Genomic DNA, 57,671 nt, shown 5'->3' on the forward strand with positions numbered 1-57,671 from the left:
TTGTTTTAATAAATATTCAAGCTCCTGAGCACGATAGTTCGTGTTGACGGTGACGAGCACGCCACCCATTTTCCCAGAAGCGAATTGGGACTGTAGCCATTCCGGCTTGTTATCAGACCAAATGGCTACGTGCTCGCCTTTTTCAATTCCAAGAGCCATGAATCCCTTTGCTACTATGTCCGTCATATCATTGAATTCAGCATAGGTTTTTCTAAGACCTTGCTCAGGGTATACGAACGCCTCATGGTCGGGATGGGCCTCTGCCTGCTGTTCTAACAATTCACCAACCGTCTGTTCTAGTAGGGACATACCATTTCCTCCTTTAAAATTTTTAACAACCTAACTGACGGGCAATGACCAAGCGCTGGATTTCAGATGTTCCTTCACCAATTTCGAGGAGTTTCGCATCACGAAGAAAACGCTCGACTTCGTATTCTCTCATATATCCGTAACCACCATGTATTTGGATAGCCTGATTGGCAGAGCGGAACGCCGTTTCTGATGCAAAGAGTTTCGCATACGCCGACTCTTTCGTGAAATTCCTTCCCTGATCTTTCAACCAAGCTGCCTTCAGAACCATGTTTCGCGCAAGTTCCACTTCCATAGCCATGTCAGCCAACTTAAACTGAATGGCCTGAAATTTTGTGATCGGCTGACCAAATTGCTTCCGTTCTTTCGCATAGGCGAGGGCGCGGTCCAACGACGCTTGCGCAATTCCTACTGCCAGTGCAGCAATGGAAATCCTTCCGCCATCCAGCGTGTAAAGGAATTGCTTAAACCCTTTTTCCGGATCACCGAGAATGTTTTCTTTTGGTACTTTAACATCTTCCAAAATGATTTCAGACGTGTTCGAACCACGAACGCCCATTTTGTCATAAGGACTCGTAATCTTCATGCCTGGTGTATCTTTTGGAACAATAAAAGCGGATATGATGTTTTTTCCGTCGTCGCGCTTTCCTGAAACTGCAGTGACCGTGATGGATCTCGCATATTCAGCATTTGTTATCCAGCACTTTTCTCCATTGATAATATAGTGGTCACCTTTCAATTCGGCACGCGTCTTCGTTCCTCCTGCATCTGAGCCCGCATTCGGTTCGGTCAACCCAAAAGAAGCCAACCCTTCACCTTTAGCAAGCGGGGTAAGAAATTCTTGCTTTTGTTCTTCTGTCCCAAAATAATAAATAGGACTCGCGCCTAGAGAAACAGCCGCTGCGTAACTGAGGCCCGTAGATCCACAAACACGACCGATCTCTTCCACAGCAAGAGCATAACTGACCGTATCTCCACCTGATCCGCCATACTCTTCAGGGAACGGGATGCCAAGAAGTCCAAGCTTGCCCATTTCATCAAAGATATCTTTTGGAAATTCACTGTTGATGTCGATATCCACGGCTCGTGGAGCGATCACATCCTCTGAAAAATCACGAACCATCTTCCTTGTCATTTCCTGTTCTTTCGTTAAATCGAAATTCATATGATTCCTCCTTAGGGAAATAAAGACCGACTGGTTGGTCTGTTGTACTGATAAATAAAATGAAAGCGTTTACTCGCTTTCATAAAAAAAAGGAACTTTTAACATATGACGGAAGTATTCACTGTCTTCTTTACCTGGAAGCAAAAAGTGAAGCACCAGATCAGTAAAAACCTCTGCGATTTGATCGATGGTGTACGTTCCATCCCTCCGGTACCATTTATAGATCCAGTTGACCATACCCAAGATTGCCATGCCGGTGATCTCAAGCGGAAGTTCTTTCCGGAAGTGGCCAGAATCTTGGCCTTCCGCAATGACATTGAACACCATGCGTTTGAATTCATCACGTTTTCCTTTGATCTCTTCTTCATACGCTGGTTTCAAATACAGGCTTTCCTGATAAAACACCGATATATGTGGTTTGTACAAGTCAAACACTTGAACAAAAGATTGAATGATCGCCTGGACTTTTGGTATAGGAGAAGAATGAATAACATTAGCGGCCTGTGCTTCTTTCAATACATATGTAATAAACGTGTCGTGAATGACGAATAGAAGTTCATCCTTTGACTGAAAGTGATGATAAAAGCCGCCTTTCGATGTATTTGTTTGCTGGACAATTTGTTTTACTGTAACGCCGTGAAACCCGTGGCGGTCGAACAACTCTAGAGACGTCTGGATAATCTTTTCACGCAAATCGCTCATACATCAACTCCCATCTGCTGAATATACACTCATTTTATCACATTTTTCTGAAAATACAACGGTCTAAAGAATGACTTCAAATGTTCATCGATCCTACAGCTCTCCCTATCTATGATCGGTTCGGGAGGGTTCATGAACAGGTCCGATCAAGGAAGAGGAAGAGACCACTCTTACTTCCATACAAAAAAGCCCTCTGAACGCAGAGGGCTTTGCTTATTATTGGGTATCGGATTCTGTTTCAAACGGAACACGATAGACCGGTTTGATCCATGCTTCTTCCGCTTGTCCTTTTTCTTCGGTATCCAGGACATAAGAACCGTTGCTATATCGATCATTTGCTTTAAAGTCCATCGTATTGACGACAATGGTCTCTTGTTTTTTTGTCATAATCATCACTTGATCATCTCTAGTCACAAGGTGCACATCCACTAATTGATGCGGATTCTTTTTCAACTCTCTTAGCATGAGCACCCCGCGTTTTGCCCGGGTGGTTCGTTCAAACTCTTTCAAGCGCATCCGCTTCACCGCCGCACGATGAGTGGTCAGAAGGATGGATGGGTCTTCAGAAGCTCTAAACAACTGTCCAGACACAACTTCATCATCTTCTTTCAGATTGATCGCTTTGACACCTGCCGCTCGTTGACCGACAGTGTTTACCTCTTCTTCATGATACCAAAGGCCATAAGCTTTCTTCGTTGCAATGAACAAATCGGAAAGGCCATCCGTTTTGTGAACATCCACTACTTCATCGTCATTTTTGAGATTGATGGCAACGAGAGCTTTGGAATGACGCTGGGCTTGATAAAGCTGTAGATCGCTCTTCTTCACCATTCCGTTCTTCGTGAAGAAAATGAGGTATTCCTCTTTTGTAAAGTCGCGAACGGGGATAGCTTCAACGATATATTCTTCTTTGTCTACTTGGACGATGTTTGAAATGTACTGGCCAAGATCCTTCCACCGGATATCCGGCAGTTTATGAACAGGTAAGAATAAATATTTACCGAGGTTCGTAAAAAGTAAAATGGTATCCGTTGTATTGATTTCAAATAGACCTAACAGATGATCGCCGTCTTTCAAAGCGAAATCTTCCCCGTTTGATGCCGCATAGGAACGGAGGCTTGTCCGCTTAATATACCCATCTTTCGTTACAGATACGAGGACATCTTCACTTGCAACCGTCACTTCAAGGTCTACTTTCAACTCTTCCACTTTTTCCTCAATCTTCGTCATTCGATCATCGTTGTATTGTTTTTTCATAGAACGGAGATCGGCTTTAATGACCTTCATCATCTCATTTTCACTGGATAGTAGTTTTTCTAAGTACTCAATTTGCTTTTGAAGTTCATCCGCTTCTTTTTGCAAGGCTGTAATATCTGTATTAGTCAGACGGTAAAGCTGTAACGTAACGATCGCTTCTGATTGTTCTTCAGAGAAATCATAACTTGCGATGAGCTGTTTCTTTGCATCCGCTTTATCTTTAGAGCCACGAATGGTTGCGATGACATCATCCAAGATGGAAATCGCTTTGATTAGACCTTCCACAATATGAGCACGAGACTTCGCCTTATTCAAATCATAGATGGACTGTCTTGTGACCACTTCTTTCTGGTGCTTGATATAAGCATCAAGCATCATCGGAAGACTCATAAGGCTGGGCGTGCGTTCATGGATGGCAACCATATTGAAATTGTAAGAGATTTGAAGGTCAGTATGCTTGTAAAGGTAATTGAGAACCCCTTCACTATTTGCATCTTTTTTCAGATCAATGACGACCCTCAGTCCGGTACGATCGGTTTCATCACGAACTTCAGCGATTCCTTCAACTTTCTTATCGATTCTCAGTTCGTCCATCCGCTTGACCATGCTTGCCTTATTCACTTCAAAAGGAATTTCATCGATAACGATTTGTTCCCGTCCCCCGCGCTGCTCTTGTATTTCTGCACGGCCGCGCAAGACGATTTTTCCTTTTCCTGTTTCATAAGCTTTTTGAATGCCATCGATCCCTTGAATAATTCCACCAGTAGGAAAATCCGGACCTTTTAATTTTGTCATCAGCTCAGGTACAGTCGCCTGAGGTTTATCGATCTTCATGATTACCGCATCAATCACCTCTCCCAGGTTGTGGGAAGGGATTTCTGTCGCATAACCTGCGGATATCCCGGTAGAACCGTTGACGAGAAGATTCGGGAACTTGGCCGGAAGAACGGTTGGTTCATCAATCGTATCATCGAAGTTTGGAATAAACTCCACTGTCTGTTTTTCTATATCCCTGAGCAATTCAGATGAAATAGCGGAAAGCCTTGCTTCCGTATAACGCATGGCAGCGGGTGGGTCGCCGTCAACACTTCCGTTATTTCCGTGCATTTCCACTAAGGATTTTCTCACTTTCCACGTTTGACTTAAACGGACCATTGCGTCGTAAACGGAGGTGTCCCCGTGAGGATGGTAGTTACCAATAACGGTACCAACCGTTTTCGCGGATTTCCGGTAAGCTTTGTCATGGGTGTTTTTTTCCTGGTGCATCGCATAAAGGATACGCCTCTGTACAGGCTTTAGCCCGTCCCTTGCATCAGGGAGGGCACGTTCCTGGATGATGTATTTACTATATCTCCCGAAGCGGTCTCCGAGAACTTCTTCTAATGGTAAATCTAAAAACTTCTCTGCCTCTGCCAACAGAAGGTCCCCCTTTTATGTCTGTATTTTGTCGTTTTCTAGTATGCTCGCTTCATCTTCAAGACCAAAAGCGACATGGGATTCAATCCATTTACGGCGAGGTTCAACCTTATCTCCCATCAACGTCGTAACCCTGCGCTCGGCACGGGCGATATCGTCAATCGTCACACGGATCAATGTGCGTGATTCGGGGTTCATCGTTGTTTCCCAAAGCTGATCGGCATTCATTTCACCTAAACCTTTGTATCGTTGGATCGTATACCCGTTTTTAAATTCCTTCAATATCTTCTGCATGCCTTCTTCATCCCACGCATATTCGACTTTTTCTTTCTTCCCTTTCCCTTTGGAAACTTTATAAAGGGGTGGAAGGGCGATAAATACTTTCCCCGCTTCTACAAGCGGTCGCATGTATCGGAAAAAGAAGGTTAGCAATAGCACTTGAATGTGCGCTCCATCGGTGTCGGCATCGGTCATGATGACGATTTTATCATAGTTACAGTCTTCGAGCGTGAAGTCCCCGCCAACTCCCGCACCGATGGTATGGATGATTGTGGAGATCTCTTCATTTTTGAAGATATCCGCAATTTTTGCTTTCTCTGTATTGATTACTTTTCCTCGCAAAGGAAGAACGGCCTGGAATTTTCGGTCACGCCCCTGCTTTGCTGATCCGCCGGCTGAGTCTCCCTCCACAAGGTACAACTCGTTTTTCTTGGCGTTTTTGGATTGAGCTGGAGTGAGCTTCCCACTTAAAAGCGTATCCTTCCGTTTCTTTTTCTTCCCTGAACGAGCATCTTCTCTCGCTTTTCGGGCGGCTTCTCTCGCTTCTTTTGCTTTGATCGCTTTTTTTATGAGCATCGAAGCGACATCCGGATTCTCTTCAAGGAAGTAAGACAACTGTTCTGCGACGATGCCGTCGACTGCGGAACGGGCTTCAGATGTGCCAAGTTTGCTCTTGGTTTGTCCTTCAAATTGAAGCAGTTCTTCTGGAATCCTTACCGATATAACGGCGGTGAATCCTTCTCTGATATCGTTTCCTTCTAAATTCTTATCTTTATCTTTCAGAAGTTGCGCTCGTCTTGCATAGTCATTAAAGACCCTGGTGATGGCCGTTTTGGCTCCGGATTCATGGGTTCCTCCATCTTTTGTACGCACATTATTGACAAAGGATAAAATGTTCTCTGCAAACCCGTCATTGAATTGAAAAGCAAAGTCTGCCTCAATTCCACTATGACTTCCCTCAAAAGACACAACGGGATGCAAAGTATCTTTTTCTTCATTTAAATACTCGACGAATGAGACCAGTCCGTCATCATATTGATATTCTTCTTTGACCGTTTCTTTACGTTCATCCACAAGGACAATACGGAATCCTTTCAACAAGAATGCCGCTTCTCGTAAACGTTCGGATAAAGTTTCAAAATTAAACTTGGTTATTGAAAAAATAGAGGCATCCGGTTTGAAACGGATCGTCGTCCCGGTTTTACGTGTGGCCCCTTTATTTTCTAAAGAAGTGACAGGGACGCCTCCGTTCTCGAATCTTTGATAGAATTTCTCGCCATCTCTGCAGATGTGTACTTCCAGCCACTCGGATAGAGCATTTACCACAGAAGCGCCGACACCATGTAAACCACCTGAGGATTTATAGCCTCCTTGTCCGAACTTTCCTCCTGCGTGAAGGACGGTTAAAATGACCTCTGGTGTAGGCTTTCCTGTTTTATGCATTCCTGTAGGCATTCCCCGCGCTTCATCCTGAACCGATACACTACCATCTTTATGGAGCGTGACAGTCATTTTTTCGCCGAATCCAGATAACGCCTCATCGATCGCGTTATCTACAATTTCGTGAACGAGATGGTGTAGACCTCTATGATCCGTGGATCCAATATACATCCCCGGTCGTTTCCGAACGGCCTCCAATCCCTCCAGCACTTGAATAGAATCATCTGAATACGTTTGATTTTGACTCGACAATTTACCATCGGCTCCTTTCTCTAACACACTGCTACATCAATAATAGAACAAACGTTCGATTATGTAAACGATGAGTGCATCTCCCGGTACTTCAACACTCACGACATAAGTCAATCAACGGTGTGGAGTCTCGCTCTTCCACTCCATTGATTGGCTTATGATCTAGATAAAGCTGAAGAACCTTGCACAAGTGAAGGGTTCGTAAAAGGACCCCGTCTGATTTCGCTTACATTTCTTATTGTTTCTTAGACAACCGCTCTGTTAAACATTAGCTCTCCAAATAAGAAAGGTCTTTCTAAGAAAGGGACCTTTTCTGTTTTATAGAGCTGATCAATGTATCAAACAAAAAACGTCGCTTGTTATATTGTAGCGATTTTATAAGGTTTCGCAAACATAAATCTTCCAAAAAACATGAAAAAACCCCTGAGTGAACAGGGATTTTTTCATTTTCACTGTTATTCTTTTACCGATAAATCGCATGGGCGACTTTAATGCAAGAGTCCATGATGACAAGCTTTGAATCGTCTTTCAGGATGCGAGCCGCTTCTTCGGAATACACCCCTTGCTGAGCCCAAAAAGCTTTAGCCCCAATATTTTTCGATTCCATTGCAATTTGCGGCAGATGTTCGGAGCGTCGAAAAACATTGATAATATCTATAGGTTCCTGAATATCACGAAGGCTAGCCACGGCCTTTTCCCCAAGGGACTCCGAAATTTGAGGGTTCACCGGGATAATCTTATACCCGGCATTCTGCATCGCCTCACTCACTTGATAGGATGTGCGGTGTGGTTTATCGGAAAGTCCTACGACAGCAATCGTCTTCGATTGGGCCAATAGGTCACGAATCTCTGCATTGGACGGATTTTCAAAAGTCATCCTTAAACCTCCTATTCGTCGATTAATCCTTCATTGACTAAATACTCTCTGGCCACTTCTTCAGGATCGCGATCTTCAAAATCCACCTGGTAGTTCATTTCCCTCATTTTATCGCCAGTAATCTTTCCTCCTAATTGATTTAGGATCTCCTCAAGTTCTGGGTATTGATCTAGGGTTTCCTGCCTCATCAAAGGTGCGCCCTGGTATGGTGGAAATAGATTTTCCGGATCTTCTAATACTTTCAAATTAAGATCCACCATATAACTATCTGTCGCGTAAGCATCAATGATGTCAACTTCACCGCTCTCAATAGCGCCCTGTCGCAAACCAGGATCCATTGTACGGACTTCACCAAGGTTCAAATTGTATAAATCTTTCATGCCTTGATAACCGTCCTGACGATCATTGAATTCAAGTGTAAACCCAGCTGTAATTTGATCCTCAACTGGTTTCAAATCCCCGATTGTTTCCAGATCGTACTGTTCCGCAAGCTCCTGAGTAGTCGCTACAGCGTAGGTATTGTTGAATTGCATCGGTTGTAAAAAGGCCATGTCATAGGTTTCTGCCATGCCTTCTCTTGCCTGTTCATATACTTCCTGTGGTTCATTACTGTTCGCTTCCTCTCCTAAAAGAGAAACGATTGCGGTTCCTGTAAACTCTGGATAAATATCAATACTACCCTCTTCTAACGCACTAAAAACCAGGTCCGTTTTTCCTAAGTTCGGTTCAAGACCTACGTTCAAGTCTGTTTCTTCTTCTATTAAAAGCTTATACATGTTAATGAGAATAGCAGGTTCTGATCCAAGCTTAGCTCCCAGTGTTAAATCATTCTTCACTTTTCCACCGAACGCTAATGGACCAACAGCGATCAATGCTGCAATCACTAATAAACTGACGAGTGAACGGAAGCCGGATTTAGCTGACGTTCGTTCAAATAGGCGAAGAATAAGATCCAAAATTATGGCTAGCAATGCAGCTGGAATGGCACCCAACAAAATAAGATTGGCATCTCCCCCTCGATCCAAACCAAGTAGGATTAAATCCCCAAGGCCACCTGCACCTATAAGAGCAGCGATGGTTGTCGTTCCTACGATCAGTACCATGGATGTGCGTATTCCAGCCATAATGACAGGCATGGCGATCGGTAGTTCGATTTTAGAAAGACGTCTGAATGATTTCATCCCCATCCCTGTCGCCGCTTCCTTTAAAGCGGGATCAACTTCCTTGATTCCTGTGTACGTGTTTCGAAGGATAGGAAGGAGCCCATAAGCAGCAAGGGCAATGATGGCTGGTGTTTGTCCAATACCGAAAAATGGAATGAGGAAAGCCAGCACAGCAAGGCTTGGAATCGTCTGCAAAACAGCTGTCATGCCGATAATTGGTTCCGCAATTCTCTGCTTTCTAGTAAGCCATAAGCCGAGAGGTACGGAAATCAAAGTAGCAATGACTAATGCTATAATGGATATTTGCAGGTGTTCCCATATTTTCTCTAATAGGATGCCCTGCCGTTGGTTAAAAACATCTAAAAACTCACTCATTTATTTTCTACCTCCTCTTCCTTCTTACGAGACTGTTCTTTAAGGTAGAGGACAATATCCCTGTAGGATAAGGTACCGATCAATTGGTCACCTTTGACGACTGGTAGAATAGAGGAGTGGCCTTCTTCAAAAATTCGAACCGCATCTCTCAAAATCATATCATTGGATAACGGAGACACTTGCACCTGATTCCCGTCATCAATCAACCCTTGATACGTCCCATTATGATCTTTAAGGGCAAAAGGCCCATCCAGCAGGACATGGCCTTCCTTGTATTCTTTTACTGAGACCACACGCTTTTCCGAATGATTCATGATGACATCCACAGCTGTCTGCCAGGGAGTTTTTCTTCCTCCAATGAAATCTTCAACAAACTTATTGGATGGATTCAATATGAGGTTCTGCGGCGTATCCAACTGGACGATTTCCCCTGCTTTCATGAGGCAGACTCGATCGCCTAGTGCAAGAGCTTCGTCCATGTCGTGGGTGACGAAGACGATGGTTTTCTTGATTTCTTTCTGCAATTGACGGATGTCGTTTTGCAACTGTTCCCTGCTGATTGGATCCAGGGCACTAAATGGTTCATCCATTAAGATTATGTCAGGGTCAGCCGCCAACGCCCGTATGACTCCGACCCGTTGCTGCTGTCCGCCGGAGAGTTCACTTGGTTTTCTTTTACGGTGCTTTTCCGCATCCAGTCCAACCATATTCATCAATTCATCAATCCGTTTTGATAAATCCTTTTTCTTCCACTTTCTCATTTCCGGTACAACAGATATGTTCTCTTCTACCGTCATATGTGGGAAGAGAGCAATTTCCTGTAACACATAACCGATATTCCAACGCAATTCGTGAATGTTGTATTCTCTAATATCTTTATTATGTATGGTAATGGTCCCTTCCGTCGGCTGAATCAGACGGTTAATCATTTTCATCGTTGTTGTTTTCCCGCAGCCACTTGGACCGATCAGTGCGAGTAATTCTCCTTCTTGCACTTCCAGGTTGATTTTTTTCAACGCTGTCGTTCCATCCGGGTAAGTCTTCGTTACATCAGTGAACGTGATCATCGTTTTCCCCCTAAGCAAAAAATAAAAGACCTATTTCTATAACCACATTTCCACAATATGAAACATTTTGCAATCATAATGCATATGAATCCTATGCGATTTTATTGAACACGAAGCCGCCATCTCCTCCAAAGGTATGACAAAACAACTTGATACCTGGTACTAAATTGATATAATAGAGAAGTTGCCTTTATGAAATTAGAGTTCTTTAACTATGAAGCCCATGATAAAATAGTAGAAAGTGCAGAAGGAGTTGAACTTATTGGAATATGTACTTTATATCCTCATCGCCTATCTCCTTGGGTCCATCCCTTCAGGGTTAATTGTAGGTAAAATCGGTTACGATACGGATATACGCGAACATGGAAGCGGAAACCTTGGAGGCACGAATACATTCCGGGTTTTAGGAATTAAAGCAGGATTAATCGTTACCATCGCTGACATTTTGAAAGGGACTGCAGCCGCCGCTCTCCCATATTTTATGGGCGCTGAGGTCATCCCTCTTGTTATTGGCATTTTTGCTGTTGTCGGTCACATGTATCCTGTATTTGCAGGCTTTAAAGGTGGAAAAGCTGTTGCCACATCTGGAGGCGTCATTCTCGGTGTTAACCCAATCATCTTTGCCGTGCTATTATTGTCCTTTTTCATCGTTCTCTATTTAAGTAAATATGTCTCCTTATCTTCCATGATAAGCGGAATCGTTGGCATTATAGCCACTTTGGTCGTACAGGATTATGGTTTGACTATCATTATTTCCCTGTTTACCATCTTTGTGATCTATCGTCACCGCGCCAATATCAAGAGAATCATCAATAAAACAGAGCCTAAAATCACATGGATGTAGGATCTATAGCTTAAAAGGGTAACGATTGCGAAGATAGTCTATCCCATAGAAGGATAGGCTTTCTTTTATGGTGTATTCTATAAATGCACACTCATCAAGCAATCCATTGTATATTCAGAAATACATATTGTATACTTTGACATAGAAAGAAGGCCTGAAAGGAGTCTTTGTTATGAATAAGACTGAATTGAACCAAAACAAACAATTACCATCAAAAAAAGAACGTCATAAATTATTCGGATCAGTGGAGCCGGGTCCACGGACAAAGCCTATGGAAAAAGACCAGATGGCTGACCTTCAAAACTCGAAAAAAGACTTTTTATTCGATATTGATATGGTGGGGGTTTCTAACGTCAAACACCCTATTCGTATTCCCAGCACGATGACACCTGAGATCCAAACAACGATCGGTAGCTTTTCATTCGGATCCTCGATTACTCAAGGGAGTAAAGGGACGAATATGAGCCGCTTCACCGAGCAGCTCGATAAATACCACAATGAAGGATTCGCCGTCGATATCGTCACTCTAAAACAGTTCACCGAGGAACTGGCCGGCCGCCTCAAGCAATCGGATGCGGAAGTGGAAGTATCCTTTCCTTGGTTCTTTGAACGAAAAGGTCCATACTCTGGTCTTGCAGGGATGAACCACGCGGATGCAACCATCCGCGTCGAGTATGACAAGGAAACCGGACATGATGTGACGGTTTCTCTTACAGGGAAAATTACGACGCTGTGCCCTTGCTCTAAGGAAATCAGTGAATATAGTGCGCACAACCAGCGCGGAAATGTGACTATGAGTGTGAAACTGACGGATGACTTCAAAGAGCAGGAAATCGACTGGAAAGCGGCACTCTTAGAAGCGGCAGAAAGCAATGCAAGTGCCCGCATCCACCCGGTACTGAAGCGCCCTGACGAAAAGATGGTTACGGAACAAGCTTATGAAAATCCTCGATTTGTTGAAGATATCGTACGACTTGTAGCCGCCGACCTTTATGAGTATTCATTTGTAGAAGCATTCACAGTGAAGTGCCGTAACGAAGAATCCATTCACCTGCATGATGCGGTGGCTACTCTTAGTTATGATAAGAAAAAAGAAGCTGAGTAAAAAAAACGATGAAGCAAATCATGATCGCTTTGATTCAATTTTACCGCAAAGGCATCAGTCCTTTTTTTCCACCGTCTTGCAGGTTTCAGCCGACGTGTTCAGAATACGGATTGGAGGCTTTTCGCCGTTTCGGTTTTTTCAAAGGCAGCTATTTGACTGTCAAAAGAATTCTCAAGTGTCACCCTTTCCATCCGGGAGGATTCGACCCTGTACCTATGAAGCAAACGAATCATAACTCTGATGCGTCTTCTCCTGAAAAATAGGTTTATGAAACGACGCCAGAGGAAAGAGACAAACACGGAACCCCATTACAGGAGTTGATCTAATGAACTTAACAGTAACAGAAGAAGCAGCGAAATGGTATGAAGAGGAACTTGATATCGATGGAAACGTCGACTTAAGATTTTATGTCCGTTATGGTGGCGTCGGAGGTCTCCAACCTGGTTTTTCTCTTGCGATTAAACTGGAAGATCCTGAAGAACCAATTGCAGAAACGACAACCGGCCCGATTCACTTCTTCATTGAAGCGGACGATGAGTGGTATTTCGATGAACATTCATTGGAAGTTACGCTGGACGAAAAATGGAATGAGCCATCATTTGAATACAAAAAATAAGACGCCGATACGGCGTCTTATTTTTTTTGTAATTGGAAACGGTGAATATGGTCCCAATACCCTTCTTCTTTCAATATACGCAGCTGGCGATCACCAAATAAATCAAAATGAGGAAACCGCGGATCGTTATGAATCCACCCCGGTTCTAACCCGTACTGTTTCCCCCATGCCTTCAATTTGTTGAGGTCAGAGCAACCGACTTTTGTGACTGTATCACAACCAGGAAAGCGGTCATCCAGCCAGAAATGAGTCAAAAAAGCAATTTCCCCTTGCTTTACTTTCGCTTTCCATTCCTTAAGTTCAGCCTTTTTCACACCGAAAGCCATTAGGATTCAGGCTCCATGGCAGCTAAATAAGCTTCGTGCCAATCGGGAAAGCTCCGCCTGATAGATACAGGTTTGAAGTTATCTTTTTTCACGATCACATGTTTCGTTACACCAGTAACTGCTACATCTCCGTTTTTAAATGCCACTTCATACCCGTACGAAACACGAAGACCATCATAACTATCCACCCATGTCCTAACATGGACAGGATCGCCGTACTTCACAGGTTTCTTAAAACTCACCTGAGCATCAATAACAGGTGAAACGACACCCTGTTTTTCAATTTCAGAGTACATAAAACCAAGGTCCTCAATGAAGGATGTTCGCCCAATCTCAAACCAGACTAAATAGTTAGCATGGTAAACGACCCCCATCATATCTGTTTCCTGGTACCTTACTTGAATCGGTGTTTCGACCACTTTCATTAAGAAGACTCCCTTCGCACCGTATGCCATGCTTTTTCTAAGTCGACGAGCTCAAGTTCATTCATATCTTCCGCTTCATTCTCCATGATTCGAATGGCCTGAAATTGAATCGCTTCGTTCACAAGATTATTAATAAAGCGTCCATTCCCTCTTACTTTGTGATCCGTGTATTTCTCTAAGAGGAATGACTCCGCCCATTCATTGAAATGATACCCGTATTGTTGAGCCTGATAGTGAGTCATGTCAATCAACTCGTCCTCCGTATAATCCGGAAAGTGGAAGTACTTTTTGAACCTTGAAGATAAACCTGGGTTGCTCTCCACCAACTGCTCCATCTCGCGCTGATAACCAGCAAGGACAACGACAAGGTTTTCGTTGTGTTTGGTCATTTCGTCGACGAGGGTTTCAATGGCTTCTTTGCCAAAATCATCTCTCCCTCCGTTGTACAACGCATAAGCTTCATCAATGAACAAGACACCACCGAGCGCTTCTCTGATTTTCCGTTTTGTTTTTATGGCTGTCTGCCCTACATAACCGGCCACAAGATCGCTTCTCGAGACGACCACAGTATGACCTCTCTTCAACAACCCACATTCTTTCAAAACGTCTGCATAGATTTCTGCCACCGTTGTCTTTCCGGTACCTGGGTTTCCCGAAAATACGGAATGCAATTGGATTGGAACAACAGGATATCCTTTTTCTTTCCTCTTTTGCTGGGCTTGAACGAAGGATGACAGTTTTTTTACTTCTTCTTTTACATTAGACAACCCGATCAGTTCATCCAGTCGTTGTATGGGAGAACGTTCATCTTCATCTGTTTTCAAATCCCACGCAAGGTCTTCTGAGGATATCCTCATATGATCGAGCCAATGATGTTTATCCTGCTCCGCTTCTTTCGCACCTTTTTGGAATACGGTCTTCAAAACCAAGTTCTTGACCGTACGAGCATTTCCGAATGAGTCATCCACACGCTCTCGATCAATGAGCGAGGTGAATTCGTTTAATGCAGCAGTTGTGAAAAAGAAATCGTTGTCAGTCGCCGTCTGCTCAGCGATTGTCAATAGTTCATCCATGTGATAATCAGGGAGTTCGATATGGTTTTGTTCAGGGAAACGACTGCGGAGGCCTGGATTCGACCATAAAAACTGACGCATTTCTTCTGGATAACCAGCAAGAATCACCGCGAATCGTCCTCCGTATTCTTTGCTCGTCATTGCAGAAACAAGGGTGTCAATGACAGCCTGACCATAATCATTTCCGGTTTGCCCTTCCCTTTTCAAGCTGTATGCTTCGTCGATGAACAACACCCCACCGATCGCTTGTTTTACGTAATTCATCGTATTCTCTTCACTTTGCCCGACATAAGACCCGACAAGGTGAGACCGATTCACTTCCACGACTTCTTTCGTATCTAAAATTCCAAGCTCATGATAAATATTAGCGAGCAGCCGGGCAATCGTGGTTTTCCCAGTCCCAGGGTTTCCAGTAATGATCATATGTAATCCAGGTTCATCTACCATGGAAAAACCATAGCTCTTTCTCTGCTGCTGGTATCTTAAAAAGTGATAATACCGGCGAATATACGTTTTCACATCACGCAATCCTACCATCTGATCGAAGGCTTCCAAAGGATTTTGAAATGATTGATCTGTCAGGAAGCTTGGCAATCGTTTGTAAATCTCGTCCTGATTATCCGAAAGGCGTCTTGTTCGTTCATTGATTTCTTTGACGGGTACTCGAATACGCCTATTTTCAATGGAATTAATGGCTTCTTCCAACATTTGTTCCAAATCAGACAATTCCTCATATACGTCCTGATAAAGGCTCAAACGGCTGGAAGCGTCTATGATTGTTTTCTTGGCCAGGTCATCGTCCCACTGTTCCTTCAAATTACGAACATCAGAATAAATGGCTTTTGCTTTTTTAGATTTTGCTGAATCATGATCTGTTTCATGAAGGATCCACTGATCAAGAGGTGTTTTTTTCAATAATGTATAGGCCTGCATCAACTGTTGAGACTCATACAACTCCGCTACTAAGGGATGAGAAGGATTGAGAACCCGTGCCTCATCAATGAACTGCTCAGCTAGAGCATCATCTCCCGGGTGTCTTTTAATCCGATGGTAAGCAAGCGTCACATAGAGCAATGCTTTAGCTTCTTTCTCCTGCTCCCCATCCGTTTGGTCCATATATCGTAAAGCCTCCACTTCGGAAATGGGAGGCTGTTGTTCTAGACTGTTCCACTGTTTCAGTTGTTCTAACATCTTCATCACTTCCTTTTCTATCGCCGATATCCATTTTATCATAGTCGAGATTTAATGTAGATGAAGATGCATTAAAGCTTAGTGGTAGGGTAAAAAAACCGCTCCTCAATAGAGAAGCGGTTTTTCAGTACGTTAATATTGTTGATGACGGGCTTCGTCCTTAATTTCATCACGCATAGCTTCTAACGATTGGTTTCTTCGTTTATTTTTCTTTTCGATATTTCTCTTTTCTTCTTCCGATGCAAACCGCAGGGCATCGTGGGAAGCTTCGATGTTTTCAATCGTATTCGTCACTTTTTCTTGGAGACGATCGACGTTGTCTGCGCGATTGTCAGGATTTGGTTTTTGGTTCGCCATGTGCTGTTGTTTATGGGACATGTTCGTACCCCTCCTGTAAATTTCAATAGACCCTTGTTGAGTCATTCTTTACTTTTCCCAGGAAGGAGACGAATTATCAAAAGAAAAAGGAAGGAGAATACTCCTTCCTTTTTGTTTACCTAACTTATGTACAAAAACAAACCCCGTTTACGATGGGATTTGTTTCATACGCTCATTGTGACGCTTCTCAATCCGTTCATCAATTTGATCCAACAACTTTTGATCAGCTTTGATGGAGCGGATATTTTCTTTCACACGTTCTTCAAAAGATATGCTCTTGTGTTTTCTCATGGATATCTCTCCTTTTATAGGTAGGATTTCCATGATTTGATAAAACTATTCCTATTTCAGCGCATTTTTCTTCTCTTCCATCAATTCGTAGGTCATCGGCCCAACAATTCTTGGCTCTTGAATAATGCCATCTGTTCCGATGAAGTAAGTGGTAGGGATGGAGAGGATCTGGTATGTCTGATTAATTTCAAGTTCCTTGTCCAACAGGATAGGGAATGTATAATTTCCGTCTTTAACAAACCGTTCAACATCTTCCGTTTTTTTCTCCGTACCGGTACCGTTAACAGCAAGGATGACCACTTCTTCTCCATATTTTTCATGAAACTTCTGCATTTCAGGCATTTCTTCGCGGCAAGGTGGACACCATGTGGCCCAGTAATTTAAAAAAACTTTTTTCCCGCGGTAATCAGAAAGGCTAACGGTCTCCCCGTTCAGTGTCACCAAGCTGAAATTCGGAGCTTTCTCCCCTACTTGTAATCCGTCGGGGGCATTAGGAGCAACCATCCCTGTTTCCTGAGTTGCAGAAGATTTTTGTTGTTCCACCTCATCTTTTTCAGAAAAGGTTGTAAAAATAACTAAACCTAAAAGTATAAGTAGGAAAGCCGTTGCCAACCATTGTTTCATGATGATAGCCTCCGTCCATGATTCCAAACGCATGTGTATTATGTATAAGAATAAAGAAAACCATTTATGCTTGTAAAGCTTTAACGGAAAATGTGGGAATATTTTATTGATGTTTTTTTATTTTACTTTTCGGAGTTGCTACTAAGTTTAAAGAGAGATCATAAGGGTTTTTGTAGGAACTTGAACTTTCTTCTTTCATCAGTGATCGTGTCCTTTTGTGATGATCAAACGCATGCTTTAAAAAGAATAAAAAGATCGCCCTTTATAAAGGGCGATCTTCAGAAAGAAATTTAGTTCAATTTGTTCCGTAGAACCATTTGTAGAATACCACCGTGACGGTAGTAATCGACTTCCACTTCACTGTCGAAGCGGGCAATGACTTCAAATTCTTTCTTATTGCCATCTTCATCTGTCGCTGTGACTTTGACATGATCACGAGGTTTAACATCTTCGCCGACTTCGACATCGAATGTTTCACGACCTGTCAAACCAAGAGACTCGATGCTGTCTTCCGGCTTGAATTGTAATGGAAGAACACCCATCATGACAAGGTTTGAACGGTGGATACGCTCGAAGCTTTCAGCGATGACTGTCTTAATTCCAAGAAGATCTGTCCCCTTGGCCGCCCAGTCACGGGAGCTTCCCATTCCGTAATCATTACCTGCAATGACCATCAATGGAGTCTGGTTTTGCTGGTACTTCATAGCCGCTGTATAGATTGGCATCACTTCTTCTGTCGGCCAGTAAGTCGTGAAACCACCTTCTGTACCAGGAGCTAACTGGTTACGGATACGGATATTCGCAAACGTACCGCGCATCATAACTTCATGGTTACCACGACGAGAGCCGTAAGAGTTGAAGTTACGAGGGCTCACACCATTTTCTTGCAAGTACTCACCTGCAGGCATATCTTTAGGGATTGCACCTGCTGGAGAGATGTGGTCTGTTGTTACGGAATCACCGAATTTACCGATGACGCGCATGCCTTCCAATGGTTTAACCGTTTCAGGTTCACTGGAAAGCCCTTCGAAGAACGGTGGGTTTTGAATGTATGTGGATTGGTCGTTCCAATCATACAATGGTTCATCCGTTGTTTCGATTTCATTCCATTTTTCATTCGAGTTGAATACATTTTCATACTCTTTACGGAAGATTTCAGGAGTAACAACACGGGAAATTTCTGATTTGATCTCTTCTTGAGAAGGCCAAATATCATCGAAATAAACGTCGTTTCCTTCAGTATCTTTTCCGATCGAATCATTTTTAAGATCAATATCCACAGTACCTGCAAGTGCATAAGCAACCACTAATGGCGGAGAAGCCAGGTAGTTGGCTTTTACTAGAGGGTGGATACGCCCTTCGAAGTTACGGTTACCAGACAAAACAGAAGAAGCTGTCAAATCACTGTCAGCAATTGCTTTCTCGATCTCTGGGAGTAACGGACCGGAGTTACCGATACATGTCGTACAACCATATCCAACGAGGTTGAATCCTAGATCGTTCAAATAAGTCATCAGCCCTGAATCTTCAAGGTAGCGAGTAACAACCTTGGACCCTGGTGCTAATGATGTCTTCACGTAGTCTGGAACCTGCAAACCTTTTTCAATCGCTTTCTTAGCGACGAGACCTGCGCCAAGCATAACGTGTGGGTTGGATGTGTTCGTACAAGAAGTGATGGCAGCAATAGCAAGAGCACCAGTCTTCATGACGGACTTATCTCCATTATTGAACTTCACTTCTACTTCTTTGTCGAACTCAGATTTGTCCAATCCAAAGCCGTGGTTTCCAGCCGGCCCCGTGATCGCTTTTTCAAAGGACTCTTTCATTTGAGAAAGAGGGATCAAATCTTGAGGGCGTTTTGGTCCGGATAAGTTCGGTTCCAATTCACCGAGATCGATTTCAACTAGTGATGTAAATTCCGGATCCTCGAAGGAAGGATCATACCACAGGCTGTTCTTCTTGCAGTATTCTTCTACAAGCTTGATTTGCTCTTCGCTGCGTCCTGTAAGACGAAGGTACTCAAGAGACTCCCCATCAACCGGGAAGAAACCACATGTTGCACCGTATTCAGGAGCCATGTTGGAAATCGTTGCACGATCAGCCAGTGGCATTTCCTGCAATCCTGGTCCGAAGAATTCAACGAATTTACCGACTACGTTTTGTTCACGCAGCTTTTGAGTGACTTTCAATGCTAAGTCTGTAGCTGTTGTGCCTTGTGGGAAGCTTCCATTCAGCTTCACTCCAATGACCTCTGGAGCTGGGAAGTAAGACGGCTGACCGAGCATTCCAGCTTCGGCTTCAATACCACCAACACCCCAACCTAGGACACCAAGACCATTGATCATCGTTGTATGTGAGTCGGTTCCGACAAGTGTATCAGGATAAGTATCATAAGAGCCGTTCTCGTTTTCTTTCGCGTGAACGACATTTGCGATGTATTCAAGGTTTACCTGGTGAACGATACCTGTTGCAGGTGGAACTGCACGATAGTTATCGAACGCTTTTTGAGCCCAGTGCAGGAATTCATAACGCTCTTCATTTCTTTCAAATTCAAGCTCCATGTTCACATTCAAGGCATCAGGAGTACCATACTTGTCTACTTGTACAGAGTGGTCAATGACAAGATCAACAGGAACTTCCGGGTTGATTTTGTCAGGGCTTCCTCCCATATCCACCATCGCTTTTCTAAGAGATGCCAGATCGACCACGGCAGGTACGCCGGTAAAGTCTTGCAGAATAACGCGGGAAGGTTTAAATGGAACATCTTCCCCTTTTGATTTTTCAGTTCCCCAGTTTGCTAGACTCTCGACATGATCATCGCTGATGACGCGTCCGTCGTGTTGACGTAATAGAGATTCTAGTAGGATACGGATGGAGAAAGGTAGACGGGAAATCTTACCATGTCCCGCATCTTCTAAGGCTTTCAAATCGTAATAGTTGTACGTTTGGCCATTGAGTTCAAATTGTTTGCGAGCATTAAAAGCATTGCTAGCCATATTCCTTTTACCCCCTCATCAATATTCAATAGTGAACCTCTTTAAGGTTTCACCATTCCCCAAATTTTTACATTTGTTCCCTTTGTATAGAACAAGTTCACAAATCTGCAATCCTTATTGTAAATGAAAACGATTTATAAGTAAAATGAATGACCACAAATTTTTCTGAATTCGATAAATTTTATACAAAAACCTACAAAAACGCATGCTTGTATTTAAAGTGTCAACCTTTTATAATGAGTTTAGATAAGTCTAAGATAATGAAACAGGTGATAATATGTCAGGTGGATTTGCCCTATTTATCGTTGGGTGGATTGTCATCATGGTTGGTCTGATGAGCATTGGTGGCTTCTTTATGTTCCGCAAATTTCTGAAGCGTCTTCCGAAAGAAGACGGAAAATCAATCATTGACTGGGAAGAATATTATGTGGACAAGACAAAGCACATGTGGTCTGCAGAGCAAAAAGACTTATTGGAAGAGTTGATTTCTCCCGTTCCAGAGCTCTTCCGGGATGTAGCAAGGCAGAAGATCGCTGGACGTATCGGCGAAATTGCGCTGCAGAAAAAGAAAAAGAAAATCACACAGGAGATTTTAATCGAGGGCTACATACGTGCCACCCCGAAGCGGGATCATAAGTTTCTTGTCAAAAAGTTAGAAGAGAAAAAAATAGACATGAGCCCTTACGACCCACTCATTGAACGCTAAAAAGGACCCGGCTTAAGCCAGGTCCTTTTTTAGTTCCAACTTTTTTTCCAAATGTAAGTATTGTTTCAACATGGCCATCCGCCATGTCATGATCATCCCGAAAGCGAGTAAAAAGAACATCCCACTCGTTTCTCCGAGGGAGACATGCTGTCCTATAATGAGCTTGAAAACAATTCGTAAAATCAGCAGGCCAAAAAGGATAAATACAAAAGCCCTTGATGGTTTCAAATAAATATCTCCATCCCTCACTTCAAATTTGGAAGTACGAATGAGGAAAATGGAAAAAACAACTCCAATGAGAATGGCTTCCATTACTTGGGTCCATTCAACTCGGAACACCGGAAACACGAACATGAGAGCTCCTGTACTCATCATGAAAGGTGGGAGAATAATCTTTTTTACACTTGCCGGTTTTTTTGCGGCCCGCAATCGGACGAAAATCATCGCCGTAGCCATGCCGGCCGCAACAATAGTGCTTGCAATTAACCAAAACATAACGATTCACTCTTTCTACTCTGTCCTTAATATCAGTTTAACGCAAATTCGATGGCATCCAGGACCTGAGCTTCAATAAGGTTTAACAATGAGGGATTTTCCATCATTCGCTTATTTAGACATTTGATAATGTCCTCTTTCCAATCGTTTCTTTAAGTATAATGGATGAGACTCGTATCATTAATCAAATGCCGACACTCTTGGTACTTTTTATTCCCTGTCATAGGCAATGGTCAAAATGATCGTCATCGTTACCCCTACAACAGCCAGATACACACCAAGGTCAAACAAAAGGGCCGTAGCAAGTTCGGTCTTACCTAAGATCGGCAATTGAAAATAAGCAAACGTTTGCGTGAGGAAAGGCGCGTCAAAAACCATTCCACCAATTCCGGTAGCTGCTGCCACCATCAATCCTACAGGAATCAAAAAACGGAAATTAATCGGCAAAATTTTCTCCATCGCCTTACTTCCATAAGCCATATACATGAGGATGATTGCTGCAGCAGTCATTAAACCACCGATAAATCCTCCACCTGGAGCATTATGGCCAGCAAAAAATAAATAAACGGAAAACCCTAGCAGGATGAAGGCTATAAGTGTGGTTGTAGTTCTTAATATTATATCGTTGGTCTGGGTCATAAAAAAGCTCCTTTATTTTTTCTCTAGTATCATCTTAATACAAATGCTCACTAAAATCCACGTCTTAGAACCCCTGGAAATTAAAGAGTCCCGCAAGGTAGGAAGTAAGCATCGTCATCCAGTCAAAATACAAGGCAATTCCCACTACAATCATGATATACCCACCTACTTTTACGATTCCCGCACTGTGTCTTTTAATCCAGTTCAATTTGCCAATGAAGAAGGACAGGACTAAGAAGGGAATAGAAAAGCCAAGAGAGTAAGATAACATCATGACCAAGAAAAGTTCAGGAGAATCAGCCGCCAACGAAAGCACTGACGCTAATATAGGACCTGTACAAGGCGTCCATCCGAGCGAAAACGTAAGTCCGATAAGAAATGTACCTATGTAACCAGATGGTCTATTCTTAAAAGTTATCTTTCGGTCTTTCATCAGAAAATCAAAGTTGAATACGCCAATAATAACAAACCCAAAGAAAATAATCAGGATGGATCCTAAACGCCGGATCACAGGTTCATATTGTATGAAAAACTGCGCAAAAAACGACCCTGAAAAGCCTAGTATCAAAAAGATTGTCGTAAATCCTAATAAGAACATAACAGTATGGATCAGACTTGCTCTTTTCAACATCCCATTGTCCTCTTTTAATTCATTCACACTCATCCCTGTAATATAGGAGAGGAATGCAGGATACAGAGGAAAAACACATGGGGATATAAATGATAAAAAACCTGCTCCGAAAGCAAGGAAAAGATTTACCTCCATTTAATCATCACACCTTCATTCATAGTCGATTCCTATTGTATCAGAGCTTTAGGCCTGACACGATGTTTATCTTGTGAACATCTATAGAAGATGTCATAGAGAAAGCCTTCTTTCAAGTATGAAAGAAGGCTTTAGTGTCATTATTTCATTTGTACTTGTAAACCTTCTCTCAATAATTCAATCGCACCTTCTTCACTTGAGGCGTTTGTTCCAAGTTCACCTCGGAAGGCTTTGGAGAGGATAGACTGCCTTTTTTCCAAAAAACTACTTGATGTACATTTTCACAAATTCATATATTTCCATGAAATTTGATGAAGAGATGTGTGTTACTCTATCTTTTTTGCTACCAAATAACCCTGATTTGTTAAGGTAAATCATATTATTGGTAATACCAAGAGCATTCGTCATGTCGTAGTCCACTTCGTCATAATTCTTATACTCATATACATGAGTCTTTAGCTTACCAAATGGTGGTTTCACTTCAATGAGGATAACCTTTGTATCTGTAAAAAATAGATATCCAAAGGTTGTACCTTTGAATGCTCCTGTGGAAAGGTAATAAAATTTCTCGTTTTTTGCTTCTTTCTTAATCAAATCCAGGACTTTCATATAATGATTCCTGCTAGTTTTAGGGAGTTTCTCTGCTTCACTGACCAATCCATCAAACGTAGAGTATTCTCCAATAATTGTTATTTCTACATTTACCTTATTCATTTCGTATCCTCCACTTAAATTCTTTATCTTACAAAACTTTAGTATACTACCTTTTCCTCAGAATGAAAGTAGCAAATTTGATATAGAATACCATGTTTTGAAACTTACTTAGTCAATTTATTATACCTTACTAACCTTCATTATCGGAGTGAGAGGTGAACTGTTTACCTTAATGAAATCAAAATTTATTAGTTTTGTTTTATGTACACAAATAAGCATACCCATTTTTGTCTTGTGGATGAGGGTACATGAGGGGCTACTTCTGCTAATCTCTCCTTGAAAAGGTGGAATTACACCCCATAAGTATCAAAATAAATAAAAAGCCCCCTCAAGGAGTCATTTTGGTCTGTTACAGAGCAATGACTGGGATTAAAAAGCGAACTCTAAAAAATAGAATAATGAATTGAAATCTAAAGAATTATAATGATAAGACAAAAAGTAATTATCAATTCTCCCTATCTTTCACCTAAAATAATCTTCTTTAACCGTTCGTATATAATAAGTATCCTCTTGAGTGGAGGAGGAAGCGCTAACCATCCTTCCTTTATTTCCTTTGCCGTGAACGAGAATAGATGTAACTTTTTACAATAACTGTGTTAAGATTACGTATCTTATTAGAACGTAGCCCACGATCCACAAGCATAGCTACTATAGGTTTGTTTCTTGCCTCTAGATAGGTATTTTAGTCGTGAAGGCATTAATCATCTTCTGAACATCTTCTATTGTGAATTTGTTCAATACTTTTTTAGTCGTTTTAGGCAGCTCGACTTTATTCATTGGACTTTCAATCAAATACTCTTCTTTTACACACCAGTTAAAAAACGCTTTGGGCATCTTATACATTGTTACTTTGCTTTGTAGTTGCAATCCATCTTTTTTGTTTTTTGAACATAAGCCTTAAAGTCATGAACTTTATAGAATCAATCTGTTCAATCCCTCGTTTTTCAATAAGATAATTACTCTTGCCTTTTGTTTTCATGGTTTTTGGTGTATATACCCTCCACATGCGATGAAATAGCTACTCTTTAATTAAGTCATCAATTTTTTTCCAAAACAAAAACCACCTCTCCTATGTTCTTTTGGTTAAGAATCCAATAGGAAAAGTGGTTTTATGATTGATTAATCAATTTTCAGCATTATCTAATGAAAGATTAATCCAGAAGGGTAAAACAACTGGTCTTTAAAAGATAATTTATGAGGTTGAACCCTGATGAAATCAATGATATCAAGGCTTCAACCTCGTGTCATTATTTCATTTGATTGTTCATTGAACGCATCATCTGATTGATCTTCTTCTGTGAAGGCTTTTGGCCCATCTGCATCATCAGTGTACGTAACATTTGTTCGTTAATTGGTGGGTTCTTTTTCAAATAATTCATCATGTACTTTCTAGCGATGAAGAAGCCTAGAGCTGCACCACCGACAAGAGTCAATAAAGCAATGATGATGACCCATACGATCCCCAATGTCATGACTTCGTCTTCCTCCTTCGTGTTGTCTCCCATAACAGTATAGTAAAACGTTCTCTAGAATACAATAGTCGTTTCAATATGAGCGCAATTTAGACGGTGCTATACGAATGTAATGTCAAATAGTAACCTCATAAAAAAGGAAACGATCTAGTGCGAACAACGATTTTATTAGAGACAACAAGCATTCTTATGCCTATTATATCACATGTAGGGGCGAAATCGGAAATGGTTGTCCCTACTATTTCCCCAGTTTTTCGAAAGGAAATTTTAACTCCCGGCATAAAAAGAAGCTGCCTAGAAAAAGGCAGCTTCTCCCTTGATTATTTCATCAAGTTTTCCGCATGCTTCACTACGTTCTCTACCGTGAAACCATAATTCTCGATCACAGTATTGCCTGGAGCAGAAGCACCGAACTTATCGATTCCAATGACTGAGCCATCTAAACCTACGTAACGGTCCCATCCGAACGATGCGCCCATTTCAACTGCCAGACGTTTGCGGACAGAAGATGGCAGGACTTGTTCTTTGTACTCTTTAGGCTGAGCTTCAAAACGATCGAAAGAAGGTACACTGACGACGCGTACATCATAACCATTCTTTTTCAATTCCGCTTGTGCTTCAACAATCAATTGTACTTCAGAACCTGAAGCAAGTAGGATCGCATCCGGCTCTTCTTTGTCTGAATCGCTAAGGATGTATGCCCCTTTCTTCATACCTTCGTATGCAAGCTCCTCTGTACCTTGAAGGGTCGGTAACCCTTGGCGTGTGAGAACGAGTGCAGTTGGAGTCGATTCAGACTCTAAAGCAAGTCTCCACGCTGCATTGGTTTCGTTCCCATCCGCAGGACGAAGCACAGAAAGATTAGGCATTGCGCGAAGAGAAGCCAGTTGTTCTACAGGTTCGTGAGTCGGACCGTCTTCTCCAACGGCAACAGAATCATGAGTGAAGACATAGTTCACTGGCAGGTTCTGTAGGGCAGAAAGACGTACAGCTGGGCGCAGATAGTCACTGAAGACAAAGAATGTACCCGCATAAGCTTTAAGTCCTCCGTGAAGGCCCATTCCGTTCATAGCAGCCGCCATGGCAAATTCACGAACACCGAACCAGATGTTTCGACCAGCGTAGTTGTTACGTGAAAAGTCTTCTTCATCTTTAACGGCCGTTTTGTTTGAACCTGCAAGATCGGCACTACCACCAAAGAAATTAGGGATAGCTTTAGAAAGTGCATTGATCGCATCTCCTGAAGCAGCACGTGTTGCAGGGCTGTCTTCTCCGACCTGGTATGTTGGAAGACTTTGATCCCAGCCTTCAGGAAGCTCTCCGCGGATTGCGCGCTCAAATTCTTCCGCAAGCTCCGGATAAGCCTCCTTGTACTGAGCCATTAAGTTGTTCCAAGATTCTTCTTTATCCTTACCATTTTGTTGAACTTTTTCTTTAAAGTCCTGATAGACCTCTTCAGGTACGTGGAACGGCTCATGTTCCCACTCGTAGAACTGTTTCGCAGCTGTTACTTCCTCATCACCTAGAGGAGCACCGTGAGAAGCAGATTTACCAGATTTGTTAGGAGAACCGTACCCAATGACGGTCTTCACTTCGATCATTGTTGGTTGATCTGTGTTCGCTTTTGCTTTCTCTAGCGCTTTTGCAACTTCTTCTGTATTCGTTCCATCCTCGACACGAATCACTTGCCATCCATACGCTTCATAGCGCTTTTCAACACTTTCGCTGAAGGAACGATCAAGATCACCATCAAGAGAGATATCGTTGGAATCATAAAGAACGATCAATTTACCAAGGCCAAGGTGACCGGCAAGAGAAGCTGATTCCTGTGATACTCCCTCCATCAAGTCACCATCACCACAAATCGTATAGGTGTAATGGTCAACAACGTTGTACCCTTCGCGATTATATTTTCCGGAAAGATGAGCTTCAGCCATCGCCATTCCGGTCGCCATTGCAATACCTTGTCCTAGGGGACCTGTAGTTGCTTCTACACCATCTGTATGACCAAACTCTGGGTGCCCAGGGGTTTTTGAATCCCATTGACGGAAGGACTTAAGATCGTCCATCGTCACCTTATAACCGGATAAGTGGAGCAAGCTATAAAGAAGCATAGATCCGTGTCCAGCTGATAGGACGAAACGGTCCCGGTCGAACCAGTTCGAGTTTTTCGGATTGTGATCCATGAACTGAGTCCATAGCGTATAGGCCATCGGTGCTGCACCCATCGGCATTCCAGGGTGTCCGGAGTTTGCTTTTTCTACTGCATCGATTGTTAACGTTCTTATCGTATTGATTGATGTTTGTTCAAGGCTGTTTGCCATGTTCAACATTCCCCTTTCTATTCAGGTATATGTACCATGTATTATCCTATAATGAAATTCCTTTCGAAACAAGCTTTGTGCAAAATTTCGCACAGCCTCAAACCTAATTTCCCCCTTATTCAGGGAATTAAACAAGAAAAAATCCGCATTCGAAAATTATCGAATACGGACAATTTGGCATTAATTCTTTTTTTCGTTCTTTTGCATTTGACGGAGCTTCTCTGGAGTTACGTCATTCCCTTTCGGATCAATGACGGTCACACCTTTCAGCTGATTTTTGAAGGATTGACGTGCATTTTTCAAATATTCCTGGCGCAGCTTCTGCTGTTCTGCTTTTTCTTCCTTCGAAAGCTCTTCCTGCTTAGATTTATTAGCAAGTTCATTTATACGATTAATTTTTTCTTTTGATAACATAGATCCTTCTCCTTTACTCATAGTCTGGATCGTAAAACATGAAAAAGACAAGAAATCCAAAGATCCTTGTCCACACACCTTATATTATCGTGATTCTTCTTCTTTTTCAAGCGATAGGTACTCCTTGTATCTGCGATGCACCGTAGCTTTTGATACATCATATCCCAATCCCCTCAAAGTCGCTGCGATATCTTTGAATGTCAAATCATTTTTCCTTAGACGAATAACTTCTTCTATAGGAAAGTCGATCCTCTCACGCCCGGGTGCCTGATCACGGTTTGATAAGTTGGCGGATGGATCGTAGCCGCCCTCTACGGCTTTTCTCATCCCCCGGCGAATTTTCATATTATGTATTTTCCTTTGGTATTCTTCTACAATACCTACAATCTGTAGAACCATAGAATCTGATTCCGATAACTGTAATTCTCCCTGGTTTGAAAGGGAGTACACCTTGACTTTCAACCGGTTCAATTGATGAAACAAAGCGATCTTCGTATTTCCCCGACCTAATCGTGTTTCATCTTGAATCAATAATGCTTCCGCACGTCCGGAAGAAAAACATTCCAGCATGCGGAAGATTCCTTCACGCTCAATTTCGTAACCACTCGACTGTTCTTCAATACATTCAATAACTTCGAAGCCGTGACGCTCTGCCATCGATGTCAACTCGGCTCTTTGTCGTTTCAATGAAGTCACTTGCTCTTCTTTTTCCGTACTTACCCTGCAATATAAAATTACTTTCACTTGGATGATCCTCTCTCTTTCTCTATTAAACAGCTGTGACCATAGAATAATAGAGAATGATAAAACTAACAATAAAAAGAATAATGTAGGTGTAATCCAGCTTAGATAATTTGTTAAACATTGATAACCCCTCCGCTTTCCTAGAACGAACGTTCTTAAGAACCTGTGTTCGCATTTGTTACTTTCCATTATATACGAACACAGGTTCTTGTCAATGGCTTTTTTCGAACGCGTGTTTGTATTTTGAAAATATAAGTGGTACAATGTGGTTACTATAATCCTATGTACGAGGTGCTAATCTATGAGTAAACTTTCAAAACGGCAGCAGGAAATACTAGATTTCATTAAAGAACAAGTTTTATCCAAAGGGTATCCACCATCCGTAAGGGAGATCGGTCAATCTGTTGGTCTTGCTTCAAGTTCCACTGTGCATGGTCACTTATCCAGATTGGAGAAAAAGGGATACATTCGACGCGACCCGACCAAACCTCGTGCCATTGAAGTGATTGAATTAGAAGAAGATCACAGTATCCCGAGAAGTGAAGCTTCCTACGCTCCAGTAATCGGTAAAGTCACGGCAGGTTCACCGATTACAGCTGTAGAAAACATTGAAGAATACGTTCCACTTCCAGATACACTGGCAGGGTCAGATGACAACACATTCGTACTAATCGTACAAGGGGAAAGTATGATTGAGGCAGGAATTCTTGATGGGGATATGGTCATCGTCAGACAACAACAGACCGCACAGAACGGTGATATCGTCGTAGCTATGACAGAAGACGAAGAAGCTACTGTCAAACGGTTCTTCAAGGAAAGAAATCACGTTCGCCTGCAGCCTGAAAATGCAACAATGGAGCCGATTCTATTGCAGGATGTATCCATTTTAGGGAAAGTCGTCGGTCTTTACAGGACCGTACACTAAAAAGAAAGAGGCGAGTTTTTTGAGAACTCGCCTCTTTCTTTTATGTCATCCGCCCATACCTTTTACAAATAGAGGTCAAAGGATTTACAGACAACATATTATTTTTTAGATACGTTCTCACTTGTTTTACGCTCATAACAGTAAGCCACTACATGTTCATCCAAGATGTCGATCACCCGAACCACTCGTTAGGAAAACTCGCCGTTGTGATGAAAATAGGTCCATTCCAACTTTATTTTTCCCGTTTAGATCGTTGGAACCATCCACCAAAAGTAAACGACCAATATCCTTGAAAACCTTCATCAAGGTGATTTTGATACATAGAAAAACCCTTGAAGCTCTGCTTCAAGGGTTTTAAATTTAATACGTCTGTAAATATTGTTCACGTTCCCACGGATGAACCTGGGTTCTGAACATGTCCCATTCAATTTCTTTCGCTTCGATGAAATGTTCGAATAGGTGCTCTCCAAGAGCTTCTACCATGATCGGGTCTTTATGCAGCTCTTCCAACGCATCATATAAAGTAGCAGGAAGATCTTTAACTCCGTGAGCTTCACGCTCTTTCTTATCCATCACGTAAATGTTTCGGTCGACAGGAGCAGGTGCTTCCAGTTTATTTTCCACACCATCAAGTCCAGCAGCAAGAAGCACAGCCATCGCCATGTATGGGTTGGCTGATGGATCCACACTGCGGACTTCGATTCTTGTGCTCAAGCCACGGGATGTCGGAACACGTACGAGTGGACTACGGTTTTGACCGGACCATGCTACATAACACGGAGCCTCATATCCTGGTACAAGACGCTTATAGGAGTTGACGGTAGGGTTCGTCACAGCCGTGAAGTTTGTTGCATGCTTGATGATGCCTGCTGTGAACTGATAAGCCACTTCTGACAGCTGTTCTTTCCCTTTCTCATCAAAGAAAGCATTGCCCTTTTCATTGAAAAGAGACATGTTCGCGTGCATACCAGATCCGTTCACACCAAACAATGGTTTAGGCATAAAGGTTGCATGCAAACCATGTTGACGTGCAATGGTTTTAACAACGAGTTTGAATGTTTGGATATCATCACAATGCTTGACGGCATCCGCATATTTGAAGTCGATTTCGTGCTGACCTGGAGCTACTTCGTGGTGAGAGGCTTCAATTTCAAAGCCCATTTCCTCAAGCTCCAGGACAATGTCACGACGGCAATTTTCACCAAGATCGGTTGGTGCCAGGTCAAAATAGCCGCCTTTATCATTCAACTCCATCGTTGGATCGCCTTTTTCATCTAATTTGAATAGGAAAAATTCAGGTTCTGTACCAATGTTGAAAGCAGAAAAACCGAGTTTCTCCATTTTTTTGATGTTCCGCTTCAAGTTATAGCGCGGACACCCTTCAAAAGGAGTTTGGTCTGGGTTGTAGATGTCACAGATGAATCGTGCGACTTTCCCTTTTTCTGAAGTCCAAGGGAAAACGACGAATGTATCCAGGTCTGGAACTAAATACATGTCAGATTCCTCGATACGAACGAACCCTTCAATAGAGGATCCATCAAACATCATCATGCCATCAATAGCTTTATCCAACTGGCTTAGTGGAATTTCCACGTTTTTGATTGTACCAAGCATATCCGTGAATTGAAGACGGATAAACTTGACGTTTTCCTCATCGATTTTTTTGTAAATTTCTTCTTTTGTTAAACCCATTGAATTTCTCCTCTCAACAGAAAATTAATGGAAGAACCTTGACATTTCTCCCTGTCTGATTGCTAATTTACCTTGTCTTCCCGCTGTGAATAGTTCTCGTTGCAGCATACGACGAAGTTCTTTCTCGGTAAGTTCATTGTGTACTTCCTTCACTTGATCCTCATCATATACCTCATTATCTGGCTGATCATTCAGCTTCAGAACTTTCTTGATTCCGGCCATGTTCACACCCTGATCGATCAAGTCTTTAATTTCAAGCAGTCGATCGACATCATTGAATGAAAACATGCGGCGGTTCCCTTCTGAACGGGCCGGCTGAACAAGCTCGTGCTGTTCATAGTACCGAATCTGCCGTGCAGTAAGGTCTGTCAATGATTGAACAATCCCCATCGGGAATAACGGCATAGAACGACGAATTTCATCACTCATCGATGTGCCACCTCCCCATAAGAATGATACTTTAATTATACGTCACGAAAGGGATATGTCAACATATGTGAGGAATGTTCACACAATTTGGAGCTGTTTTTTGAAAGGGTTACCATTCCCTTTGCTTCAAGCTTTGACCATACCCTCTTCTACCAACTGTTGCACCGCTTGTACGACAGCGATCTTCACATGCGCATAAGTCAATCCACCTTGGACGAAAGCCGTATAAGGGGGACGAATGGGACCGTCGGCTGTCAACTCGAGACTTGCTCCTTGGATAAAAGTTCCCGCTGCCATGATGACTTCATCCTCGTAACCAGGCATGGCACTCGGTTCCGGTTTGAAATGGGAATTTACAGGGGATGCCTGCTGAATGGATTGACAAAATCTGATCATTTGTTCAGCTGTGTTGAAGTTGACGGATTGAATTAAATCGGTCCGCTTCGCATCAAAATCAGGATTTGTATTGAATCCGCATTCCCTCAAATATCTTGCAGTAAAAATTGCGCCCTTCAAAGCTTCTCCTACTACATGAGGAGCGAGGAAAATGCCTTGATACATTTCTTGCAGGCTATTCAAACTAGGTCCCGTTTCCTTCCCTAAGCCAGGAGCAGTTAAACGATAGCTGCATTTTTCAATCAGTGTTTTCCCCCCTGCAATATAACCACCGACCCTTGCAATCCCGCCACCTGGGTTTTTTATTAGCGAACCAGCAATGAGGTCAGCCCCTACTTCAAGCGGCTCTCTCGTTTCTACGAATTCACCATAACAGTTATCAACAAAAACAATGACATCATCTTTAATCTCACGTACAAACTGGATGATCGATTGCAACTCGTCAATGTTGAATGAAGGACGATCCTCGTATCCCTTGGACCTTTGAATGGCTACGACCTTCGTCTTTTCATGTATAGCTGCTCGTATTCGATCATGGGAAAAAGCACCGTTCTCTTCTAATGCGATGGTTTGATAGCTGACACCGAAGTCACGCAATGAACCTGTGTCCTTATTGTCTTCAGAACCAATAACATCCCTTAGGGTGTCATAAGGCTCTCCAGATATGTAAAGCAGTTCATCTCCCGGGCGCAGAACTCCGAATAAGGCCGTCGTGATTGCGTGCGTTCCGGATATGAGCTGAGGCCTGACAAGGGCATCCTCCGCTTTAAATATTTCTGCATATAATGCTTCAAGTGTGTCTCTCCCGAAATCGTCATAGCCATAACCTGTCGTTGGGTTAAAGTGAGAATCACTGACCCTCAGTTTATGAAAGGCATGTAATACCTTTTCTTGATTGTACTCGACAATCTCGCCCACCCTATGGTGCTGGTTCTTAATCTCTTTCTCTACACGTTGCTTCAAATCTTGAATCTTCATGATGAATCCTCTTCCTATCTTGCAGAATTTCGTTTATTCAGCGATTTATTTATAATATTTGGTGTTTTAATGGATGGTGAGGGTGAATAAAGCCATGAAGGGCATAACCTTCTTTATCCTCATAAAAATGGATGCTCGTGATCATACTGTAGGCCTTGAATTGCTGCAGCCTTTTCCCTTCAGATGCCGGTACGAAAACGTCATACTCACTCCATTCTTCTTTCAATACCTCTTCAATTTTATGAAGAACTCTTTTACGATCAATGGGATCATGCACGCTCACCGTCAACGACGGGAAGGAGTGAGGAATGAAATCCTCCTTCAGTAGATCTTTTTTATTGTAAACGGTGAGGATTGGAAGTTGGCCTGCTCCAAGGTCGTCCAATAACTTTAAAACCGTTTTTTCCTGCTGAATATGATCGGGGTGTGAAGCATCAACCATATGAACGATAAAGTCTGCTTCAGTCACTTCCTCTAACGTAGATCGGAAGGCCGCGATAAGCGTTGTCGGCAAGTCCTGAATGAATCCTACGGTATCAGAAAGAAGAGCCAAAAAGCCAGAAGGAAGGCTCATCTGTCTTGTTAGAGGATCAAGTGTAGCAAACAATAAATCCTCTTCGAAAGACTGGCTGTCGGTCACTCTATTGAAGAATGTTGATTTGCCCGCATTCGTATACCCGACGATGGCGACCTGAAAGGCCCGGTTTTCTTTTCTTCGTTTTCGATATTGTTCACGCTGCTTTACAACCGTATCCAGCCGCTTCTTGATGTCATCAATTCTTCGTTGGATGTGACGCCGATCCGTTTCCAATTTGGTTTCCCCAGGACCACGCGTACCAATTCCTCCACCTAACCGGGATAACGCTGTCCCTTGGCCAGATAGGCGCGGAAGCAAATACTGCAATTGGGCCAGTTCTACCTGCAACTTCCCTTCTTTCGTGCGAGCTCTTCCTGCAAAGATATCCAAAATCAGCTGGCTTCTGTCGATCACACGTACCCCGACTCTGTCCGCAATATTTCTAAGCTGACCGGGTGATAGTTCATCATTAAATATCACAAGCTCAGCTTCAGCGTCCTCTGCTGCTTCTTTTATTTCTTCAAGTTTCCCTTCACCTAAATATGTAGCCGGGTGAACCCGGTCACGCTTTTGAGTAATAATTTTGCACACTTCTCCATCCGCGGTTTCCGTCAGTGACTGAAGCTCCTCTAAAGAGGACTGAAACCGTTCTTCTTGTTCGAATGGATCTTTTCTTGCGACTAACACGACCAATTCTTTTGCCATCTGTCTCTTCACCTACTCTTTTCGTCTGCCTCTATCTTGTTCATCATAACAGAAAAACGCTTGCTATGAATGGGCGGCCTATTAGATCAAGTCTGTTTCTTGTAAGGTAACATCAAAATCTTCTGCCTGAAGCGTCATGAGTGTTTTTTTCTTCGGGTTGGGGGTGCTGATGACTCTCCAGGCATGTTTTCGAATGGCTTCTTCGATAAGATTCCTTACATAGCGGGCATTCGAAAAGTTTTCCTCCCGTCTGTTATACACATAAGCCAGATGCTGAAAAAGTTTTCGTTCCGCTTCTTTCGTTAAACAATATTCCCTTTCTTCAATCATTCCAAAAGCAATCTGCGTAAGTTCTTTCGCAGAATAGTCCTTGAAAGAAAGCTGGATGGGGAACCGGGAAGCAAGGCCTGGGTTTAAGGTCAGAAAATCTTCCATTTCATCTGGATAACCAGCAAGGATGATGATGCACTCATTATGATGGTCTTCCATGCATTTCACTAATGTATCAATCGCTTCTTTTCCAAAATCCTTCTCTCCACCTCTGGCTAGAGAATAGGCTTCGTCAATAAAAAGGACGCCCCCTAGTGCTTTATGAATTAAATCTTTCGTTTTTTGAGCTGTATGCCCGATGTACTCTCCGACAAGATCACTCCGATCGGCTTCAATGAATTGACCCTTTTCAAGCACGCCGACATCGCGGAATAAAGCAGCAACCATTCTGGCGATGGTCGTTTTCCCAGTACCTGGATTCCCGTGAAAAACCATGTGCAGGACTTGCGCATTCGACTTTAATCCTGCTTCTTCTCTTTTCTTTGAAACAAGCACCTGTGCGTAAATCTCTTTTACCCTGGTCTTCAGATCCTCCATCCCAATGATAGAATTAAAAAATTCCTCTATTTTCAGAAAAGGAGCACCTGTCTGTTTTAGAGCAGCCGCTTTCCTATCAGGAATCGCTTTATCTTTAGAATCATTCAACACAATATTGATTGTGCTGATAGGTCTCGCCGTTTTCGCTTGGGGTTGCACATCGATCCCTCCTCATTCTTCTTCATCATACGCGTAGGTGGGGTTTCCTGTGACAGACGCCCAAATCATACCTTTCCATGAAAAAGCGGATACCTTTAAAGGCACCCGCTTTTTTCGATTTCGTGATCCATTCACATTATTCTTTATCCAATGAAACATTTTTAACAGGAGCAAATGTCGAAATGGCATGTTTGAAAATCAATTGTTGCTTTCCTTCTGTCTCTAACAAGACAGTGAAATTATCGAAGGCTTTGACGATGCCCCTCAATTGAAAGCCATTGAGCAGAAAGACAGTCACCTGCATGCGTTCTTTCCTTAATTGATTTAAATAATTGTCCTGGATATTAACCGATTGGGCCATGGATCTTCCTCCTCTTTTCTATCTGTAATAATACGATTCTACGCTTTAGCCTATCTTTCCTGCTAAATCGCCTAAAATTGTTTCAAATTTCTCCTCGTAGTTCGACGGAGATACTTCATACCAGTCGATCTCCATTTTGTTCTTGAAGTAGGTGTACTGACGTTTTGCATAACGTCTGGAATTACGTTTAAGTAACTCGATCGCTTCCGACAGTGTACATGAACCTTCAAAATATGGAATCAATTCCTTATAACCAATCGCCTTCATCGATTGCGCGTCCTTCAATCCTTGTTCATAAAGGTTTTGGACTTCTTGTACCAAGCCCTGTTCAATCATTTGATCGACTCTATGGTTGATACGCTCATACAGGAATTCACGATCCATCTCCAGTCCGATTAACAATGGGTTAAAAGGAGATACGTTCTGTTTTTGATCATGGCGGTCACTCATCACCCGGCCTGTTGTTTCATAAACTTCAAGCGCTCTTAGTACACGCCTTTCATTATTCGGATGAATTTTTTCTGCTTGTTCAGGGTCGATTTCAACAAGGCGTTTGTACATATAATCTTTGCCATTTTCCTTCCATTCTTTTTCAAGTTTACGAATGATGGCAGGATCCTTTTTCTGTTCAGAAAAATGGAAATCAAAAAGTGTTGCCTGTATGTATAAGCCTGTCCCCCCTACCAAAACCGGCAGCTTCCCCCGGTCATGGATATCCCTGATTAACGCTTGCACCTTTTCCTGGAACTCAGCGACTGAAAACTGCTCAGCCGGATCTTTAATGTCAATCATATGATGCGGGATGTCCTGCATCTCCTCGTTGGTCACCTTTGCTGTTCCGATATCCATCGTCCGGTAAATCTGCATAGAGTCTCCACTGATCACTTCCCCATCAAAACGCTGAGCGATCCGGATTCCCAAATTCGATTTTCCGACTGCTGTAGGACCGACTACTGAGATCACCAATGGTCTCACACTCCCACCTCCTTCACACGTATCTATTATACATGAATGGCTCTACAATCATACCTCAGCGGATAAACTAACGCAATCCGTTACTATCACTAACGAGTTCCGTTACAAATATTCAAAATATTCGTTAGTCGTACTATCGCATTTCGTTAGTCTGTGTTATAGTATAGAAAAGGAGGCGTCTTAAAGTGGTCCATGAAAGAATTCGTTCACTTAGAAAAGAAAGACGTTTTACACAATCGATGTTGGCTGAAAAAGTCGGTGTATCCCCACAAGTCGTATCGAATTGGGAACGGAGCTACACTTCCCCGGATCTTGAAGATCTCGCGAAGATTGCTCACGCTCTTCATACCACCGCAGATTATCTCCTCGGTTTAAGTGATGAACAAGAGGATGAAATGCGTGAAATTAAGCAGCTCCTTGAAACAAAGGGATACACAAAACCTGTATTTTTTGACAAAAAAGCATGGTTCGGAATCCAGCCGGAAGACATTAAACAAATTGATAACTATTTTCGTTTTCTTCTCCAGCAAAAAAATATCTCCTGACCCCTACTCTGACATTCGCACTTATATATTGTTGATTATAAAAATGTTATGTAAACAAATACTGAACAAAAAAGAGAGACTCCGCAAATTAGGAGTCTCTCTTTCTTATTACATCACACGTTTGAACATCTTTTCCATTTCATATTCAGAAAAGAATACAATAATCGGTCTTCCATGAGGACAAGTGAAAGGGTCCGTTGACTTTCTCAAATCTTCTAAGAGATGAAACATATCGGTCTGGTTCAAGTAGTGGTTTGCTTTAATCGAACGTTTACACGACATGAGAATCGCTGCTTCTTCTCTTAGTTTAAGAATATCAATCCGTTCTTCCTCCATCAGCTGCTGAATCATTTCTTCTATCACTTCCTCTTCGAACCCTTTCGGGAACCATTGAGGGTGGCTGCGCACAATGTAGGTCGTATCTCCGAATGGTTCAAAAAACAATCCCACTTTTTCCAGTTCGTCTCTATACTCTTCTATTCTTAAAGACTCAGCCTTGGAAAATTCAAAGGTCATCGGTACAAGCAATTCTTGTACCTCATGGTCAACTTCCGACAACTTGTCTCTGAAGAATTCATACTTGATCCTTTCTTGAGCCGCATGCTGATCGACGATATACATGCCTTCCTCATTTTGAGCAAGAATGTACGTACCATGCAGCTGACCAATCGGATGCATGGTCGGAACTCTTTTCTTTTCAAGAGAAGGTGCTTCTTTTTCGACTTTATCTCCCGGTGGTACGCTTTCTTTTGGAACAGAGTCCTCTAAATCGAATGTAGGGGCCATCTCCTTGATTAACTCATCCTGATTTTTTTGATAACCATCCTCTTTGGGAAGTCCTTGCTCGCTTTCCAACAAGTGGTCCAACGTAGTTTCCCTTTCCCGATGGGCATCCTCCTCCCTCGTATGATAGAGATTGAAGGATTCCTGCGTGGATTTCTCTTTTGAAGGCTTCGGTGCTGGCTGTGACACATCAGGAATGAGTGTTTGTTTACGAAAAGCCTGGCGGACGGTCTCTTCTAACAAATCATACAATTCCTTCTCCTTACTAAAACGCACCTCCATTTTTGATGGATGAACGTTGACATCGACAAGGATCGGATCCATGTCTATATTTAACACGACTATCGGACTTTTTCCGATTGGCAGCAGCGTGTGGTAGCCTTGCATAACAGCTTTATTCAATGGAATACTTCGAATGAAACGGCCATTGATAATGGTTGACATATAATTCCTTGAAGCACGGTAGACTTCTGGTTTCGCGATGTAGCCATCGACTTTAAAATCCGCCGTCTCCATCTTTATCGGAATCATCTTTTTAGCAACATTCATTCCATAAATGTTCGCTATGACTTGGAGGAGATCTCCACGTCCATTCGTTTTGAAGATCTGCTTTTCATTGTGATTGCAAAGGAACTGGACTTCAGGATGAGCTAAGGCCAAACGATTTAATACATCTGTCACATGACCGAGTTCTGTATGGATTGTTTTCATATACTTCAATCGGGCAGGCGTATTGAAGAACAGCTCCTCCACTGTAATGTCTGTCCCTTTTCTCGCATCACTTTTCCCTCTGGAGACGAGGTGGCCACCTTCAAGGTTCATTTTTGTCCCAGCACTGTCTCCCGTAGAGGTCTGGATACTCAATCGGCTCACGGCAGCGATACTTGCTAATGCTTCACCGCGAAAGCCTAGAGAACGGACATGAAAAAGATCGTTTTCATCCATAATTTTACTCGTTGCATGGCGATGAAAAGCGATTTCACAGTCTTCTTCTTCCATACCCGCGCCATCATCGGTGATCCGGATGCGCTGTAACCCGGCCTCCATTAAATCGATCTTCACCCAAGTGGCACCTGCATCAATACTGTTTTCTACCAGTTCTTTGACGACAGAGGCTGGGCGCTCAACAACTTCTCCGGCCGCTATTTTGTTCGCTAGGTGGTCTGGCATTAGTCGGATTCGCGCCATCTCTGTTCCTCCTTTATGATTTTAAACGTTTTTGCAATTGGTACAATTCATTCATAGCATCCATTGGTGTCATTTCCATCAAATCCAATGACTGCAGGCGTTTTTCCACCTGAGAAATCTGAGGGGCCCCGCTCTCTTTTTTCTCAGGCTTTGTTTCTTCTACAAACAAGCTTAACTGTTCCTCTTCTTCTTTAGAAGCAGTCGCATCCATTTTTAGAGGTCCGTTTTCAAGCTGTTCCAGAAGGGCGGTTGCTCTGTTGATCAGTGGATCAGGCAAGTGCGCAAGCTTCGCCACATGGATACCATAACTTTCGTCCGCTGGCCCCTCTTTGATCTGGTGAAGGAATACTACATTGCCTTCATACTCTTCCGCACGGACATGAACATTTTTCAAGCGATCAAGCTCCTCATCCAAAGAGGTCAACTCATGATAGTGGGTAGAGAACAGCGTTTTCGCCTTAATCTCTCCATGGATATACTCCACTATAGCCTGAGCAAGAGCCATACCGTCATACGTACTTGTCCCCCTCCCTATTTCATCTAGGAGGATCAAGCTGTTTTCCGTTGCGTGAGTCAATGCGTGGTTTGCTTCTAGCATTTCGACCATGAATGTACTATGACCGGAAACAAGATCATCCGCTGCACCAATTCTTGTAAAGATTTGATCAAAAACTGGTAAACTCGCAGACTGGCATGGCACAAAGGAGCCCATTTGTCCAAGAATGGCCGTCAATGCAAGTTGACGCATGTACGTACTCTTACCGGACATGTTCGGTCCCGTAATCATTAGCACATCCGTTTCATCATTCATGTAAATGTCATTCGGGACGAACGTTCCTTCCTGCATCACTTTTTCTACAACAGGATGGCGGCCCTGACGGATGTCCACCACTCGTTGTTCCTGGTATTCCGGTCGTACATATTGATAGGATTCTGCTACTTGAGCAAAACCTTGGAGAACATCAATTCGGCTGATTTGGTCTGCCAGCTGTTGAAGTCTTTTGACATAAGCCTTCACCTTTTCGCGAACACCAAGGAACAATTCATACTCAAGCTCCACACTTTTTTCCTGAGCTTCGAGGATCAGCGTTTCTCTTTCTTTCAGCTCTGGAGTAATGAAACGTTCGGCATTTGTAAGGGTCTGCTTACGCTCGTACCTTCCTTCTGGTAAATGTCTCAAGTTTGCTTTTGTCACTTCAATGTAATAGCCGAAGACACGATTATAGCCGATTTTCAAGGATTTAATGCCTGTTTCAGCTCGTTCTCTTTGTTCAAGCTCAGCAATCCACTGCTTTCCATTCTTAGAAGCGTATCTATAGTCATCCAGCTGTTCGTTGAAGCCGTCCCGAATCAAGCCTCCTTCTTTTACAGAGATTGGAGGATCATCAGCGATGCTTTCCTGAAGAAGATCTTTCAATTCCTGCAGAGGATCGACCATGTCATATAAACTTTCAATGGAAGGGTGCTCAAATTTTGAAAGGGTCGTTAAAATATCGGGTATATGACTCAATGAATTCCTCAACTGGATCATATCCCTGGCATTCACATTGCCAAACGCTACTCTTCCAGCTAAGCGTTCCAAGTCATAAACATTTGAGAGCTCATCCCTCAAAGTCTCTCGCTCAAAAAACTGATCTAGAAATCCTTCGACCTGGTCATGCCTCATCGCAATGGCATCCGCTGACAACAACGGACGCTCCATCCACTTTTTGAGCATACGAGCGCCCATGGAAGTGACGGTTTTGTCGATGACAGAGAGAAGACTCCCCGCTTTCCCTTTCTTTCTAAGGGTTTCCAACAGCTCTAAGTTTCTTTTGGAGTACATATCGAGGGTCATGTATTGTTTCAATTCAATCACTTTCACAGGCTGCAGGTGATCGAGCGACCTTTTTTGCGTATGCTGAATATAATTGAGAAGCCTTCCGAAGCCCACTAATAGCTTATCTTGATGAACGCCCTCAACAAGAGGTTGAAATTCAGGAGCAATGTCTGTCCAGTCCTGGTGAGAGACCGTGTAATCCAAACGGTCGATCAACATCTGTTTTTGTTCGACATCAAAATCATTGGATACGACCACTTCTTTGACCGGCCGGCTGTACAATTCACTCATAGCCGCGTCAAAACCACCGGGGATAAGAGCTACACTGTTTTCTCCTGTAGTGAGGTCATTGTAACTGACCACGTAAGAGCCATCTTCTAAGTCGCTCAGGGAAGCCAAGTAGTTGTTTTCCTTTTCGTCGAGCATGCTGCCTTCCATGACCGTACCCGGAGTGATCAATTGGACCACTTCCCGTTTTACGACCCCTTTGGTCGTTTTCGGATCCTCAACCTGCTCACATATAGCAACTTTGTATCCTTTTTCAATCAACTGCTTTATGTAATTGTCTGCAGAGTGATAAGGGACTCCACACATTGGAATACGTCCGTTAGAACCTCCGTCCCTGCTGGTCAATGTAATTTCAAGCTCCTGGGACGCCTTCAGTGCATCCTCAAAAAACAATTCATAAAAATCGCCTAACCGGAAAAACAGAAAGGCATCTTTTTGGTCTGCTTTAATTTTCAAATACTGCTGCATCATGGGTGTGTATTGTGCCATAAGGTTAAACCTCCAAAACGTACAATAAGATTCTCCAACCATTATAGCATACGAGGCAAATGTTCTTACACGAAAGAACCAAGTATAGGGCAGGATTAATTCTTAAAAAATTGATTTCGAAATGTTCTTTAGAAATCAGGGTCGTTTAGGTAGGGATCGTTTTCCTCCCACCAGAACCACTCACAAATGTCTTGAAACTGATTTTTTCAAGAATAAGGAACTATTCTTCAATTAACGTGAAAGTACAAAAAAAGAATTCCTCGCTGAGACAGCAAGGAATTCATGATTAATCGTGGCTATCGTGATCTCTGTCTGAAGAAGATGGAAGGAAGTCCGTTTCAATGGCTGAAAAATCATCGGAAGACAAATCATAATCGTAATCATCATCATGGCCGCATCCATGGGGATCCACTTTCACACATAACTTCGTTTCACCTATAACATCTACAGCAAACTCTCTTTCTACTTCAACGCAAATTTTTTGCCCATTACCTGATATGTTTGCCTCTAAACAGTTCGGTTGCTGTACGACCTTAGCGATTACCTCAAAGTCATCATGTACACAATTATCATCTTTCACTGCCAACTTGACGTGATCACAATAGCTGACACGCTCTGTAACGACTTCTGTTTTTGTATTGTCGTTATACGAATACCAGACGTTCACGTCGTAACTGCCAGAAACTTCAACGTGATCTCCTTTCTTTTTGGCATTGTAGATGTGATTGATGACCCAACAACCTAGGATACTTGTCGGACGGTGCGAAGGGCTAATGGTGTGTGTGGATTCTGTAAACTTTTTACCTTTACCGATTACAGCTTTTGTAATGATCTCTCTGTAGTCTCGTTCAAAAAAAGACATAGGGTTTCACTCCTCCTTATTCTACCACCCATCCTATGTGTGGGTTGGGCGAATGGTGACTAGCGGGAAAATGGCCTAAGGACGTGTTTAATTCATTCTATGCACTAGCCCATAAAATTGTACGAAAAAAATCCGCCAGAGGGGAAAACCCTCTGACGGAAGTGTATGCATCAATGGCTGCAACCATGACTTGATTTATTAGAACCTGTTTCTCCTTGCAGAAGATCCCCACCTGTAGAACGGATCACTTCATTAGTAACTTCACGTGAAATCGTATTTGAAACCATTTGAAGGATATCGTTAATGATGGTTTGAGAATCTTTGAATTCAGCAACAACCGGAATCTCATCCAGCTCATCTTGGAGACGATCGATTTCTTTTTCGATCTTTTGGAGAGCTTCGGTTTTTCCATAAGCTTGGAAGTTCACAGCCTGCTTTTGCAAAGCTTTGATTTTTTTAATATGAGATTGAACCTTTTGGTTATCATTCAGTTTCGCTTCCAGCTGTTTGAAACGATCGATCTCTTCTATATCAGCCATCATTTTAGCTAATTTCTTTGCTTCTTCTACAACTTCTTGTCTTGTATATTGTGCCATTCATTTCACCTCTGCGTTGATTTCTACTAATTCTCCATCAAGGGACCACGTTTTCGCTTTGGTCACCCTTACAGGGACAATTTGACCGATTGTAGACTCAGGAGCGCGGAAGTTGACCAACTTGTTCCGCTTCGTATACCCTGCTAAAACATCCGGGTTATTTTTACTTTCTCCTTCAACAAGCACGTCTACAATTTCACCTTCATATGCTTTCATGGCGTCTGCAGATTGCTGGTTGACAATTTTATTCAACCGCTGCAAACGGTCCTTCTTCTCTTCCATTGAAACGTTATCTTTCATTTTAGCTGCAGGTGTATTATCTCTTGGAGAATAAATAAACGTATAAGCAGCTTCAAAGCCGACTTCTTCTACAAGGGATAACGTATCCTGGAACTGCTCTTCCGTTTCATTCGGGAACCCAACGATGATATCTGTCGTAAGGGTGGCATCCGGCATAGCTACACGAATTTTGCGAACGAGTTCAAGATACTCTTCCCTCGAGTATTTACGACCCATGATTTTCAGTATATCACTATTCCCTGACTGGACGGGTAGATGGATGTGATCGAGCATATTACCACCTTTAGCAAGTACTTCAATCAAACGATCATCGAAGTCTCTTGGATGAGAAGTTGTAAAGCGGACTCTAGGAATATCTATACTCCGCAATTCATCCATCAAGTCTCCGAGTCCATAGGCCATATCCAAGTCTTTTCCATACGCATTTACGTTTTGTCCAAGGAGGGTGATTTCCTTATACCCTTGAGCTGCTAGATGCCTCACTTCCTGGATGATGTCCTGAGGTAAACGGCTTCTTTCTTTACCTCTTGTATATGGAACGATACAGTAGGTACAGAATTTGTCGCAGCCATACATGATGTTCACCCACGCCTTGATTTTTCCTTTTCTTGACCTTGGAAGGTTTTCAATAATGTCACCTTCCTTCGACCACACATCAATCACCATTTCTTTCCCGAACATCGCTTCTTTTACAAGCTGCGGGATTCTATGAATATTGTGTGTACCGAAAATAAGGTCGATGAATGGGTGTTTTTTAAGAATACGGTTTACGACAGATTCTTCCTGTGACATACACCCGCAGATGCCGATGATCAAGTTCGGATTTTCCATTTTCAAAGGCTTCAAGTGTCCAATTTCACCGAACACCTTGTTCTCTGCATTTTCGCGGATGGCACAGGTATTTAGTAGAATGATGTCCGCTTCTTTCGTATCTTTTGTCGGTTCATAACCCATTTCTTCAAAAATCCCTGCCATGACTTCAGTATCATGTTCATTCATCTGGCACCCATATGTACGGATCAGATATTTTTTACCCTTGCCTGCTTGATCCATATCTTCAGGGATTTCGAAATCATAATGCACGTCAGTTTCTTTCCGTTTCCGGCGCTGTGCATCCCTCATGTTCGGGGGTTGGTATGTCGTTTCAAAGTATTTGACAAAATCTTCACTTGTTTTTTGTTTTAGTCGATTTAAGTTATCTTGTTCTGCTTTACCATCCGTCGTGGATGACTGACGAATTTGTGACATTTCCTTACGTTGCTGTTCGTTCATTATGATCTCCTTTCAAGCCGAACCTTCTAACTGTACCATTATATCAAGTTTTACATGATAAATTAAGCGTAAACATGAATTCCCCGTTTTTTCATCTGTTTTCCAGTCATTTTATTCAACAATCGGGAGCGTTTGTTGAATAGAGAGGGATACTGTTTTATAAGAAAAAAGCCAGCTATTTCATAGCTGGCTTCTTTACTATTATATAATCCCTAATTTTTTACCGACTTTTTCGAAAGCATCAAGAGCTTCTTGCAGTTCTTCTTTAGAATGTTCTGCTGTAACGATTGTTCGGACGCGACCTTTTCCGCGTTGAACTGTCGGGAAGACGATCCCTTGTGCGAATACGCCTTCTTCAAACAATTCATCAGAGAATTTATGGGTAAGTGCGTCATCCCCAACCATTACAGGAGTTACCGGAGTTTCACTGATACCGGTATCAAATCCAAGAGCATTGAGACCGTCTTTGAAGAATTTTGTATTGTCCCAAAGTTTTTCGATCAGTTCTGGTTCTTCAAGCAATACATCAATCGCTGCATCATTCGCAGCCGTCACTGCTGGCGGGTGGGAAGTACTGAACAAGAATGGACGTCCTTTGTGAATCAAGTAATCTCGAAGAGTTTTTGTACTTGCGACATACCCTCCAAGGACTCCAATCGCTTTACTGAGTGTTCCGACTTGAATGTGGACACGACCATCCAGATTGAAATGATTGACCGTCCCGCGTCCGTTATCACCCAGAACCCCGCTCGCATGCGCATCGTCCACCATAATAAGAGCATCATATTTTTCAGCAAGTTCTACGATCTCCGGTAGCGGAGCGATATTACCATCCATGGAAAAGACGCCGTCAGTAACGATTAAACGTGTACGATAATCGCCACTTTCTTTCAACGCTGATTCTAGTGACTCCATGTCGACATGTTTATATATTTTGCGATCTGCTTTTGTAAGACGAATCCCATCGATGATTGAGGCGTGGTTCAACTCATCAGAAATCACAACATCTTCTTTGCCTAGGATAGAAGAAAGAACTCCTTGGTTTGTCGTAAAGCCTGATTGAAACACTAACGCAGCTTCTGTATGTTTGAACTTCGCCAATTTCTCTTCAAAATCCTCATGCATTTTCAATGTACCTGCAATCGTACGAACAGAACCTGTTCCGACGCCATATTCTTCATTCGCTTTTTCTGCTGCTTCTTTCATCTTCGGGTGTGAGGTAAGCCCTAGATAGTTATTGGAAGAAAGTTGAATCACTTCTTTTCCTTTGATGGTCACTTTGGAACCTTGTGCAGATTCCAATGGGATCAACGTACGGAACGTCCCTTCTTCCTGCATCTCGTTTAGTTCTTTTTGTAAGTATTCAAAGCCTTTCATAAAACATCCTCCTTACAATTATGGGTGTAAAACTACTTTTCCACATTGACCTTGATTCATCAAGTCAAAGCCCTTCTCGAATTCTTCAAGCTTTAGATGATGGGTAATCAACGGGGTAACATCCACCTGTTGGGATTGAAGAAGTCTTGAAACCTGCTGCCACGTTTCATACATCTTTCTTCCAGTAATCCCTTGAACCTCTACGCCTTTAAATACGATATCATTCGTCACATCAAGGCTCACCCTCTTCGTAGGTAAACTCAGTATAGAAACACGGCCGCCATTTGTGATCATTTTAAATCCTTGGTCCATCGCTACAGGATGTCCACTCATTTCACAAACAACGTCTACCCCATGCCCACTTGTTAACTCTTTTGCTTTTTCAACAGGATCGATTTCACCAGAATGGATCACGGTTGTCGCTCCCATTTTCTCAGCAAGTTCAAGGCGGTATGGATTCAAATCAAAAGCAAGCACTTGAGATGCTCCAGCTGCCTTGGCTACACCTACAGCCATCAGACCAATAGGACCACATCCAATGATGGCTACTGATTTCCCTGCCACATCGCCATTCAAAACCGTATGTACAGCATTCCCCATCGGCTCTTGAATGGAAGCGATGTCTGTTGGCATTTCATCAGGGTTCTTCCATAAATTATCTGCCGGAAGAGCTACATATTCCGCAAAACATCCTTGCGTATCTACACCAATAATTTTAGTGTTTTCACAAATGTGGAATTTACCCGTCAAGCATTGCGGACAGTGCCCACAAATAAGGTGAGTCTCTGCACTCACATAATCTCCTGTTTGGAAATTATGAACCTTACTTCCTAGTTCCACAATTTCCCCTGAGAATTCATGACCGAAAACATAAGGTGGTTTGACACGGCTTTCAGACCACTCATCCCAATTATATATATGGACATCCGTTCCACAAATGGATGTCGCTTTCACACGGATTAATACTTCATCATCACGGATTTCCGGAATCTCAACTTCTTGCATCTGCGCTCCTGGGCCGCGGTGATGCTTAACGATCGCTTTCATCGTTCCATTCACAGTGAACACTCCCAACTTCAATAAATCATTGTTAAACCTCTTATATAAACAATAGTAACATGTATTGAGAAAAACGCAAATCTAATTGTCCACTGGAAAAACACAAACGCTCACATCTTGCACTGCTCTCTTTACCTCTATTCATTCTCCCCACTGCTTTTATACCATCCCTCTATTTTGTAAGACATGATTTGAGATTATTTAAGAGTGGGATCAGGCTGGTCAACAGAAGGCAGATGTCTATTTCATCACATATAAACCTTGATATAGCAAACAACGCTGCTTATCTCAACCAATGATTCTTGCACGAACCTTATCGTTGGAGATCCTTTTTGTATTAACAAACGTAGTTTCGAAAAGGCTTCAAATAAAAAAGGCGTACTCACAATAGGGAGTACGCCTTTTTGCTCCATTCTATTTTTCTTTCATCCATAAGGATAAGGTATTTGCTAGCAAACCACTTAAGTACGCGAAACGTATAAAAACGCGTGGGTTAATAAGCTCATCGAGGTTCGACGATTAACTTAATCGCTGTTCGTTCCTCCTCGTCAATCATGATATCTGTAAATGCCGGGATGCAAATCAAGTCCATCCCACTCGGAGCAACAAACCCTCTTGCGATGGCTACGGCTTTCACAGCCTGATTCAATGCTCCGGCTCCAATCGCTTGAATTTCGGCTGTCCCGCGCTCTCGTACTACGTTGGCCAAGGCCCCTGCTACTGAATTAGGTACGGATTTGGCTGATACTTTTAAGACTTCCATTACTAGCTCCTCCTTCAATCACTATAGTTGTTCCATAACTACTATATTCTTGGAGATGTAGGATATTACCTTTTCATTATGAATGAATTTGTCGCAAAATTCAAATAATCACTCAAAGAATGGATGGTCATCGTTAATTAAAATACGCTGGACTTTTGTAGATTTTCCTGTCTTATCATCTACATCCACCAAGAAAGCACTCAGTTGTGCTCTTCCCTTTTTTGGAACTTCAAAACGTACGGGTAAGTTTGTTAGAAAACGCTTTAAAACCGCTTCACGCTCCATTCCAAGAATTCCGTCATAAGGGCCTGTCATCCCAACGTCAGAAATATAGCCCGTGCCTCCTGGAAGGATTCTTTCATCAGCTGTCTGGATATGGGTATGCGTCCCTACATTCACACTCACTCTACCATCTACATACCAGCCCATCGCCTGCTTTTCACTCGTTGCTTCCGCATGAAAATCCAGAAAAATGATAGATGTTCTTTTCTTCGCTTCTTCTATCAGCTCATCAATCTTTCTGAACGGATCATCATTCGGGGATAAGAACGTACGTCCTTGCAAGTTAATAACAGCGACCTCACCTTTGGGGGTTTTGACAAAAGTCATCCCTTTCCCTGGCGTACCCTCAGGAAAGTTGGCTGGACGGACGAGGTATTCCGCATCATCGATAAATTCAAAGATCTCTTTTTTATCCCATGCATGGTTCCCTAACGTTACGGCTTGGGCTCCTTTTTCAAGGAAGCGACGGTAAATTTTTTCAGTAATGCCTTTTCCGGACGCTGCATTTTCACCATTCACTATAGCGACAGCAGGCTGATATTTCTGTTTGAGTTTCGGTAAGTATTCGTCAACCATTTCCCGCCCCGGTGAACCTACAACATCACCAATAAATAAAATTCTCATATAACAAAAACCTTCCTTCTACAATCGTTTCTTTATTGTACCCGTAAAAACAGAAATGAAGCGGCCCGGGAGGCCGCTTCATTCATTTTATTTCGCATACTCCACAGAGCGTGTTTCACGAATAACGGTAACTTTAATATGACCTGGATAATCGAGTTCTCCCTCGATTCGATTTCGAATATCTCGTGCTAATCTTGTTGCTTCAAGATCATCAATTTCATCAGGACGAACCATGATGCGAACTTCGCGTCCAGCTTGGATCGCGAAAGATTTCTCTACGCCATCGTAAGACTCTGAAATCTCTTCCAGTTTTTCAAGACGTTTGATGTAATTCTCTAAGGTTTCACTTCTGGCTCCAGGACGTGCCGCGGATAGAGCATCGGCAGCAGCAACAAGTACAGAAATGATTGAGGTCGGCTCTTCATCACCATGGTGGGATGCTACAGCATTAATGACCGTTTCGTTCTCTTTGTACTTCATCGCCAGTTCTTTACCGATTTCCACGTGACTTCCTTCTACTTCATGGTCAATGGCTTTACCAATATCATGAAGCAGTCCTGCACGACGGGCCAGGGTTTCATCTTCTCCAAGTTCGGCAGCTAACAAACCGGATAGGTAAGCGACTTCCATTGAGTGTTTCAAGACGTTTTGTCCGTAACTAGTACGATACTTCAGACGTCCTAAGATTTTAATCAGATCTGGGTGGAGACCATGAACACCCACTTCAAAAGTGGTTTGCTCCCCAACTTCTCTGATGTAATCATCAACTTCTCGTCTGGACTTGTCCACCATCTCTTCGATACGAGCAGGGTGAATTCGTCCATCCTGCACCAACTTCTCAAGGGCCATTCTTGCTGTTTCTCGTCGAATTGGATCAAACCCTGAAAGGATGACAGCCTCAGGGGTATCGTCAATAATCAAGTCAATACCTGTCAGTGTCTCTAAAGTACGAATGTTACGGCCTTCACGTCCAATGATGCGGCCTTTCATTTCGTCATTAGGAAGGTTGACAACGGAAACGGTCGTTTCAGCTACATGATCAGCTGCACAACGCTGAAGGGCTAGAGAAAGAATGCTTTTCGCTTTCTTATCCGCTTCTTCCTTCGCACGGTTTTCCGCTTCCTTAATCATAAGGGCTGACTCATGCGATACCTCTTGTTCGACGCGTTCTAAAATCATCTGCTTCGCCTGGTCTGATGTTAAGCTTGAGATGCGTTCAAGCTCCGTTTGTTGTTCTTGAAGCATAGCTTTCACTTTGCTTTCCATTTCTTCAATTTGTTGTTGTCTCTCGGCAAGAGTCCCTTCTTTCTTTTCGAGTGAAAGATCACGTTGGTCAAGCGTTCCACTCTTACGATCAAGATTCTCTTCTTTCTGAGTTAAACGATTTTCAGTTTTCTGCAGTTCCATGCGGCGCTCACGGATTTCGTTCTCCGCTTCCTGGCGAAATTTCTGGTTCTCTTCTTTCGCTTCAAGAAGAGCTTCCTTCTTGGCTGATTCAGCGTTGCGATGACCTTCTTCCACAATCTGTTTCGCAAGGTCCTCAGCACTGGAAATTTTCGCTTCCGCAATCGATTTCCGAATAAGATAACCAACAACAGAACCGATGATAAGGGCAAGCAAAATGAAGATGAGCGAGGATATTATATCCATAATTTCACCTCCTCTTGCTATGAACTTGGTCCGTTTGTCGGCAATTACAAACGTTTCATTTTCAGTTTCATTTGTTTAAGATAAGGGTATAAAGATGAAAATGATACACATTCATTTTATGCTTGACTATACGGAATGTCAAGGAAACGCCCTATGTATCTGCTAACATATTCAAATATTTAAAAATGTCAGTCTATTAATCCCTTCTTTTCTACTCCCTACGGCTAAAGAAAAGATGCACTATAAGGAACAAAAACAGTCTTTGTGATGACTTAAAAAAATTAATTATATGTAAAAAAAGAGTATGAAACGATCGTTTCATACTCTTTTTTACTCGAACGATTAAACGTCCAGCGTTTCCTGACTTTCTTTATTATTGGCATCTGCTGCTTCTTCATCTACTTCCATGCCATAATGGTCTCGAATCAATTTTTTCACTTCTTCATAGACCTCAACGTTTTCTTTAAGGAATTGCTTGGCATTCTCACGGCCCTGGCCGAGTCTATCATCCTTATACGAATACCAGGAACCACTCTTCTGAATAAGGTCGAGATCTGTTCCGATATCAAGCAGCTCTCCTTCGCGAGAAATTCCTTCTCCATACATAATATCTACTTCTGCTTGTCTGAATGGAGGGGCCACTTTGTTTTTGACCACTTTCAAACGGGTTTTGTTTCCGACCATTTCGTTTCCTTGTTTCAAAGTCTCCGCACGACGGACTTCCAAACGAACAGAAGAATAGAACTTCAACGCACGTCCACCAGGGGTAGTTTCAGGGTTACCGAACATTACTCCCACTTTTTCACGAATTTGGTTAATAAAGATGGCCGTCGTTTTCGATTTGTTGATGGCTCCAGAAAGCTTACGAAGCGCCTGAGACATCAAACGGGCCTGCAAACCGACGTGAGCGTCCCCCATTTCCCCTTCAATCTCAGCTTTTGGTACAAGTGCTGCTACAGAGTCGATGACAACCATATCAACTGCACCACTACGGACAAGAGCCTCTGCAATTTCAAGTGCCTGCTCTCCCGTATCCGGTTGAGATAGTAGAAGTTCTTCAATGTCTACGCCCAACGCTCTTGCATAGACAGGGTCTAAGGCATGTTCCGCATCGATGAAGGCCGCCTGGCCACCTTTTCTTTGAGCTTCAGCAATCGCGTGAAGCGCGACTGTTGTTTTACCAGAAGATTCTGGTCCATAAATTTCTACAATTCTACCACGTGGGTAGCCGCCAACTCCAAGGGCTACGTCAAGAGCAAGAGATCCACTCGGAACCGTGTTCACTTTCTGCTCAGCGCTTTCCCCCAGCTTCATAATGGAGCCTTTTCCGAATTGCTTTTCTATTTGACGCAATGCCATATCCAATGCTTGTTTACGATCGCTCATTATATACCGCCTTTCAAAATTTCTATCCCTATCATAACTTGTTTTTGATTGTTTGCCAACTAAAAAGCGAATAAATGTTCCCTTTTTTTATAAAGAATAAAAGGTGCAATTTTTTATTTCCTCTACGTGAAATTATCAAAATTGCACCTTTTCAGCAATGAAAATCATTTTTTTAATCGATGGAAAATTAATTCGTACGCCCTTTTCACAGCTCTCACTCTCACTTGTTCCCGTCCTCCGTCGAAGTGAAATTTATGGACTTCAGGCTTTCTCTCTCCTATTTGAAGCCCGATAAAGACGGTACCTGGTTCATGTCCTTCGCTGGCATCCGGACCTGCCACACCTGTGAAACTGACAACCACATCGACGTCTAAGTTCGCTTGGGCATTTAAAGCCATCATCTCCGCACATTCATGGCTGATGGTCCCATATTTCTTTATTAGAAATTTAGGTACCTGAAGAATTCTTTCTTTCATCTCAGGAGTATAGACAGTATATCCACCTTGACAGACGGCTGAAGCACCGGGAAGCGCGATGAGCCGCTCTAAAAACCTTCCGCCGGTGAAGCTCTCTGCTGAACCAATTTTTAATCCTTTTTCTTTGAGGAGATCTCTGACCTTTTCTTCAATGGTAATCGCATCACTGCCGTAATAATACTTTCCGACATGGTCAAGGATTTTGGTTTTAAGCGTGAGAATTTTTTCTTTCGCCTGTTCTGTTGATTCCCCGGTAGCTGTCAATCGTAAACCCACTTCTCCTTCAGAAGCGAGGGGAGCAATAGTAGGATTGGTTTGAGAACGAATCAAGGATTGGAGCTTTGTTTCTAAATCAGATTCTCCGATCCCGATAAAACGCATCATTTCTGAAACGATTTGGGATTCAATGTGGTAATTATTCTGTAAATACGGAATGATATACTCATCCATGATATATTTCATTTCTCTAGGGACCCCTGGAAGGAAGACCCACAGGGTATCCTCATGCTTTACCAGTTGACCAGGCGCCATTCCTTCTAAATTTTGAAAGACGGAAGCACTCTCAAACACACGGGCCTGTTTACGGTTGTTCTCTGACATAAACTTTTGATTTCTTTGATAATAGCTTTTGATTTTTTCCATGGAATCTTCATGCTCGACCAATTTCTCATCAAAGACGAGCTGAGCAGCATCCAGGGTCAAGTCATCTTCGGTAGGACCGAGTCCGCCTGTGACGATAACAAGATCAGCCCTTGATTCCGCTAAGGCAAAAGAATCTTTCACCCTTTTCAAATTATCCCCGACAACTGTGTGATGATAAACGGAATGTCCGAGAGTCGCAAGCCGACTTGAGATCCACTGAGCATTCGTATTCGCAATTTGACCTAAGAGTAGTTCTGTACCGACACCTATAATTTCTGCTCTCATTTAGAATCCCTCATTACATGCCAATTTTTTTTGAAGTAATCATAACCAGAGTACACGGTAATCAACAGCGCCAAGTAAAGTGCAATCATTCCCAAAGGGAACCCGATGAATGCGAATGGCCAATTATGCAAGAGCAGAAGGGAAATAGCGATGATTTGGATCCATGTCTTTAGTTTTCCCATTTGGCTTGCTGCAAGGACACTGCCTTCCCCTGCGGCTACCAGCCGGAGTCCCGTCACTGCAAATTCACGGCTGATGATCAATATGACAATCCATGCAGGGGCGAGACCAATTTCAACAAGTAGAATAAGGGCTGCACTAACTAAAAGCTTGTCAGCGAGCGGATCGAGAAATTTCCCTAAGTTTGTTACAAGGTTATATTTTCTTGCAATATATCCGTCGATCCAGTCCGTCGTAGAAGCTAAGATAAACAGGAGTGCTCCTGCTAAGTGAGCGACAGGTAATTCGCGGTCTTCCATTTGGAAGGCACCCCATTCGAAGGGAACACTCATGAGGATGATGAAAATTGGAATAAGAAAAATTCTTGATAATGTGATTTTATTTGGTAAATTCAAAAAGCTCACTCTCCTAACAGTCATTTCAATACATGAAAGGCTGCCCGTCCACAAAGAGTGGCTTTACACTCTCACGATGAACCACTGGGGCAGCCTGGTTGTAATTATATTTAGTTTCTTACTTGAATTGCAACAATAATTTCTGTGTGGAAACTTCCGGGTTCGGATAAGGAACTTCCTTCTCGCCAATCATGACGGTTGTTCCTGGTGCATTACCTGTCTTGATGTACAATTCATCCTTATCCCCTAACTCAAGGGAGATCGGTGAATCCTCCGCGGTGTATTCTTTCGCTGTCACAAGGTCTTCACCATTCTTAGGAGCTTTAACTTCCATGTAGGCTCTGCCTGTTAACTGGATGGTAACCAAACGTTCAGTTGTGCCGCTCACCTCATACGTATGCTCTGGGAAAGAACCTGTCCCTTCCTGAACCATTTGAATGTCTACCTCTTCTTTATCTTCCGCAGGTGTTTCCTCTTCTTCCTCTGGCGCTGGTTCGTCTTCTGATCCTGGTTCTTCAGATTCATTTCCATCTTCGTTACCTTCCACATCGTCCTGATCACCCGAAGTTTCACTTTCAGAATTCTCAGGCACACTGATTTCATTGTCGGAACCATTTTCTGTAGCTGTATTGGCATCCTCTGCTCCGCTCATATTCTGCCATACGAGCCATACAACAAAGATCAACCCTATAATCAATCCAACAGTTAAGATTGTCGGCAGTACCCGGGAGGATGGGCCGCTTTTCTGCGTTGCTTCCTTCTTCGTCCTCTGGACACGACTGTATTGTACCGTACTCTCCTCATCGAAGGTTGGAAGCTCCCCTTTATGTTCTTCCATCACTACTTCAGGGTCCAATCCGACTGCAGAGGCATATTCCCTAATAAACGCACGGGTATAGAATTTTCCAGGAAGCACTTGAAACTCATTTTTTTCAATCGCCTGAAGGTAGCGTTTTTGTATCTTTGTCGTCTCTTGCAACGATTCTAAAGAAAGGCCCCTTGATTCCCTGGCTTCCCTCAGTCTTTCTCCAATTTCCATGTTAACACCATCCAATTTCTAAAAATCGAACATGGAAAAACCTTCATTCATAGACATCTCTTGTTTTTCCACAGGTTCATAAGTAATTTCTTCATCTTCGTTATTCCGAAGTTCAATTATATAATCAAAATCATCCATTGTATATTCCGTTTCCTGAACGAAAATGTCCGGGTGTTCTATGACTTTCGTTGCAGGAAGCCTCATGATCTCACGCACCAGCTGCCAGTGCTTTTCATTCGCTCGTTTCGCAGACACAATCCCATCTATGATGTAGAGGTTGTCTTCACTGTACTCTTCATCAATCAATTGGTTTCGCACCGTCTGCTTTAAAAGCGTACTGGAGACGAACAACCATCTTTTGTTTGCACATACACTAGCTGCTACGACAGACTCTGTTTTTCCTACCCGGGGCATTCCGCGGATCCCAATTAGCTTGTGCCCATCCTTCATGAAGAGCTCAGCCATAAAATCAACAAGTAATCCCAAGTCCTCCCGATTGAATCGGAATGTTTTACGATCATCCACATCGCTATGTATATATCGACCATGCCTCACTGCCAAACGATCTCTCAATTTTGGCCGGCGGAGTTTAGTCACTTTAATTGTATCCATTGTATTTAGAATCGATCTCAAACGAGTGATTTGTTCTTCATCTTTACATAGTAGAAGCATACCCCGATGGGAATTTTCCACTCCATTGATGGTGACGATGTTGATTGCCATCATACCTAGCAGTGAGGAGATGTCCCCAAGCAATCCTGGGCGGTTATACTGGATTTCATATTCTAAGTACCATTCTTTTTTTTCCATAATACAACTCCTCTGAAAAATTGTCGTTATTTGTCAAAGTCGAGTGATTTATGGAATTTTTCACTCTCTATCTATCATAAAGGATTTTTTCTAAATAGGAAAGGACGATCCTACATAAACATCCAAAAAATGAAAAAGCTTGGTTTCATTAGAAAAAATCCGCACAGACGTCTGTGCGGATTGGTGACGAGGTTAAGCTTGATTTCCTTCGTTTTGGACAAGCTTCACCATCATATTAGCAATGGCGTGTTGTTCTTTTTGATCTGCTACATTCCAAAGATCACGCAGGACAGCTTCCTGGTCGTTCTTCGCATCCACGGAGTTTGCTAAATAACCACCAATTTCGTAAGCAAGCTCAGAAACCGCTTGTTCTTGCATACCTTGACCTTTGGCCTGATGTAAACGATCACCCAAGAAATCTTTCCAAGAATCGAAATTATCGAGAACAGACATGATGTAACCTCCTCTGAATTTTTTCATGCTTAGTATGAGAAGGAAACAGGTATCTTATGCAACAGAATTAAGACCAACCACCGTCAACTTGAATCACTTGTCCCGTTATGTAACTTGATTTGTCACTCAACAAAAAGCCGGCCGCGTGCGCCACTTCCTCAGGCGTCCCGGACCGTCCTAGAGGGATATCATCCTCTAGGAAATCCAGTTCTTCCTGATTCAGGTGGGCGTTCATCTTTGTAGCAATCAAGCCAGGAGCAATACTGTTAACTCTAATTCCACTTGGTGCGACTTCTTTCGCAAGCCCCTTAACGAAGCTGTTTTGTGCACCTTTCACAGAGCTGTAGACAACCTCCATACTCGCACCCTCAAGTCCAAAAATAGAACTGATGACCACAATATTGCCATTTTTCTTTCGGATCATATAGGGGAGCACCTTCCGGGCGATCATCCACAAAGATTTGACGTGAACGAAATACAGTTCGTCCATTTCTTCCGTCTTCATATCCTGAAATAAACCGCTATGCATATGTCCGCCAGCAAAGATCACAGCATCCCATTCCTCGTCGATTTGATCTAAGAGTGAATGGATGCCTTCTAATTTGGAAAGGTCCGCTCCATATGCCCCAAGCCATTGTGAAACAGGGATTTCTTTCCTGTTTTCTTCAATGTTTTTTTTATTCTGATTGTAATGCAGACCAACGGCAAAGCCTTGATCAACAGCACTTTGAACGATTGCCTGACCAATACCTCCGCTGGCTCCTATAATCAGACACTTTTTAAGCATTGTCTTGAGGTTTGATTTGGAACACGGTGATCGCGTCTTCTTTCAACCAGTGTTGTAGATATTCTTCCGCATCATCCGCGGTTAAGGATTCAATAATTGGTAGCACTTCAAATAAGTCTGTACCAAGGGTATGGTAGTGAGTGAACTGATTCGCAATAAACTCTAATGAGTTCATCGCTCTCATGAATTGACCGATTTTTTTCCTTTTCATTCTTGTAAAGTCTTCATCGGATATCCGTTGTGCCTTTAACTCATGCAACATTTCCTTAATACGAGCTGCCATTTCGTCAGGCTTTCTGGAGTCTCCTCCAAGAATAGTGAAACCAAACTGGCGGTCGAGTTCTGTTTCAAACTGGAAACTGTCATCGATGAGGTCGTTTTTATATAGCTCCTCATAAAAGACGCCGCTTCTTGAGAAATAATAATCAAGGATCATCCCTGATAAAAGCTCTCCGCGTACCAACTCTTCGCCGGTTAACCCTTCAACGTTTTCCTTGACCCCGACCATCGCTTTTGCTGTTGTTACAGGCATGGTGATTGAATGTTCTTTCTTAGCAGCGGAAGCCGGTTCTTCAGGATAGGAGCGGTTGATTTCAGGTGCATCAGGGAATTCTTTTTTGGCTTGATTATCCCTGATCAATGTCATCATGGACTCAGGATCGATATTTCCAGCAACGAACAAGACCATGTTGGAAGGATGATAAAACGTCTCATAACAAGTGTAAAGATCATCTTTTGTAATCTTTTGTATGCTGTCAACTGTCCCTGCGATATCCACCTTCACAGGATGGTCGTGATATAAACTTTGGATG

The 57,671-nt window shown here is 42.7% G+C and carries 56 protein-coding genes (2 of these 56 cut by a window edge); 8 read left to right on the forward strand and 48 right to left on the reverse strand.

Annotated elements, in window-relative coordinates; all coding sequences use genetic code 11:
* From HFA01_RS11205 to HFA01_RS11240, 8 genes are all read right to left on the reverse strand, one after another.
* Nucleotides 1–309, reverse strand: partial view of an AMP-binding protein gene (locus HFA01_RS11205; protein ID WP_146816256.1) — the 5' portion only. The gene continues 1,332 nt to the left of window position 1, outside the view; only the first 309 of its 1,641 coding nucleotides appear in the window; its start codon is at nucleotides 307–309; its stop codon lies beyond the left edge, outside the window.
* Nucleotides 310–331: 22 nt separating this feature from the next.
* Nucleotides 332–1,474 (reverse strand): acyl-CoA dehydrogenase, encoded by a 1,143-nt coding sequence (locus tag HFA01_RS11210; RefSeq protein WP_146816258.1) that lies wholly within the window; start codon nucleotides 1,472–1,474, stop codon nucleotides 332–334.
* A 69-nt stretch (nucleotides 1,475–1,543) separates the two neighbouring features.
* The gene (locus HFA01_RS11215; RefSeq protein WP_146816260.1) at nucleotides 1,544–2,176 is read right to left on the reverse strand and encodes a TetR/AcrR family transcriptional regulator; all 633 of its coding nucleotides are present in this window, start codon (nucleotides 2,174–2,176) and stop codon (nucleotides 1,544–1,546) included.
* 216 nt (nucleotides 2,177–2,392) lie between these two features.
* A complete protein-coding gene (parC, locus tag HFA01_RS11220) occupies nucleotides 2,393–4,849 on the reverse strand; it encodes a DNA topoisomerase IV subunit A (protein ID WP_146816262.1) in 2,457 nt (818 codons plus the stop codon).
* A gap of 15 nt (nucleotides 4,850–4,864) precedes the next feature.
* On the reverse strand, nucleotides 4,865–6,820 hold the full coding sequence (parE, locus tag HFA01_RS11225) for a DNA topoisomerase IV subunit B (RefSeq protein ID WP_146816264.1): 1,956 nt from the start codon (nucleotides 6,818–6,820) through the stop codon (nucleotides 4,865–4,867).
* Between the two features lie 463 nt (nucleotides 6,821–7,283).
* Nucleotides 7,284–7,697, reverse strand: coding sequence for a CoA-binding protein (locus tag HFA01_RS11230; RefSeq protein ID WP_146816266.1), 414 nt, complete (start codon nucleotides 7,695–7,697; stop codon nucleotides 7,284–7,286).
* Between the two features lie 11 nt (nucleotides 7,698–7,708).
* Nucleotides 7,709–9,235, reverse strand: a complete 1,527-nt coding sequence (locus HFA01_RS11235; RefSeq protein ID WP_146816268.1) for an ABC transporter permease/substrate-binding protein — start codon at nucleotides 9,233–9,235, stop codon at nucleotides 7,709–7,711.
* Nucleotides 9,232–10,302 carry an ABC transporter ATP-binding protein gene (locus tag HFA01_RS11240; RefSeq protein WP_146816270.1) on the reverse strand — a complete coding sequence of 357 codons (1,071 nt, stop codon included), beginning with the start codon at nucleotides 10,300–10,302 and terminating at the stop codon, nucleotides 9,232–9,234. Before HFA01_RS11240 ends, HFA01_RS11235 begins: the two co-directional genes overlap by 4 nt.
* Nucleotides 10,303–10,564: 262 nt before the next feature.
* Between HFA01_RS11240 and plsY the strand changes: the two genes are divergently transcribed.
* From plsY to HFA01_RS11260, 4 genes are all read left to right on the forward strand, one after another.
* Nucleotides 10,565–11,146 (forward strand): glycerol-3-phosphate 1-O-acyltransferase PlsY, encoded by a 582-nt coding sequence (gene plsY, locus HFA01_RS11245; protein WP_146816272.1) that lies wholly within the window; start codon nucleotides 10,565–10,567, stop codon nucleotides 11,144–11,146.
* Between the two features lie 172 nt (nucleotides 11,147–11,318).
* Nucleotides 11,319–12,251, forward strand: a complete 933-nt coding sequence (gene folE2, locus HFA01_RS11250; protein ID WP_146816274.1) for a GTP cyclohydrolase FolE2 — start codon at nucleotides 11,319–11,321, stop codon at nucleotides 12,249–12,251.
* Nucleotides 12,252–12,259: 8 nt separating this feature from the next.
* Complete coding sequence (gene yidD / locus HFA01_RS11255; RefSeq protein WP_146816276.1) at nucleotides 12,260–12,514, forward strand: membrane protein insertion efficiency factor YidD; 255 nt, start codon at nucleotides 12,260–12,262, stop codon at nucleotides 12,512–12,514.
* Nucleotides 12,515–12,576: 62 nt separating this feature from the next.
* Complete coding sequence (locus tag HFA01_RS11260; RefSeq protein ID WP_146816278.1) at nucleotides 12,577–12,867, forward strand: HesB/YadR/YfhF family protein; 291 nt, start codon at nucleotides 12,577–12,579, stop codon at nucleotides 12,865–12,867.
* Between the two features lie 17 nt (nucleotides 12,868–12,884).
* Here HFA01_RS11260 and HFA01_RS11265 read toward each other — a convergent pair whose 3' ends face one another.
* From HFA01_RS11265 to acnA, 7 genes are all read right to left on the reverse strand, one after another.
* Nucleotides 12,885–13,193 carry a hypothetical protein gene (locus HFA01_RS11265; RefSeq protein ID WP_146816280.1) on the reverse strand — a complete coding sequence of 103 codons (309 nt, stop codon included), beginning with the start codon at nucleotides 13,191–13,193 and terminating at the stop codon, nucleotides 12,885–12,887.
* Nucleotides 13,193–13,618: an acyl-CoA thioesterase gene (locus HFA01_RS11270; protein WP_146816282.1), complete on the reverse strand. Its 426-nt coding sequence runs from the start codon at nucleotides 13,616–13,618 to the stop codon at nucleotides 13,193–13,195. Before HFA01_RS11270 ends, HFA01_RS11265 begins: the two co-directional genes overlap by 1 nt.
* Nucleotides 13,618–15,882, reverse strand: a complete 2,265-nt coding sequence (locus HFA01_RS11275; protein WP_146816284.1) for an AAA family ATPase — start codon at nucleotides 15,880–15,882, stop codon at nucleotides 13,618–13,620. The genes HFA01_RS11270 and HFA01_RS11275 overlap by 1 nt, the downstream gene beginning before the upstream one ends.
* A gap of 132 nt (nucleotides 15,883–16,014) precedes the next feature.
* Nucleotides 16,015–16,239 carry a small acid-soluble spore protein Tlp gene (tlp, locus tag HFA01_RS11280; protein WP_146816457.1) on the reverse strand — a complete coding sequence of 75 codons (225 nt, stop codon included), beginning with the start codon at nucleotides 16,237–16,239 and terminating at the stop codon, nucleotides 16,015–16,017.
* A 168-nt stretch (nucleotides 16,240–16,407) separates the two neighbouring features.
* Nucleotides 16,408–16,551, reverse strand: coding sequence for an FbpB family small basic protein (locus HFA01_RS11285; protein WP_160912244.1), 144 nt, complete (start codon nucleotides 16,549–16,551; stop codon nucleotides 16,408–16,410).
* A 51-nt stretch (nucleotides 16,552–16,602) separates the two neighbouring features.
* Nucleotides 16,603–17,175, reverse strand: a complete 573-nt coding sequence (locus HFA01_RS11290) for a redoxin domain-containing protein (protein ID WP_146816286.1) — start codon at nucleotides 17,173–17,175, stop codon at nucleotides 16,603–16,605.
* 290 nt (nucleotides 17,176–17,465) lie between these two features.
* Nucleotides 17,466–20,171 (reverse strand): aconitate hydratase AcnA, encoded by a 2,706-nt coding sequence (acnA, locus tag HFA01_RS11295; protein ID WP_146816288.1) that lies wholly within the window; start codon nucleotides 20,169–20,171, stop codon nucleotides 17,466–17,468.
* Nucleotides 20,172–20,448: 277 nt separating this feature from the next.
* Between acnA and HFA01_RS11300 the strand changes: the two genes are divergently transcribed.
* A complete protein-coding gene (locus HFA01_RS11300) occupies nucleotides 20,449–20,877 on the forward strand; it encodes a DUF2621 family protein (RefSeq protein WP_146816290.1) in 429 nt (142 codons plus the stop codon).
* Nucleotides 20,878–20,889: 12 nt separating this feature from the next.
* Here the strand turns inward: HFA01_RS11300 and HFA01_RS11305 are convergent, their stop codons facing one another.
* The 8 genes from HFA01_RS11305 to HFA01_RS11340 all read right to left on the reverse strand — a co-directional run bounded on the left by HFA01_RS11305 (nucleotide 20,890) and on the right by HFA01_RS11340 (nucleotide 28,445).
* Nucleotides 20,890–21,372, reverse strand: coding sequence for a CcdC family protein (locus HFA01_RS11305; protein ID WP_146816292.1), 483 nt, complete (start codon nucleotides 21,370–21,372; stop codon nucleotides 20,890–20,892).
* Between the two features lie 210 nt (nucleotides 21,373–21,582).
* Nucleotides 21,583–22,011 (reverse strand): Na(+)/H(+) antiporter subunit B, encoded by a 429-nt coding sequence (locus HFA01_RS11310; protein WP_089654991.1) that lies wholly within the window; start codon nucleotides 22,009–22,011, stop codon nucleotides 21,583–21,585.
* A 64-nt stretch (nucleotides 22,012–22,075) separates the two neighbouring features.
* Complete coding sequence (locus HFA01_RS11315) at nucleotides 22,076–22,777, reverse strand: cytochrome c biogenesis CcdA family protein (RefSeq protein ID WP_146816294.1); 702 nt, start codon at nucleotides 22,775–22,777, stop codon at nucleotides 22,076–22,078.
* A gap of 264 nt (nucleotides 22,778–23,041) precedes the next feature.
* Nucleotides 23,042–23,491, reverse strand: a complete 450-nt coding sequence (locus HFA01_RS11320) for a PH domain-containing protein (protein ID WP_146816296.1) — start codon at nucleotides 23,489–23,491, stop codon at nucleotides 23,042–23,044.
* 1,247 nt (nucleotides 23,492–24,738) lie between these two features.
* Nucleotides 24,739–24,963, reverse strand: coding sequence for a YneF family protein (locus HFA01_RS11325; protein ID WP_035505139.1), 225 nt, complete (start codon nucleotides 24,961–24,963; stop codon nucleotides 24,739–24,741).
* 320 nt (nucleotides 24,964–25,283) lie between these two features.
* Complete coding sequence (tkt, locus tag HFA01_RS11330; RefSeq protein WP_146816298.1) at nucleotides 25,284–27,287, reverse strand: transketolase; 2,004 nt, start codon at nucleotides 27,285–27,287, stop codon at nucleotides 25,284–25,286.
* 180 nt (nucleotides 27,288–27,467) lie between these two features.
* Nucleotides 27,468–27,701 carry a DUF896 domain-containing protein gene (locus HFA01_RS11335; protein WP_146816300.1) on the reverse strand — a complete coding sequence of 78 codons (234 nt, stop codon included), beginning with the start codon at nucleotides 27,699–27,701 and terminating at the stop codon, nucleotides 27,468–27,470.
* Between the two features lie 84 nt (nucleotides 27,702–27,785).
* Nucleotides 27,786–28,445 carry a YneB family resolvase-like protein gene (locus tag HFA01_RS11340; RefSeq protein ID WP_146816302.1) on the reverse strand — a complete coding sequence of 220 codons (660 nt, stop codon included), beginning with the start codon at nucleotides 28,443–28,445 and terminating at the stop codon, nucleotides 27,786–27,788.
* 301 nt (nucleotides 28,446–28,746) lie between these two features.
* Here HFA01_RS11340 and lexA point away from each other — a divergent pair, with 301 nt between their 5' ends.
* Together lexA and HFA01_RS18920 are read left to right on the forward strand one after the other, a co-directional pair.
* Nucleotides 28,747–29,370, forward strand: a complete 624-nt coding sequence (gene lexA / locus HFA01_RS11345) for a transcriptional repressor LexA (protein WP_146816304.1) — start codon at nucleotides 28,747–28,749, stop codon at nucleotides 29,368–29,370.
* A gap of 152 nt (nucleotides 29,371–29,522) precedes the next feature.
* Nucleotides 29,523–29,663: a hypothetical protein gene (locus HFA01_RS18920; RefSeq protein ID WP_167506228.1), complete on the forward strand. Its 141-nt coding sequence runs from the start codon at nucleotides 29,523–29,525 to the stop codon at nucleotides 29,661–29,663.
* 67 nt (nucleotides 29,664–29,730) lie between these two features.
* On the opposite strand, the gene glnA is transcribed toward HFA01_RS18920, so the two are convergent.
* The 7 genes from glnA to miaA all read right to left on the reverse strand — a co-directional run bounded on the left by glnA (nucleotide 29,731) and on the right by miaA (nucleotide 36,509).
* On the reverse strand, nucleotides 29,731–31,062 hold the full coding sequence (gene glnA, locus HFA01_RS11350; RefSeq protein WP_146816306.1) for a type I glutamate--ammonia ligase: 1,332 nt from the start codon (nucleotides 31,060–31,062) through the stop codon (nucleotides 29,731–29,733).
* A 24-nt stretch (nucleotides 31,063–31,086) separates the two neighbouring features.
* Nucleotides 31,087–31,491, reverse strand: coding sequence for a MerR family transcriptional regulator (locus tag HFA01_RS11355; protein WP_089652332.1), 405 nt, complete (start codon nucleotides 31,489–31,491; stop codon nucleotides 31,087–31,089).
* A gap of 126 nt (nucleotides 31,492–31,617) precedes the next feature.
* Nucleotides 31,618–32,865, reverse strand: a complete 1,248-nt coding sequence (locus tag HFA01_RS11360) for a methionine gamma-lyase family protein (protein ID WP_146816308.1) — start codon at nucleotides 32,863–32,865, stop codon at nucleotides 31,618–31,620.
* 49 nt (nucleotides 32,866–32,914) lie between these two features.
* Nucleotides 32,915–34,147 (reverse strand): GTPase HflX, encoded by a 1,233-nt coding sequence (hflX, locus tag HFA01_RS11365; protein WP_146816310.1) that lies wholly within the window; start codon nucleotides 34,145–34,147, stop codon nucleotides 32,915–32,917.
* An 81-nt stretch (nucleotides 34,148–34,228) separates the two neighbouring features.
* Entirely contained in the window at nucleotides 34,229–35,173 is a 945-nt protein-coding gene (locus tag HFA01_RS11370) for an AAA family ATPase (protein ID WP_174787822.1), read from the reverse strand.
* A gap of 136 nt (nucleotides 35,174–35,309) precedes the next feature.
* Nucleotides 35,310–35,534 carry an RNA chaperone Hfq gene (hfq, locus tag HFA01_RS11375; protein WP_089652336.1) on the reverse strand — a complete coding sequence of 75 codons (225 nt, stop codon included), beginning with the start codon at nucleotides 35,532–35,534 and terminating at the stop codon, nucleotides 35,310–35,312.
* A gap of 45 nt (nucleotides 35,535–35,579) precedes the next feature.
* Nucleotides 35,580–36,509, reverse strand: coding sequence for a tRNA (adenosine(37)-N6)-dimethylallyltransferase MiaA (gene miaA, locus HFA01_RS11380; RefSeq protein ID WP_146816312.1), 930 nt, complete (start codon nucleotides 36,507–36,509; stop codon nucleotides 35,580–35,582).
* Between the two features lie 185 nt (nucleotides 36,510–36,694).
* Here miaA and HFA01_RS11385 point away from each other — a divergent pair, with 185 nt between their 5' ends.
* Complete coding sequence (locus HFA01_RS11385) at nucleotides 36,695–37,054, forward strand: helix-turn-helix domain-containing protein (RefSeq protein ID WP_146816314.1); 360 nt, start codon at nucleotides 36,695–36,697, stop codon at nucleotides 37,052–37,054.
* A 108-nt stretch (nucleotides 37,055–37,162) separates the two neighbouring features.
* Here HFA01_RS11385 and mutL read toward each other — a convergent pair whose 3' ends face one another.
* The 18 genes from mutL to yfmH all read right to left on the reverse strand — a co-directional run.
* A complete protein-coding gene (gene mutL, locus HFA01_RS11390) occupies nucleotides 37,163–39,025 on the reverse strand; it encodes a DNA mismatch repair endonuclease MutL (RefSeq protein WP_146816316.1) in 1,863 nt (620 codons plus the stop codon).
* A gap of 13 nt (nucleotides 39,026–39,038) precedes the next feature.
* Nucleotides 39,039–41,621, reverse strand: a complete 2,583-nt coding sequence (gene mutS / locus HFA01_RS11395) for a DNA mismatch repair protein MutS (RefSeq protein WP_146816318.1) — start codon at nucleotides 41,619–41,621, stop codon at nucleotides 39,039–39,041.
* A gap of 286 nt (nucleotides 41,622–41,907) precedes the next feature.
* Nucleotides 41,908–42,483 carry an outer spore coat protein CotE gene (locus tag HFA01_RS11400; protein WP_146816320.1) on the reverse strand — a complete coding sequence of 192 codons (576 nt, stop codon included), beginning with the start codon at nucleotides 42,481–42,483 and terminating at the stop codon, nucleotides 41,908–41,910.
* A gap of 170 nt (nucleotides 42,484–42,653) precedes the next feature.
* Nucleotides 42,654–43,079 carry a YlbF/YmcA family competence regulator gene (locus tag HFA01_RS11405; RefSeq protein WP_146816322.1) on the reverse strand — a complete coding sequence of 142 codons (426 nt, stop codon included), beginning with the start codon at nucleotides 43,077–43,079 and terminating at the stop codon, nucleotides 42,654–42,656.
* The gene (gene miaB / locus HFA01_RS11410; protein ID WP_146816324.1) at nucleotides 43,080–44,651 is read right to left on the reverse strand and encodes a tRNA (N6-isopentenyl adenosine(37)-C2)-methylthiotransferase MiaB; all 1,572 of its coding nucleotides are present in this window, start codon (nucleotides 44,649–44,651) and stop codon (nucleotides 43,080–43,082) included.
* 201 nt (nucleotides 44,652–44,852) lie between these two features.
* Nucleotides 44,853–46,028: a glycine C-acetyltransferase gene (locus HFA01_RS11415; RefSeq protein WP_146816326.1), complete on the reverse strand. Its 1,176-nt coding sequence runs from the start codon at nucleotides 46,026–46,028 to the stop codon at nucleotides 44,853–44,855.
* An 18-nt stretch (nucleotides 46,029–46,046) separates the two neighbouring features.
* Nucleotides 46,047–47,087, reverse strand: coding sequence for an L-threonine 3-dehydrogenase (gene tdh / locus HFA01_RS11420; RefSeq protein WP_174787823.1), 1,041 nt, complete (start codon nucleotides 47,085–47,087; stop codon nucleotides 46,047–46,049).
* Nucleotides 47,088–47,589: 502 nt separating this feature from the next.
* Nucleotides 47,590–47,850, reverse strand: a complete 261-nt coding sequence (locus HFA01_RS11425; RefSeq protein WP_008640081.1) for a stage V sporulation protein S — start codon at nucleotides 47,848–47,850, stop codon at nucleotides 47,590–47,592.
* 108 nt (nucleotides 47,851–47,958) lie between these two features.
* Nucleotides 47,959–48,756 (reverse strand): 2',3'-cyclic-nucleotide 2'-phosphodiesterase, encoded by a 798-nt coding sequence (gene ymdB, locus HFA01_RS11430; protein WP_146816328.1) that lies wholly within the window; start codon nucleotides 48,754–48,756, stop codon nucleotides 47,959–47,961.
* A gap of 87 nt (nucleotides 48,757–48,843) precedes the next feature.
* Entirely contained in the window at nucleotides 48,844–50,406 is a 1,563-nt protein-coding gene (gene rny, locus HFA01_RS11435; RefSeq protein WP_089652346.1) for a ribonuclease Y, read from the reverse strand.
* A gap of 342 nt (nucleotides 50,407–50,748) precedes the next feature.
* Nucleotides 50,749–51,792 carry a recombinase RecA gene (gene recA / locus HFA01_RS11440; protein ID WP_146816330.1) on the reverse strand — a complete coding sequence of 348 codons (1,044 nt, stop codon included), beginning with the start codon at nucleotides 51,790–51,792 and terminating at the stop codon, nucleotides 50,749–50,751.
* Nucleotides 51,793–51,956: 164 nt separating this feature from the next.
* Nucleotides 51,957–53,195: a competence/damage-inducible protein A gene (locus HFA01_RS11445; RefSeq protein ID WP_146816332.1), complete on the reverse strand. Its 1,239-nt coding sequence runs from the start codon at nucleotides 53,193–53,195 to the stop codon at nucleotides 51,957–51,959.
* Nucleotides 53,192–53,770 carry a CDP-diacylglycerol--glycerol-3-phosphate 3-phosphatidyltransferase gene (gene pgsA / locus HFA01_RS11450; protein WP_146816334.1) on the reverse strand — a complete coding sequence of 193 codons (579 nt, stop codon included), beginning with the start codon at nucleotides 53,768–53,770 and terminating at the stop codon, nucleotides 53,192–53,194. Before pgsA ends, HFA01_RS11445 begins: the two co-directional genes overlap by 4 nt.
* Nucleotides 53,771–53,888: 118 nt before the next feature.
* Complete coding sequence (locus HFA01_RS11455; protein WP_146816337.1) at nucleotides 53,889–54,809, reverse strand: helix-turn-helix domain-containing protein; 921 nt, start codon at nucleotides 54,807–54,809, stop codon at nucleotides 53,889–53,891.
* Between the two features lie 18 nt (nucleotides 54,810–54,827).
* Complete coding sequence (locus tag HFA01_RS11460; RefSeq protein ID WP_146816339.1) at nucleotides 54,828–55,619, reverse strand: DUF3388 domain-containing protein; 792 nt, start codon at nucleotides 55,617–55,619, stop codon at nucleotides 54,828–54,830.
* Between the two features lie 192 nt (nucleotides 55,620–55,811).
* A complete protein-coding gene (locus HFA01_RS11465; protein ID WP_146816341.1) occupies nucleotides 55,812–56,072 on the reverse strand; it encodes a DUF3243 domain-containing protein in 261 nt (86 codons plus the stop codon).
* Between the two features lie 67 nt (nucleotides 56,073–56,139).
* A complete protein-coding gene (gene ymfI, locus HFA01_RS11470) occupies nucleotides 56,140–56,859 on the reverse strand; it encodes an elongation factor P 5-aminopentanone reductase (protein WP_146816343.1) in 720 nt (239 codons plus the stop codon).
* Nucleotides 56,852–57,671 carry the 3' portion of an EF-P 5-aminopentanol modification-associated protein YfmH gene (gene yfmH, locus HFA01_RS11475; protein ID WP_146816345.1) on the reverse strand. 473 nt of this gene lie beyond the right edge of the window, so only the last 820 of its 1,293 coding nucleotides appear in the window; its start codon lies beyond the right edge, outside the window — the gene reads right to left on this strand; the stop codon is at nucleotides 56,852–56,854. Before yfmH ends, ymfI begins: the two co-directional genes overlap by 8 nt.

Source organism: Halobacillus faecis, from assembly GCF_007991335.1.
Lineage (GTDB): Bacteria > Bacillota > Bacilli > Bacillales > Halobacillaceae > Halobacillus > Halobacillus faecis.

Bases quoted from the DNA above. Each gene is read 5' to 3' on its own strand.
- HFA01_RS11300 (WP_146816290.1), top strand. From the start codon at position 20,449: ATGTCAGGTGGATTTGCCCTATTTATCGTTGGGTGGATTGTCATCATG.
- hflX (WP_146816310.1), bottom strand. From the start codon at position 34,147: ATGGCAAAAGAATTGGTCGTGTTAGTCGCAAGAAAAGATCCATTCGAA.
- HFA01_RS11320 (WP_146816296.1), bottom strand. From the start codon at position 23,491: ATGAATAAGGTAAATGTAGAAATAACAATTATTGGAGAATACTCTACG.
- glnA (WP_146816306.1), bottom strand. From the start codon at position 31,062: ATGGGTTTAACAAAAGAAGAAATTTACAAAAAAATCGATGAGGAAAAC.
- HFA01_RS11290 (WP_146816286.1), bottom strand. From the start codon at position 17,175: ATGAAACAATGGTTGGCAACGGCTTTCCTACTTATACTTTTAGGTTTA.
- HFA01_RS18920 (WP_167506228.1), top strand. From the start codon at position 29,523: ATGTTCATCCAAGATGTCGATCACCCGAACCACTCGTTAGGAAAACTC.
- HFA01_RS11325 (WP_035505139.1), bottom strand. From the start codon at position 24,963: ATGACATTGGGGATCGTATGGGTCATCATCATTGCTTTATTGACTCTT.
- HFA01_RS11355 (WP_089652332.1), bottom strand. From the start codon at position 31,491: ATGAGTGATGAAATTCGTCGTTCTATGCCGTTATTCCCGATGGGGATT.
- HFA01_RS11285 (WP_160912244.1), bottom strand. From the start codon at position 16,551: ATGAGAAAACACAAGAGCATATCTTTTGAAGAACGTGTGAAAGAAAAT.
- HFA01_RS11445 (WP_146816332.1), bottom strand. From the start codon at position 53,195: ATGAGAGCAGAAATTATAGGTGTCGGTACAGAACTACTCTTAGGTCAA.
- HFA01_RS11270 (WP_146816282.1), bottom strand. From the start codon at position 13,618: ATGAAAGTGGTCGAAACACCGATTCAAGTAAGGTACCAGGAAACAGAT.
- yidD (WP_146816276.1), top strand. From the start codon at position 12,260: ATGAAGCAAATCATGATCGCTTTGATTCAATTTTACCGCAAAGGCATC.
- HFA01_RS11210 (WP_146816258.1), bottom strand. From the start codon at position 1,474: ATGAATTTCGATTTAACGAAAGAACAGGAAATGACAAGGAAGATGGTT.
- HFA01_RS11260 (WP_146816278.1), top strand. From the start codon at position 12,577: ATGAACTTAACAGTAACAGAAGAAGCAGCGAAATGGTATGAAGAGGAA.
- HFA01_RS11265 (WP_146816280.1), bottom strand. From the start codon at position 13,193: ATGGCTTTCGGTGTGAAAAAGGCTGAACTTAAGGAATGGAAAGCGAAA.
- HFA01_RS11335 (WP_146816300.1), bottom strand. From the start codon at position 27,701: ATGTTATCAAAAGAAAAAATTAATCGTATAAATGAACTTGCTAATAAA.
- HFA01_RS11310 (WP_089654991.1), bottom strand. From the start codon at position 22,011: ATGACCCAGACCAACGATATAATATTAAGAACTACAACCACACTTATA.
- mutL (WP_146816316.1), bottom strand. From the start codon at position 39,025: ATGGCGCGAATCCGACTAATGCCAGACCACCTAGCGAACAAAATAGCG.
- HFA01_RS11455 (WP_146816337.1), bottom strand. From the start codon at position 54,809: ATGGAAATTGGAGAAAGACTGAGGGAAGCCAGGGAATCAAGGGGCCTT.
- lexA (WP_146816304.1), top strand. From the start codon at position 28,747: ATGAGTAAACTTTCAAAACGGCAGCAGGAAATACTAGATTTCATTAAA.
- mutS (WP_146816318.1), bottom strand. From the start codon at position 41,621: ATGGCACAATACACACCCATGATGCAGCAGTATTTGAAAATTAAAGCA.
- HFA01_RS11425 (WP_008640081.1), bottom strand. From the start codon at position 47,850: ATGGAAGTCTTAAAAGTATCAGCCAAATCCGTACCTAATTCAGTAGCA.
- ymfI (WP_146816343.1), bottom strand. From the start codon at position 56,859: ATGCTTAAAAAGTGTCTGATTATAGGAGCCAGCGGAGGTATTGGTCAG.
- HFA01_RS11215 (WP_146816260.1), bottom strand. From the start codon at position 2,176: ATGAGCGATTTGCGTGAAAAGATTATCCAGACGTCTCTAGAGTTGTTC.
- HFA01_RS11240 (WP_146816270.1), bottom strand. From the start codon at position 10,302: ATGATCACGTTCACTGATGTAACGAAGACTTACCCGGATGGAACGACA.
- HFA01_RS11465 (WP_146816341.1), bottom strand. From the start codon at position 56,072: ATGTCTGTTCTCGATAATTTCGATTCTTGGAAAGATTTCTTGGGTGAT.
- HFA01_RS11460 (WP_146816339.1), bottom strand. From the start codon at position 55,619: ATGGAAAAAAAAGAATGGTACTTAGAATATGAAATCCAGTATAACCGC.
- rny (WP_089652346.1), bottom strand. From the start codon at position 50,406: ATGGATATAATATCCTCGCTCATCTTCATTTTGCTTGCCCTTATCATC.
- ymdB (WP_146816328.1), bottom strand. From the start codon at position 48,756: ATGAGAATTTTATTTATTGGTGATGTTGTAGGTTCACCGGGGCGGGAA.
- HFA01_RS11315 (WP_146816294.1), bottom strand. From the start codon at position 22,777: ATGGAGGTAAATCTTTTCCTTGCTTTCGGAGCAGGTTTTTTATCATTT.
- HFA01_RS11305 (WP_146816292.1), bottom strand. From the start codon at position 21,372: ATGTTTTGGTTAATTGCAAGCACTATTGTTGCGGCCGGCATGGCTACG.
- recA (WP_146816330.1), bottom strand. From the start codon at position 51,792: ATGAGCGATCGTAAACAAGCATTGGATATGGCATTGCGTCAAATAGAA.
- HFA01_RS11230 (WP_146816266.1), bottom strand. From the start codon at position 7,697: ATGACTTTTGAAAATCCGTCCAATGCAGAGATTCGTGACCTATTGGCC.
- HFA01_RS11405 (WP_146816322.1), bottom strand. From the start codon at position 43,079: ATGGCACAATATACAAGACAAGAAGTTGTAGAAGAAGCAAAGAAATTA.
- HFA01_RS11235 (WP_146816268.1), bottom strand. From the start codon at position 9,235: ATGAGTGAGTTTTTAGATGTTTTTAACCAACGGCAGGGCATCCTATTA.
- HFA01_RS11275 (WP_146816284.1), bottom strand. From the start codon at position 15,882: ATGTTAGAACAACTGAAACAGTGGAACAGTCTAGAACAACAGCCTCCC.
- folE2 (WP_146816274.1), top strand. From the start codon at position 11,319: ATGAATAAGACTGAATTGAACCAAAACAAACAATTACCATCAAAAAAA.
- HFA01_RS11400 (WP_146816320.1), bottom strand. From the start codon at position 42,483: ATGTCTTTTTTTGAACGAGACTACAGAGAGATCATTACAAAAGCTGTA.
- tkt (WP_146816298.1), bottom strand. From the start codon at position 27,287: ATGGCAAACAGCCTTGAACAAACATCAATCAATACGATAAGAACGTTA.
- miaB (WP_146816324.1), bottom strand. From the start codon at position 44,651: ATGAACGAACAGCAACGTAAGGAAATGTCACAAATTCGTCAGTCATCC.
- tlp (WP_146816457.1), bottom strand. From the start codon at position 16,239: ATGGCGAACCAAAAACCAAATCCTGACAATCGCGCAGACAACGTCGAT.
- hfq (WP_089652336.1), bottom strand. From the start codon at position 35,534: ATGGCCCAATCGGTTAATATCCAGGACAATTATTTAAATCAATTAAGG.
- acnA (WP_146816288.1), bottom strand. From the start codon at position 20,171: ATGGCTAGCAATGCTTTTAATGCTCGCAAACAATTTGAACTCAATGGC.
- HFA01_RS11415 (WP_146816326.1), bottom strand. From the start codon at position 46,028: ATGAAAGGCTTTGAATACTTACAAAAAGAACTAAACGAGATGCAGGAA.
- HFA01_RS11360 (WP_146816308.1), bottom strand. From the start codon at position 32,865: ATGAAGATTCAAGATTTGAAGCAACGTGTAGAGAAAGAGATTAAGAAC.